Annotated in this window: 53 protein-coding genes and 2 tRNA genes (1 of these 55 running past the window's edge); 43 read left to right on the top strand and 12 right to left on the bottom strand. The window is 65.3% G+C overall.

Annotated elements, in window-relative coordinates; genetic code table 11:
* The 22 genes from ligA to WDA27_04095 form a co-directional block, all read left to right on the top strand.
* Positions 1-2031, top strand: the 3' portion of a protein-coding gene (gene ligA / locus WDA27_04200) for an NAD-dependent DNA ligase LigA (GenBank protein MFA5890144.1). The gene continues 15 nt to the left of window position 1, outside the view; 2031 of the gene's 2046 nt are visible here — the last part of the coding sequence; its start codon lies off the left edge, out of view; its stop codon occupies positions 2029-2031.
* A gap of 143 nt (positions 2032-2174) precedes the next feature.
* Entirely contained in the window at positions 2175-2462 is a 288-nt protein-coding gene (locus WDA27_04195) for a DUF1778 domain-containing protein (protein MFA5890143.1), read from the top strand.
* Position 2463: 1 nt separating this feature from the next.
* On the top strand, positions 2464-2958 hold the full coding sequence (locus tag WDA27_04190; GenBank protein ID MFA5890142.1) for a GNAT family N-acetyltransferase: 495 nt from the start codon (positions 2464-2466) through the stop codon (positions 2956-2958).
* Positions 2959-3058: 100 nt separating this feature from the next.
* Entirely contained in the window at positions 3059-4441 is a 1383-nt protein-coding gene (locus WDA27_04185) for an O-antigen ligase family protein (GenBank protein MFA5890141.1), read from the top strand.
* Positions 4438-5157 carry a hypothetical protein gene (locus WDA27_04180; GenBank protein MFA5890140.1) on the top strand — a complete coding sequence of 240 codons (720 nt, stop codon included), beginning with the start codon at positions 4438-4440 and terminating at the stop codon, positions 5155-5157. Before WDA27_04185 ends, WDA27_04180 begins: the two co-directional genes overlap by 4 nt.
* A gap of 61 nt (positions 5158-5218) precedes the next feature.
* Entirely contained in the window at positions 5219-5515 is a 297-nt protein-coding gene (gatC, locus tag WDA27_04175; GenBank protein ID MFA5890139.1) for an Asp-tRNA(Asn)/Glu-tRNA(Gln) amidotransferase subunit GatC, read from the top strand.
* Between the two features lie 20 nt (positions 5516-5535).
* Positions 5536-6993, top strand: a complete 1458-nt coding sequence (gene gatA, locus WDA27_04170; GenBank protein ID MFA5890138.1) for an Asp-tRNA(Asn)/Glu-tRNA(Gln) amidotransferase subunit GatA — start codon at positions 5536-5538, stop codon at positions 6991-6993.
* Positions 6990-8438: an Asp-tRNA(Asn)/Glu-tRNA(Gln) amidotransferase subunit GatB gene (gatB, locus tag WDA27_04165; protein ID MFA5890137.1), complete on the top strand. Its 1449-nt coding sequence runs from the start codon at positions 6990-6992 to the stop codon at positions 8436-8438. The genes gatA and gatB overlap by 4 nt, the downstream gene beginning before the upstream one ends.
* 25 nt (positions 8439-8463) lie before the next feature.
* A complete protein-coding gene (locus WDA27_04160) occupies positions 8464-8991 on the top strand; it encodes an RDD family protein (GenBank protein MFA5890136.1) in 528 nt (175 codons plus the stop codon).
* A gap of 9 nt (positions 8992-9000) precedes the next feature.
* Entirely contained in the window at positions 9001-9405 is a 405-nt protein-coding gene (locus tag WDA27_04155; GenBank protein ID MFA5890135.1) for a DUF4190 domain-containing protein, read from the top strand.
* A 54-nt stretch (positions 9406-9459) separates the two neighbouring features.
* Positions 9460-11091 (top strand): DUF3352 domain-containing protein, encoded by a 1632-nt coding sequence (locus WDA27_04150; GenBank protein MFA5890134.1) that lies wholly within the window; start codon positions 9460-9462, stop codon positions 11089-11091.
* A 35-nt stretch (positions 11092-11126) separates the two neighbouring features.
* Complete coding sequence (ilvD, locus tag WDA27_04145) at positions 11127-12809, top strand: dihydroxy-acid dehydratase (GenBank protein ID MFA5890133.1); 1683 nt, start codon at positions 11127-11129, stop codon at positions 12807-12809.
* Between the two features lie 1448 nt (positions 12810-14257).
* Complete coding sequence (locus WDA27_04140; protein ID MFA5890132.1) at positions 14258-14446, top strand: hypothetical protein; 189 nt, start codon at positions 14258-14260, stop codon at positions 14444-14446.
* Positions 14447-15116: 670 nt separating this feature from the next.
* The gene (locus WDA27_04135) at positions 15117-15746 is read left to right on the top strand and encodes an isochorismatase family cysteine hydrolase (protein MFA5890131.1); all 630 of its coding nucleotides are present in this window, start codon (positions 15117-15119) and stop codon (positions 15744-15746) included.
* The gene (locus WDA27_04130) at positions 15743-17497 is read left to right on the top strand and encodes an acetolactate synthase large subunit (GenBank protein ID MFA5890130.1); all 1755 of its coding nucleotides are present in this window, start codon (positions 15743-15745) and stop codon (positions 17495-17497) included. Before WDA27_04135 ends, WDA27_04130 begins: the two co-directional genes overlap by 4 nt.
* The gene (gene ilvN, locus WDA27_04125) at positions 17497-18021 is read left to right on the top strand and encodes an acetolactate synthase small subunit (GenBank protein MFA5890129.1); all 525 of its coding nucleotides are present in this window, start codon (positions 17497-17499) and stop codon (positions 18019-18021) included. The genes WDA27_04130 and ilvN overlap by 1 nt, the downstream gene beginning before the upstream one ends.
* 5 nt (positions 18022-18026) lie before the next feature.
* Positions 18027-19022: a ketol-acid reductoisomerase gene (gene ilvC / locus WDA27_04120; protein ID MFA5890128.1), complete on the top strand. Its 996-nt coding sequence runs from the start codon at positions 18027-18029 to the stop codon at positions 19020-19022.
* 92 nt (positions 19023-19114) lie between these two features.
* On the top strand, positions 19115-20260 hold the full coding sequence (locus WDA27_04115) for an alanine--glyoxylate aminotransferase family protein (protein ID MFA5890127.1): 1146 nt from the start codon (positions 19115-19117) through the stop codon (positions 20258-20260).
* Positions 20257-21837, top strand: a complete 1581-nt coding sequence (gene serA, locus WDA27_04110; GenBank protein ID MFA5890126.1) for a phosphoglycerate dehydrogenase — start codon at positions 20257-20259, stop codon at positions 21835-21837. The genes WDA27_04115 and serA overlap by 4 nt, the downstream gene beginning before the upstream one ends.
* Before the next feature lies 1 nt (position 21838).
* Positions 21839-23410, top strand: coding sequence for a 2-isopropylmalate synthase (locus WDA27_04105; GenBank protein ID MFA5890125.1), 1572 nt, complete (start codon positions 21839-21841; stop codon positions 23408-23410).
* A gap of 51 nt (positions 23411-23461) precedes the next feature.
* Positions 23462-23668, top strand: a complete 207-nt coding sequence (locus WDA27_04100; protein ID MFA5890124.1) for a GNAT family protein — start codon at positions 23462-23464, stop codon at positions 23666-23668.
* Between the two features lie 105 nt (positions 23669-23773).
* Positions 23774-24934, top strand: coding sequence for a Fic family protein (locus WDA27_04095; protein ID MFA5890123.1), 1161 nt, complete (start codon positions 23774-23776; stop codon positions 24932-24934).
* A gap of 40 nt (positions 24935-24974) precedes the next feature.
* Here WDA27_04095 and WDA27_04090 read toward each other — a convergent pair whose 3' ends face one another.
* The 5 genes from WDA27_04090 to WDA27_04070 form a co-directional block, all read right to left on the bottom strand.
* On the bottom strand, positions 24975-25529 hold the full coding sequence (locus WDA27_04090) for an RES domain-containing protein (protein MFA5890122.1): 555 nt from the start codon (positions 25527-25529) through the stop codon (positions 24975-24977).
* Positions 25522-25917 carry a hypothetical protein gene (locus tag WDA27_04085; GenBank protein MFA5890121.1) on the bottom strand — a complete coding sequence of 132 codons (396 nt, stop codon included), beginning with the start codon at positions 25915-25917 and terminating at the stop codon, positions 25522-25524. Before WDA27_04085 ends, WDA27_04090 begins: the two co-directional genes overlap by 8 nt.
* An 85-nt stretch (positions 25918-26002) precedes the next feature.
* A complete protein-coding gene (gene leuD, locus WDA27_04080) occupies positions 26003-26563 on the bottom strand; it encodes a 3-isopropylmalate dehydratase small subunit (protein ID MFA5890120.1) in 561 nt (186 codons plus the stop codon).
* Positions 26560-27954 (bottom strand): 3-isopropylmalate dehydratase large subunit, encoded by a 1395-nt coding sequence (gene leuC, locus WDA27_04075; GenBank protein ID MFA5890119.1) that lies wholly within the window; start codon positions 27952-27954, stop codon positions 26560-26562. Before leuC ends, leuD begins: the two co-directional genes overlap by 4 nt.
* Positions 27955-27962: 8 nt before the next feature.
* Complete coding sequence (locus WDA27_04070) at positions 27963-28562, bottom strand: XRE family transcriptional regulator (GenBank protein MFA5890118.1); 600 nt, start codon at positions 28560-28562, stop codon at positions 27963-27965.
* A gap of 58 nt (positions 28563-28620) precedes the next feature.
* Here WDA27_04070 and WDA27_04065 point away from each other — a divergent pair, with 58 nt between their 5' ends.
* The 11 genes from WDA27_04065 (at position 28621) to WDA27_04015 (ending at position 40325) form a co-directional block, all read left to right on the top strand.
* Positions 28621-29457 (top strand): maleylpyruvate isomerase family mycothiol-dependent enzyme, encoded by an 837-nt coding sequence (locus WDA27_04065; GenBank protein ID MFA5890117.1) that lies wholly within the window; start codon positions 28621-28623, stop codon positions 29455-29457.
* Complete coding sequence (locus WDA27_04060; protein MFA5890116.1) at positions 29454-30497, top strand: 3-isopropylmalate dehydrogenase; 1044 nt, start codon at positions 29454-29456, stop codon at positions 30495-30497. Before WDA27_04065 ends, WDA27_04060 begins: the two co-directional genes overlap by 4 nt.
* 12 nt (positions 30498-30509) lie before the next feature.
* On the top strand, positions 30510-31430 hold the full coding sequence (locus tag WDA27_04055; GenBank protein MFA5890115.1) for a branched-chain amino acid transaminase: 921 nt from the start codon (positions 30510-30512) through the stop codon (positions 31428-31430).
* A gap of 11 nt (positions 31431-31441) precedes the next feature.
* Positions 31442-33022, top strand: coding sequence for a citramalate synthase (gene cimA, locus WDA27_04050; protein ID MFA5890114.1), 1581 nt, complete (start codon positions 31442-31444; stop codon positions 33020-33022).
* A complete protein-coding gene (locus tag WDA27_04045) occupies positions 33019-33786 on the top strand; it encodes a fumarylacetoacetate hydrolase family protein (protein MFA5890113.1) in 768 nt (255 codons plus the stop codon). Before cimA ends, WDA27_04045 begins: the two co-directional genes overlap by 4 nt.
* On the top strand, positions 33783-35249 hold the full coding sequence (gltX, locus tag WDA27_04040; GenBank protein ID MFA5890112.1) for a glutamate--tRNA ligase: 1467 nt from the start codon (positions 33783-33785) through the stop codon (positions 35247-35249). Before WDA27_04045 ends, gltX begins: the two co-directional genes overlap by 4 nt.
* A 181-nt stretch (positions 35250-35430) precedes the next feature.
* Positions 35431-35503 (top strand) — tRNA-Gln (locus WDA27_04035).
* A 2-nt stretch (positions 35504-35505) separates the two neighbouring features.
* A tRNA-Glu gene (locus WDA27_04030) sits at positions 35506-35578 on the top strand.
* Positions 35579-36238: 660 nt separating this feature from the next.
* Positions 36239-38179, top strand: coding sequence for a hypothetical protein (locus WDA27_04025; protein ID MFA5890111.1), 1941 nt, complete (start codon positions 36239-36241; stop codon positions 38177-38179).
* 234 nt (positions 38180-38413) lie between these two features.
* The gene (locus tag WDA27_04020) at positions 38414-38875 is read left to right on the top strand and encodes a hypothetical protein (GenBank protein ID MFA5890110.1); all 462 of its coding nucleotides are present in this window, start codon (positions 38414-38416) and stop codon (positions 38873-38875) included.
* Positions 38868-40325, top strand: a complete 1458-nt coding sequence (locus tag WDA27_04015; protein MFA5890109.1) for a 4Fe-4S binding protein — start codon at positions 38868-38870, stop codon at positions 40323-40325. Before WDA27_04020 ends, WDA27_04015 begins: the two co-directional genes overlap by 8 nt.
* A gap of 39 nt (positions 40326-40364) precedes the next feature.
* Here the strand turns inward: WDA27_04015 and WDA27_04010 are convergent, their stop codons facing one another.
* Complete coding sequence (locus tag WDA27_04010) at positions 40365-43715, bottom strand: hypothetical protein (protein ID MFA5890108.1); 3351 nt, start codon at positions 43713-43715, stop codon at positions 40365-40367.
* A gap of 274 nt (positions 43716-43989) precedes the next feature.
* Between WDA27_04010 and WDA27_04005 the strand changes: the two genes are divergently transcribed.
* Positions 43990-44505, top strand: coding sequence for an HU family DNA-binding protein (locus WDA27_04005; protein ID MFA5890107.1), 516 nt, complete (start codon positions 43990-43992; stop codon positions 44503-44505).
* Between the two features lie 73 nt (positions 44506-44578).
* Here the strand turns inward: WDA27_04005 and WDA27_04000 are convergent, their stop codons facing one another.
* Together WDA27_04000 and cofC are read right to left on the bottom strand one after the other, a co-directional pair.
* Positions 44579-44785, bottom strand: a complete 207-nt coding sequence (locus WDA27_04000; protein ID MFA5890106.1) for a hypothetical protein — start codon at positions 44783-44785, stop codon at positions 44579-44581.
* 3 nt (positions 44786-44788) lie between these two features.
* The gene (cofC, locus tag WDA27_03995) at positions 44789-45421 is read right to left on the bottom strand and encodes a 2-phospho-L-lactate guanylyltransferase (protein ID MFA5890105.1); all 633 of its coding nucleotides are present in this window, start codon (positions 45419-45421) and stop codon (positions 44789-44791) included.
* A gap of 57 nt (positions 45422-45478) precedes the next feature.
* On the opposite strand from cofC, the gene WDA27_03990 reads away from it, so the two are divergent.
* From WDA27_03990 to ilvA, 5 genes are read left to right on the top strand one after another with little or no spacing between them, the layout of a single operon-like run.
* Complete coding sequence (locus tag WDA27_03990) at positions 45479-46171, top strand: lysophospholipid acyltransferase family protein (GenBank protein MFA5890104.1); 693 nt, start codon at positions 45479-45481, stop codon at positions 46169-46171.
* Entirely contained in the window at positions 46168-47184 is a 1017-nt protein-coding gene (locus tag WDA27_03985; GenBank protein MFA5890103.1) for an NAD(P)H-dependent glycerol-3-phosphate dehydrogenase, read from the top strand. The genes WDA27_03990 and WDA27_03985 overlap by 4 nt, the downstream gene beginning before the upstream one ends.
* Before the next feature lie 6 nt (positions 47185-47190).
* Positions 47191-48399: an aminotransferase class I/II-fold pyridoxal phosphate-dependent enzyme gene (locus WDA27_03980; GenBank protein ID MFA5890102.1), complete on the top strand. Its 1209-nt coding sequence runs from the start codon at positions 47191-47193 to the stop codon at positions 48397-48399.
* Positions 48396-49460 (top strand): D-alanine--D-alanine ligase family protein, encoded by a 1065-nt coding sequence (locus tag WDA27_03975; protein MFA5890101.1) that lies wholly within the window; start codon positions 48396-48398, stop codon positions 49458-49460. Before WDA27_03980 ends, WDA27_03975 begins: the two co-directional genes overlap by 4 nt.
* Complete coding sequence (ilvA, locus tag WDA27_03970; GenBank protein MFA5890100.1) at positions 49457-50653, top strand: threonine ammonia-lyase; 1197 nt, start codon at positions 49457-49459, stop codon at positions 50651-50653. Before WDA27_03975 ends, ilvA begins: the two co-directional genes overlap by 4 nt.
* Positions 50654-50705: 52 nt before the next feature.
* On the opposite strand, the gene WDA27_03965 is transcribed toward ilvA, so the two are convergent.
* The 3 genes from WDA27_03965 to WDA27_03955 all read right to left on the bottom strand — a co-directional run bounded on the left by WDA27_03965 (position 50706) and on the right by WDA27_03955 (position 52928).
* Positions 50706-50939 carry an Lrp/AsnC ligand binding domain-containing protein gene (locus tag WDA27_03965; GenBank protein ID MFA5890099.1) on the bottom strand — a complete coding sequence of 78 codons (234 nt, stop codon included), beginning with the start codon at positions 50937-50939 and terminating at the stop codon, positions 50706-50708.
* A 128-nt stretch (positions 50940-51067) separates the two neighbouring features.
* The gene (locus WDA27_03960; GenBank protein MFA5890098.1) at positions 51068-52618 is read right to left on the bottom strand and encodes a phosphoenolpyruvate carboxykinase; all 1551 of its coding nucleotides are present in this window, start codon (positions 52616-52618) and stop codon (positions 51068-51070) included.
* 97 nt (positions 52619-52715) lie between these two features.
* A complete protein-coding gene (locus WDA27_03955; GenBank protein MFA5890097.1) occupies positions 52716-52928 on the bottom strand; it encodes a dodecin domain-containing protein in 213 nt (70 codons plus the stop codon).
* A gap of 95 nt (positions 52929-53023) precedes the next feature.
* Between WDA27_03955 and thiL the strand changes: the two genes are divergently transcribed.
* Both thiL and thiD read left to right on the top strand, forming a co-directional pair.
* A complete protein-coding gene (gene thiL / locus WDA27_03950) occupies positions 53024-54025 on the top strand; it encodes a thiamine-phosphate kinase (GenBank protein MFA5890096.1) in 1002 nt (333 codons plus the stop codon).
* Entirely contained in the window at positions 54022-54864 is an 843-nt protein-coding gene (gene thiD, locus WDA27_03945; GenBank protein ID MFA5890095.1) for a bifunctional hydroxymethylpyrimidine kinase/phosphomethylpyrimidine kinase, read from the top strand. The genes thiL and thiD overlap by 4 nt, the downstream gene beginning before the upstream one ends.
* A 2-nt stretch (positions 54865-54866) precedes the next feature.
* Here the strand turns inward: thiD and rpmB are convergent, their stop codons facing one another.
* Positions 54867-55058 carry a 50S ribosomal protein L28 gene (gene rpmB / locus WDA27_03940; protein ID MFA5890094.1) on the bottom strand — a complete coding sequence of 64 codons (192 nt, stop codon included), beginning with the start codon at positions 55056-55058 and terminating at the stop codon, positions 54867-54869.
* 96 nt (positions 55059-55154) lie between these two features.
* Here rpmB and WDA27_03935 point away from each other — a divergent pair, with 96 nt between their 5' ends.
* Positions 55155-56642 (top strand): DAK2 domain-containing protein, encoded by a 1488-nt coding sequence (locus tag WDA27_03935; GenBank protein MFA5890093.1) that lies wholly within the window; start codon positions 55155-55157, stop codon positions 56640-56642.
* A gap of 53 nt (positions 56643-56695) precedes the next feature.
* Positions 56696-57671, top strand: a 976-nt coding sequence (locus tag WDA27_03930) for an OB-fold nucleic acid binding domain-containing protein (protein MFA5890092.1), incomplete at its 3' end; no start/stop codon positions are given.

The following is a 57671-nucleotide window of genomic DNA, read 5'->3' as shown; positions in this document are numbered from 1 at the left end:
CAGCAGGACGTCGAAGAGCGCATCCGTAGCCTTCGCGCGGAGATCCAACGCTACAGTCACCTGTACTACGACCTTGACCGGCCCGAGATCACCGACGCTGCGTATGACTTGCTCTACCGCGAACTCGTCGACCTTGAGGCGCAGCATCCCGAACTGATTACGCCGGACTCGCCGACGCAGAAGATCGGTGGGCGCGCGACGTTCGCGCCGGTGCGCCACCACGAGCGGATGTACTCGCTCGACAACGCGTTTTCGCGCGAGGACCTCGATGAGTGGGCGGCGCGCGTGGAGCGTATCGTCACCGGCGCGACGTTCTTCTGCGAACTGAAGATCGACGGTGTGGCCGTTGCGCTGGCGTTCGAGGATGGGCGCTACGCGCGCGGCGCGACGCGAGGCGACGGAGAAACCGGCGAGGATGTCACGGCGAACATCCGCACGATCCGTGAGATCCCGTCACGCCTGAGCGTGGAGTCGCCGCCGCGACTGGTCGAGGTGCGCGGTGAGGTCTACATGCCGCGCCAGGACTTCACGGCTTTCAATGCCAGGCGCGCGGCCGAGGGGCTTTCGACGTTCGCAAACCCTCGGAACACCGCGGCCGGCGCGCTGCGCCAGAAAGATGCTGCGGTGACTGCGGATCGGCCGCTTTCTTACCTCGTGCACGGTGCCGGCGCGCGCGAGGGAGTTTCCTGGGCGTCGCATTCCGAAGCACTCGAGTGGATGAAGAATGCCGGACTTCGTGTCGCGCCTACCAGCGCGACCGCCGCGACGCTCGACGAGGTGTGGTCGTTCATCGAGCACTGGCTGGAGCATCGCCATGATCTGGACTACGAGATCGACGGCGTCGTGATCAAAGTGGACTCGCTCGCGATGCAGCGCGAGTTGGGTTTTACCGCGAAGGCGCCCCGCTGGGCGATCGCCTACAAGTATCCGCCGGAGGAGCGCGAGACTGTGCTGCGCGAAATCCGCGTCGCCATCGGACGCACCGGCGCCGCCACCCCCTACGCGGTCTTGGAGCCCGTCTACGTCGGAGGCGTCACAGTGACGACTGCGACGCTTCACAACCAGGACGAGGTCGCGCGCAAGGATGTGCGGCCGGGTGACACCGTCATCGTGCGCCGCGCCGGCGACGTTATTCCGGAAGTCGTTGGGCCCGTACTGGCAAAGCGTTCCGGAGGTGCGGTGCCGTGGGTCATGCCCGGGAACTGCCCCGATTGCGGTGCCGAGATAGTGCGAATCGAGGGTGAGGCCGTCGCGCACTGTACCGGCATGAACTGTCCGTCGCAGCGCGTCGAACGACTGTTTCACTTCGCGAGTCGTGGTGCCATGGATATCGAAGGCCTCGGTTACGAGACCATCATCGCGCTCGTCGAGAAGGGCTGGGTGCTGGACCCCGGCGACTTCTACGCGCTCCGCGCTGAGCGGTTGGTCGAGCTGGACGGCTTCGCGACCGAGAAGGATCGTGCGACCGGCGAGCAAGTTCCGGGCAAGCGGACCCGTAACTTGCTGACCGCGATCGAGGCGTCGAAGGATCGTCCGGTCGCGCGCTTGGTGACCGCTCTTGGGATCCGCAACGTCGGCGTGACCACCGCGCGCGCGCTCGCCAAGCGTTTCCCCTCTTTGGACGCGCTGGCATCCGCTCCACCTGAGGAGATCGCCGAGGTCGAGGGGGTCGGAGAGATCGTCGCCGGGTCGGTGTTCGAGTTCTTCCAGCAACCCACCAACCGCGCGGTGATCGACAAGTTGCGCGCGGCCGGGGTGCGAACGGCCGACGAGGTGTCGCCGCCGCCGGCGAAGGGGCCGCTCACGGGCAAGACCTTCGTGCTGACCGGAACGCTGCCGACTCTGACCCGTGAGCAGGCGACCGAACTGATCGAGTCGGCCGGGGGCAAGGTCACCGGAAGCGTCTCGAAGAAGACCGACTACGTCCTTGCAGGGGAGGGCCCCGGGAGCAAGTACGACAAGGCCGTCGCCCTGGGCGTCACGATCATCGGCGAAGACGACCTGCGCGCGCTGACCGGCGCGGCGAGTTGAAGTTAGGGATGGCCTTTGTTGGCACGCTGCTGGTTGCGCGCGCCGCGCTGCACGGCGCGATGCGGCACCGCACCTTCGATTGACCTGTACGGGGAAGGTCCGTACTCTTGGTGTACGGAACGGATCCGTACAAGGAGGAAGCCATGGCCGGGTCGCCGGCGCGTAAGGAAGCCAAGGCCGACCGCGTCGAGTTGCGCGCGAGCTCGCGGCAGACCGCGGTGATCCGGCGGGCCGCCGAGGCGACGGGGAAGTCGATGAGCGCGTTCATGCTCGACGCCTCGACGATGGAGGCCGAGCGCGCGCTTGCCGACCGGAACGTCTTTCGCCTCGATGCCGAGGCCTGGGAGCGATTCGTGGAGGCCCTCGATCGCCGGGCGAAGCCTCATCCCCGGTTGAGGCGGCTAATGACTGAACCGAGCGTCCTCGACTGACGTGGTGCGACCCCGAGTCGAGCCCCTTTCTCCGACCCACGACGTGTCCGGTTTCCGGTGCGGGAGAGCCGGCCTGGACGAGTGGCTTCGACGGCACGCGCTGGCCAACCACCAGGCGGGAGGCGCGCGCGTATACGTCGCCCACCGTGCCCGCGCGGTCATCGCCTTCTACGCTTTGGCTGCGGCGAGCGTGGGACCGGAGACCGCCCCGGAGCGCGTGCGGAAGGGCCTGTCCCGCCGGCCCATTCCCGTGATTTTGCTGGCGCGACTCGCGGTGGACGAGCGGGAACAGGGCGGCGGCCTCGGTGCTGCGATGCTCAGAGACGCACTGCGGCGTTCGCTTTCTGCCGCGGGAGAAATCGGCGCGCGCGCGGTTCTGGTCCACGCGAAGAACGATCGAGCGAAGTCCTTCTACGAGCACTTCGGCTTCGTCGCCTCGCCGACAGACGACCTGCACCTGTTCGTTCTCATGAAAGACTTGCGCGCGCTCGCGTAGACTCGGCGCCCGAGACCTGCGATCAGGCATCTGAGCTGGTCGAATCATTTGAGGCCTCGTCTCCCAGCGGCACGTTCGGGGGAACCCGGCAGGAGTCTTCGTGATTGTGGTGAATGTGTCGGGTATGCAGCGCCGGGGGGTGCCCGAATGGAGGCTGGGAGCGGCTCGATTCTCGCTGCCGCTGGTCTCCGCCGCGCTCGTGTTCGGGGTCCTTGCTCAGGGGGCGTACTACCCGGCGCAAGCCGCGGTACTTGCGGGACTGACAAGTGCGGCGGCGCTTGCGGGTTTCCGCGGCGCGATCCGCCAGGTCGCTCCAGTCTGGGTGGCGGCCGCGGTGATGGCGGCCGCGTTGTTTGCCAGCTCCGCAGCGGCCCATTGGCCCGGCGAGTCGCTTCTCACCGTGCTTACTCTCGTAGCGGCGATCGCCGCCTGCGTGGCTGCGCGCAACGTGGTGATTGCACAAGATCGAGAACAACTTGTCTTGGTTGTCTGCGGTCTCGCGGCCGCTGCGGCTGCCGTCGGGATGGCGGGACTCGCCTTGCACCTGTTCCCCTTTGCCATGCGCGCGCAAGGCATATGGCGGACTTCGTCGACATTGACCTACGCGAACAGTGCGGGTGCGCTCTTTGCGATGAGCCTGCCCTTCGCACTGCTTCGCTGTGCGGAAGGACCGACGCGGGCGCGTCGTCTCTGCGTGTTCTTGATTACCACGGGGTTGCTGACGTCGCTCTCGCGGGGTGCGGTCTTGGGGGCGCTCGTGGCCTTGGTTCTCCAGGCGCGCGCGACACCGGGCGTGCTTGTCAAGTCGCGACGCCCGGTGTTGTCGGCGGCCCTGGCGACGGCGTTCCTGGTTCCATCGATGTTGAGTGATGAGCCTCATGCGTTGCTCGCTCTCACTGCCGTCCTCGTCTGCGCTGCGGTCGCGTCGAGCGTGCGCTCCATTCCGGGGGTGGGGCGGGTACCGGTTGTACTGGGGGCGCTCGCCCTTGTGCTCCTCGGCGTTGCCGCGATCGCCGTGAGTGACCACGCGGGTCTCTTCGTGGCGAAACGTGTCGGCCCCGGGTCCGAGGATCGCCTGGGCGCTTGGGGGGTGTCGGTTGCGGCCGGGATGGAGCGTCCGGTCCTGGGCAGTGGCCCCGGCACGTACCGGGTGGTCGAAGTCGTCGGGGACCGCTTGATGCTCCGCAAGTACGCTCACAACGAGGTTCTGCAGGCCTTTGTGGAAACCGGAGCAGTGGGTGCGGGGGTTCTGGTGGGTTCGGTCGTGGGTCTTGCGATTTGGGCATGGCGTCGCCGTCCCGAGGACAGGGCCGAGCGTTCGGTGTGGGCGGCGGCTGTCGGGGGCTGCGCCGCATTCGCGGTGCATGGGATGTTTGATTTCGTCTGGCACGTGCCCGTGCTGACGGCACTGGCGTTCGCATTGTTGGGGTTGGGTGTTATTCGGCCGCGCGCAGCGTGCACGCGGGGAGGGGGAGGCACATGATCAGGATCATCCGTACGTGGAGATCGGGGCGGCCGTTGCGTTCGACGAGCGGCGTGCTGGTTGGGATTGCGCTCGCGGTGGCTGCCCCGCTGGGGCTTGCCGTCGGGTTCTATTCCCATCCGGTCGGCGAGGAGTCGCACGCACAGACGACGTCGCATGCCACGGCGTTGGTGGACGCGAAGGCGCGCGCGCATGCCTCGCGGGAAGTTATTGCAGCAGGTTATTGGACGAAACGCGAGGGGACGAAGCGCTGGTACGTAGACGTCGCAGTCTTCCGCCGGCAGGACGTGCGGGGGAGTGGCCGCTCTTCGCGCGTCGGCGGTGAAGCGAAGCGGCGGGGTGAAGTGTGGCTCTGGTACGGGGAATGCGATCGTCGCGCCTGCAGTTGGCATTCGTTCCACGGAACCGATGCCACGATCCCGGAGTTCCGTTTCGTGGTCGACCCCTTGCTCGAGACTGCTTCGTTCCACGGAATCATCGGCGGCGAGGTTGTTGACATGTCCTGGCGAAGTAAACGGAACATCGGTTCGTGGGACGGTGGCTCGCAGAGCGCAGGTGGATCATCGAGATTCAGCGCGCAGGCATGGCGTTACGTGGATGCTTGGCGACCGGCGGTCGGGACCGCCAAGGCTTTTGGAGTGTCCTTCGGGCGTTCTGAGTCCTGGGGGTATCTCGCGACGTCGGCGTATTCGCAGATCCGGATCTCGGCCAAGTAGGGGAGCCTGGGCGCACGCGAGCGCGCGCGGTGCGCGCGCTCGCGTAGACTCCTTTTCGCCCATGGCCATCAACCGAGATCAAGTTCTGCATGTCGCGCGCCTGGCGCGGTTGTCGTTCACCGAGGACGAGTTGGACAAGTTCGCCCACCAGCTCTCGGACATCCTGGCGTACGCGGACCAAGTGAGCGCGCTGACGACCGAGGATGTGCCGCCGACCGCGCATCCGCTTCCACTGTCCAACGTGCTCCGGCCCGACGAGCCGCGCGCCTGCTTGTCTCAAGAGAAGGCGCTGTCCACCGCGCCTGAGGTTGAGCAAGACCGTTTCAAGGTCCCGCGCATCCTTGAGGAAGAGGAGTAGCGGTGGCCGAGTTCTGGGAGATGAGCGCCGCCGACCTGGGGCGCGCGATCGCGCGCCGGGAGGCGAGCGCGCGCGACGTAGTTGACGCACACCTCGCTCGCATCGAGGCGCTGGACGAGAGCGTGAACGCGTTCATTACGGTGACGCCGGACCTTGCGCGCGCCACCGCAGACGACGTTGACGCGCGCATCGCGGCTGGGGAGGAACTCGGCCCGCTCGCAGGCGTGCCGCTCGCGTTGAAGGACATCTTGTGCGTGGACGGCGTGCGCACGACGGCCGCGTCGAAGATCCTTGCCAACCACCGGCCGCCCTACGACGCGACCGTCGTCGGCAGCTTGCGAAACGCGGGGATTCCGATCGTCGGCAAGGCGAACATGGACGAATTCGCGATGGGATCCTCGACCGAGAACTCGGCCTTTGGCGTGACGCATAACCCGTGGGATCTCGCGCGCGTGCCGGGCGGATCTTCGGGCGGCAGCGCTGCCGCGGTCGCGGCCGGGTTCGCGCCTCTGGGCATCGGCACCGACACCGGCGGCTCTATCCGTCAGCCGGCGTCGCTGTGCGGCGTGATCGGCATGAAGCCGACCTACGGGTTGGTCTCGCGTTACGGTGTTCTGGCGTTCGCCTCCAGCCTTGATCAGGTGGGGCCGTTCGCGCGCACAGTCGAGGACGCCGCTTTGTTGCTCCAAACGATCGCCGGACACGATCCGATGGACTCGACCAGCATCAACCGGCCGGTGCCCGACTTCTTGCGCGCGACTCGAGACGGTATCGAGGGCCTGCGCATCGGACTGGTCTCGGACTGGGTGAGCGGCGAGGGAGTGCAACCGGGCGTGACGGCACGTGTTCGCGAAGCCGTCGATCAACTCGCAGCCCTCGGCGCCGAGGTTGGAGAGATCTCGCTTCCGTCCTTCCGCTACGCGCTCTCGGCCTACTACTTGATCGCGCCTGCCGAATGCTCTTCCAACCTTGCGCGCTACGACGGCGTGCGTTTCGGGCATCGGGCAGAAGGCGCGCGCGACATCGTGGATATGAACGTCCGCTCGCGCACCGAGGGGTTCGGAGAAGAAGTGAAGCGCCGGATCATGCTCGGGACCTACGCGTTGTCGGCCGGCTATTACGAAGCCTATTACGGCAAGGCTCAGCAGGTGCGCACGTTGGTCATCCGCGACTTCGAGAAGGCTTACGAACGTTTCGATGTGTTGGTCTCGCCGACGAGCCCCACAACGGCCTTTGCCATCGGGGAGCGCGCGAACGATCCGCTTGCCATGTACATGTCCGACGTCTGCACGATTCCGACCAACCTGGCGGGAGCGGCTGGTATCAGCGTGCCGTGCGGATTGGCCGACGATGGGTTGCCGGTCGGATTGCAGTTCATGGGGCCGCCGCTGTCTGAGGAGTTGCTCTTCCGTGTGTCGGCCGCGTACGAGCGCGCGCGCGGCCCACTCGCGCCGCCACCGCTTTGGAGCAAGCGATGAGCATGTACGAAGCAGTCATCGGGTTGGAAGTTCACGTCGAGTTGTCGACGCGCTCAAAGATGTTCTGCGGATGCCCGACGACCTTCGGGGCCGAGCCGAACACCCAGACCTGTCCTGTGTGTCTCGGGCAACCCGGGACACTGCCGGTGGCAAACGAACGGGCGATCGCCGACTTGATCATGATCGGCCTTGCCCTCGAATGCTCGGTCGCGCCGCACTCGGTGTTTCACCGCAAGAACTACTTTTACCCGGACATGCCGAAGAACTATCAGATCTCGCAGTACGACCTTCCACTGTGTGTCGGAGGCTCGCTCGAGGTTGAAGTGGACGGTGAGACGCATCGCCTCGGGATCACGCGCGCGCACATGGAAGAGGACACCGGTAAGTCGTTGCACGTCGGGGCGACCGGACGCATCGCCGGGTCCGACTACTCGCTTCTGGATTACAACCGCGCCGGGATTCCGTTGGTTGAGATCGTCGGCGAGCCGGACATCCGCACGCCCGAGCAAGCCAAGGCTTATCTCACCGAACTGCGGGGGATCTTGCTCACGCTCGGCGTGTCCGATGTGCGCATGGAAGAGGGCTCGATGCGTTGCGACGCGAACATCTCGATGCGCGCGGCCGGCACTGAGGCCTTCGGGACCAAGGTTGAGATCAAGAACTTGAACTCGGTGCGCTCGGTGGGGCGCGCGCTCGCCCACGAGATCGAGCGTCAAACGAAGCTGCTCGAAGCAGGCGAGCGGGTCGCGCAAGAGACGCGACACTTCGAAGAAGGCACAGGCCTGACGCATACGCTGCGCTCCAAGGAAGAGGCCTTCGACTACCGCTACTTCCCAGAGCCCGACCTGGTGCCCATCGAGCCGGACGATGCTTGGATCGAACGCATCCGCGCGTCGCTGCCCGAACTGCCGCGCGCGCGCCGCGCGCGCTTGGCCTCCGAGCACGGCCTCACGCCTGCGCAAGCGGCGTTCGTCGGGGCTTCACCCGAGTCGGTTCGTTACTTCGATGAGTTGCTCGCCGCCGGCACAGACGCGCGCGACGCGGCAGTGTGGATGGCGGGAGAACTGGCGCGCGCCCTCAACACCGCCGGCGACGAAGTGGAGAACTCGCGGGTCTCCTCAGGCCGCCTCTCGGCGCTCATCGCGGCCGTCAAGGACGGCTCGGTGAACTTGAACACTGCGAAGAAGGTGTTCCAGGAGGCGTACGAGTCGGGCCTGGACCCCTTGGAAATAGTGCGCGAGCGCGGACTCGAGCAGGTCTCCGACGAGGGGCCGATTGCCGCCGCGGTTGCGGCCGTGATCGAGCAGAATGCCGAAGAAGTGGCGCGCTACCGCGCGGGCGAGGACAAGGTCTTTGGGTTCCTTGTCGGCCAGGTTATGAAGGCGACCAAGGGGCAGGCTGCCCCGCCCGTCGTCACGCGCGTCCTTCGCGACGCCCTGCGCTAGCCTAGGACCGGACGAGGGAGGGGCAGTGGCGTATTGCGCGCATTGTGGAAACCAGAACTCCGACTTGGTGGTTTCGTGTCCGAACTGTGGGCACCCGGTTAGAACCGTCACCGCGTCACCGGTTGCGTGGGGGGCGGGATCCGCCGGGGGCACCGCACCGGTCGAGGTCGGCAACTTCGCGACGTTCGGCGAGCGCTTCGCGGCCCTGTTGATCGACGCGCTTGTGACCGGCGCGCTGTTGTTGGCAGTGCTCATCCCTGCGAGCGTTATCCCGTTTGCTGGTGTGCTGTTCATTCCGATTCCGTTTGCGTACCAGTGGCTGGGGATCGCGTACAACCGCGGGCAAACTGTGGGGCGGATGGCGATGCGAATTCGCGTGACGGCGCCCGAGGGACAACTCATCGGTCCCGGCCGCGCGGCCGCGCGCGTCGCTATGTCGTGGGTTTCGAATTCTGCGCTGTACATCGGTTACTTGTGGTACCTGTGGGATCCCGAAAAGCGCACGTGGCACGACATCGTGGCCGACACTCGCGTCTACAGCGTCCCGAAGTAGGGGGAGAAGATGGCCTTTTGTCAGAACTGCGGCCGTGAGATCTCGCCGGCCGCCGTCGCGTGTCCGCAGTGCGGTCATCCCGGACCCTCCGCGCGCACATCCGGTCCTGTGTTCGGCGGGGGCAAGCCCGTCGAAGGGTTCGCGATCGCGTCTCTTGCTTCGGCGGTTTCCGCGTTCGTCGTGATGCCGGTCGTTGGCTCGATCTTGGGGATCGTCTTCGGCTCGATGGCCAAGCGCCGGATCGCTGAGAACCCCGAGTTGCAGGGAGAGGGCCTGGCGCGCGCCGGCGTCATTGTCGGCTGGGTTGGCATCGGCTTGGTTCTGCTGGTCGCAATCCTGCTGGTCGTCGGCCTTGCGGTCTCGGGGGGAACCGGAACCAGCGTCGAGGTGCGCCCGGGCGGATTCCGGGTGTAGGCAACCGCCGCAGGTCCTAGCCGGATCTTCGCAGCGCCATTACGCTGACACCCCATGGACGAGACTGGTTCAGGACCCGATCAGACTGGCGAGAATCCTCCGGTCCCCGTCGATCCTCATTCGGGAGGCTCGACTGAGGCAACCCTCATTGAATCCGCGACGCCCCGGGTGGGGCGCGCGCGGTATGTAGCCCTCGCATTAGCTGTGTTCGTATTGCTGGCGGGCGGTGCCGCGGTGATCGTGGCGCGCGGCGGATCCGCGGCGGCAGTGGAATTCAAAGTGCCGGCCGATGTCGTCGCGTTCGTGAAGGTCAGCATTCGACCGTCGCTCGAACAGCAACAGGTGCTCGCTCGACTGTTGTCGCGGGTGGGATCTTCGGGGCGTGAGAAGTTGCAGTCCCGGATTGACGCTTTGCTCGACGACGCACTGTCGGGCACCGGCGTCGGATACAGCAAGGACGTTCGGCCGTGGATAGGTTCCCAGATTGGGATTGCGGTGCGCGCGCCCGAGTCTGCGGGGAGCGATCCCGTCGTGGTTGCTCTAGTGGCGGTCGACGACGAAGGCGCTGCGCGCGCCGCCCTGGCGAAGTTCACCGAGAAGCCGTTCTCCTATGAGATTTCGGGGGGAATCGCTTACCTGTCGGACAGCGCGAAGGCGATTACGGAACTGCGCGCGGGGGCCGAGAAGGGCCCGGTGCTTGCCGATGCTGAGGCTTACCGGAGCGCTCGTGAGAGCGTCGACGGCGACGGCCTGGTGTTGATGTGGGCCGACAACTCCCGCCTCAAAGACATCGTCAAAGGCGAAGGGCTGTCCACGGGCGTGCTCGACTCGTTCGCAAGCGGCCGGAGCGGGATCGTGGTTGCGGCCGTGCGTGCGGAAGCGGCGGGAATCGCACTCGTTGGGCACGCGTTTGCGGGTACCGAACAGGAAGAGGCACCCACGAAGGGGACTCCGGCACTGCTTGAGTCCACATCGAGCGGCTTGGTTGCGTCGCTTACGGCATTCAACCTCGGCGCCAGGATCCTCGTAGGACTTGAGGCGACGGGTAAGGCCGGCGCAGGTGCGTCCCCGGTGGAGTCGGCGGTCGAGGCGGTACGGGAATCACTCGGCATCGACCTCGAGCGCGACCTCGCCCCGATGCTGCGAGGGGAGTTCTCGGTGGTCTTCGGGGGCCTGTCGGGATCGGGGGTGCCCGACGTCGGCGTATTGATCGAGCCGACCGACACCGCCGCGGCGACTCGGGTGCTGGCCGCGCTACGCGCCCGCGTTGAGGGATTCATGGAGGGTCTCGGAGGCGGCGGGTCGGTTCGGGACATCGCCGGCGGCTTCATCGTGGAGGCAGGTGACTTCAGCGTGGTGCTGCGCCGGGGGAAGGACCGAATCGTAATCGCGTCGAGCGAGCCTTATGCCACGACTCTCCAGGGCGCATCCGCGTCGTCGCTTCGCGACGACGCGGTCTATAAGAGAGCGTTCGACGAATCCGACGACGGGGTCGTGATGCAGATGTTCGTGCGGGTCGACCGGCTGCGGACCTTGCTGGAAACCTTCCTCGGGCCCGAGCAGCGTCCCGCCTATGAAGCCGATGTCGCGCCGCTGCTGGAGCACATGGAGTCGTTCGGGCTACGAGTTCGTGGTACGGGCGACGAAGTGGACTTCCGCGCGCTGTTGTCGGTCACCGGTAGCTGAGGCACCGCCGGGCGAGGCTCGATATCCTTGCCCGCATGCCTGAGACTCCGTTCGACACTCGCCATCGCAGCCGCGACGTCACTGAGGGGCCGGCGCGCGCGCCCGCGCGGGCCATGCTTCGCGCCGCCGGGTTCTCCGAAGACGACCTAAAGCTGCCGCAGGTCGGCGTCGCTTCGTCGTGGAACGAGGTGACTCCCTGCAACATTCACCTCGATCGCGTCGCCAAGGCCGTCAAGCAAGGCGTCCGTGAGGCCGGCGGGGTTCCCGTCGAGTACACGACCATCGCCGTTTCGGACGGCATCTCGATGGGCCACGAGGGCATGCGCGCCTCGCTGGTGTCGCGCGAAGTCATCGCCGACTCGGTCGAGCTGGTCGCGCACGCGGAGCGGTTCGACGCTTTGGTTACCGTCGCCGGGTGCGACAAGTCGCTTCCGGGCATGGTCATGGGCGCGTGCCGCCTGGACATCCCAAGCGTGTTCCTCTACGGCGGGTCGATCTTGCCGGGCAAGTTCCAGGGCCATGACGTCACCATCCAGGACGTGTTCGAGGCGGTCGGCGCGCACGCCGCGGGGAAGATGACCGACGCGGAACTGCTCGAACTCGAGCGCAACGCCTGTCCCGGTGCCGGAGCCTGCGGCGGGATGTTCACCGCAAACACGATGGCGTCGGCTATCGAAGCGCTTGGGTTGTCGCTTCCGGGATCCAGTGGACCTTCGGCCGTGGATCGACGCCGCGACGAGTACGGCGTGCAGTCCGGCGGCGCTGTGCTGAACTTGCTTCAGAAGGGCATCCGCCCGAGCGACATCCTTACGCGCGAGGCGTTCGAGAACGCAATCGCGGTGGTCGTTGCGATCGGCGGGTCGACCAACGCCGTGCTGCACTTGCTCGCCATCTCACACACGATCGGTGGCGACCTCACTATCGATGACTTCGACCGCGTTTCGCGCCGCACTCCGATCATCGCCGACATGAAGCCGTGGGGCCGGTTCGTGATGCTGAACTTGGACTCGGTCGGCGGAGTGCCCGGCGTCATGCGCGAACTGCTGGACGCGGGGCTTTTGCACGGGAACGCGATGACCGTGACCGGGCAAACCGTCGAGCAGAACCTCGTCGGAGTTGCGCACCCCACCAACCACGACGTCGTCCGTCCGATTGAGGACCCGATCCATGTGAGCGGCGGCTTGGCGATCGTTCGTGGATCACTTGCCGCCGAAGGCGCCGTCGCCAAGATTGCAGGCATGGAGGGAACCGTGTTCCGCGGACCCGCGCGCGTGTTCGACACCGAGCAAGGCGCCTTCGACGCGGTGACCAAGGGCGAGATCAAGTCCGGCGACGTCATCATCATCCGCTACGAGGGCCCGCGCGGCGGACCGGGAATGCGCGAGATGCTTGCCGTGACTGCGGCGGTGTCCGGCGCCGGGCTCGGCAAGACCGTGTGTCTAATCACAGACGGTCGCTTCTCCGGAGCGACGCACGGCTTCATGGTTGCCCACGTTGCCCCCGAGGCTGTGGACGGCGGGAACATCGCTTTCGTGTGCGAAGGCGACACCATCGTGCTCGACATTCCCAACCGGCGCCTCGACGTCGAAGTGTCGGAGGAGGAGTTGGCCGAGCGTCGCAAGGGCTGGGTGCCTCCGGAACCTCGCTACACGCGCGGCGCCATCGGCAAGTACGCGCGCCTGGTCTCCAGCGCCTCCAAGGGCGCGGTCTGCGACTGATTCCACCCTCGCGCCGAAGACTCCCAGGGTCCGAGGTGCGAACCATTTGAGGGGTATTGACTCTCTCTTTTCGGCGAACTAGCCCTCGCCTTCGGGATGCACCCCTCGCGGTAGACTCACGAGACGCGTGTTCCTGCCAGCGTAAACAAACGCGTGCGCCCGGGATGTCTATACCAGAGCTATGAATGACTCCAGCGAGGATTTCATCGACTTCTTCAGGGCCGAGTTCCCTCGTATGGTGCGAACTGCCCGGACGATACTCGGATCGACAGTTGGCGCTGAAGACGCGGCACAGGAGGCTTTCGTCCGCGCATTCTCTCGGTGGCAGCGAATCAGAGATTATGACTCGCCTGCGGCATGGGTACACCTAGTAACAGTCCGAATTGCGATCCGTGAGGCACGCCGTCGTCCGATTCGTGTTGCTTCTGTCGAGCGCTCGGACACAGAAGCTCCGGCTACCACCCTTCAAAGCGCTCTGCTGTCCCTCTCCCCGCGGCAACGCACCGTTGTCACCCTCTTCTACCTGGACGAGCTTCCAACCGCGGACATCGCAAGAATCATGCGTTGCGCAGAAGCAACAGTCCGCGTTCATTTGCACAGGGCGCGCCAACGACTCTCTCACTTACTGGAACTGGAGGACTCAGATGTCAGCTAGAGGCGATCTCAGGACTCTCTTCCGCGATCTCGCCACACAGCCACTGGACAGTCCCGGCATCGAGCGGATCCGCTCCACGATTCAGCGCGGTACACGAATGAGGAGACTCCGTCGCGCGGTGCGAGTGATTGCAGCCAGCATGCTCTGCGCAGGCTTTGCGTTTGCGATCAGTGTCCTGCTCGGACCGCGTCGGAACCCTCCAGCGGCCTTCTTCGCAAGTGCGAGCCCGCATTCCCGTTCGCTGTACGCCGCCTCAGGAACCGTCCTGCAGCGATCCAACGACGACCCAGTTCTCTGCGTGGGCGGTGTCCTTTCGTCCGCTCCTCCCCAGTGTGGCGGACTTGTTCTGCGTAATTGGCACTGGCAGGACGGCGACGGCAGCACGAGGCTTCATGGTACTCGGTGGGGCACGTATTACCTCGTCGGCGATTATGAAGACGGTACGTTTACCATCCGCAGTGCAAGATCTGTCTCCCGGCCCTCTGCGACAGAGACGCCTTTCGCGAAAACGGCTTGCGAGCCACCAGCGGGCGGATGGCAGGCTCCTGATGCGGGGCGAGAGACTGAATCGGACCTTCAGGCGGCCATGGCTATCGCGGGAGACTCCTCCGATATCGCGGGGCTTTGGATCTCCGACGCGAGGGCTGGTGAGTCCACTGACGATCCTAGAACCCAAGTTCTCAACGTTACTTTCACAGGATCCGTCGATGAACATAGACAAGCGCTACGACGCGTGTGGGGTGGCAATCTCTGCGTAGCCTATGCTCCAAGATCTCGCGTAACGTTGGAACGCGTGGCCGAAGATCTCAAGACGAACGGCGCATCTACCCTTGGGATTCGCATCCTTGGGGTGGCAGTGGATCCGCCTTCGGACACGGTAGAACTGGATGTGCTGATCGCTCCAGATGGACTTCAGTCCGAGCTCGACTCTCGCTACGGTCAGGGCTCTGTTGCGGTTACTCCAATGTTGCGCCCGGTTTGACCTGGCGGGACAGGTCCCTACTACACTATTGACGCATTGGTGAGGGGGCAAGGAGGGCCGTGCGAGTGGTAGAAGGACTTGGCCAATTTCTGTGCCGGCTCTCCTCTGTAGCAAAGGTCCTCTGCATTGTGTTCGGTGGGCTATTTGTGCTGCAGGGGCTTCACGACGCGGATGTGCGACAGGTCCTTGCAGGGGCGTGGGGCATGGCGCTGGGGGCGACGTTGTTCCTAAGACGCTTCAGAAGGTGCCCCGCGCAGCCTGCGTCTGAAGCCGGACGCCTGGAGGGGACAGGGACCCATCCTCGGCGCCGGTCGTAAAACCTGTTGTGGTCCCGCCGGGAGGGCGTGGTGCCGACTCCCCGGCGCCGAGCAGAGCGCGTCGTGCATGCCTGCGGGTCCAGCCCGCCAGTGGGACGAGTTCATCGAGCATCGCTCCCTTGGCGGCCATTTCCTGTGATGCAATTCGGCTTGTTGACACCATCGGGGGTCCCTGGCAGACTGGCGCGACCATGAATACCTCGGGAACAGACTGTCTCACCAGGACGCTCGTAGTTCTCGTGTAGCGCGCGCCCGGGATCCGGGTGTGCGCAAACCTCTCGCCAAGCGGGAGGTTTTTTGTTGGCGGTGATCCTCGTCGCAGGGGGAGCCGCATGGGACGGCAGGGAGCGCGAATGGCAAGGACCGCACTGCTCATCATCGACATGCAGAACGACATCGCCCATCCCGACGGGCGCATGTTCATCCGTGACGCTGCCCACCGGGCTGAGGCCATGGGGCTGGTGCTGGACGCGTTCAGGGAGGCGCGCGCGCCGGTAGTCCACGCCGTACGTTCTCATCGCAGCGACGGGTGGGACGTCGAGCGTTTTCGGATGCCGTCGTTCGAGGCCGGCCGGGGGATCTGCGTCGAGGGAACTTGGGGCCGTCAGATCTTGGATCGATTCTCTCCGGAGCCGGGCGAGCCGGTCGTCGTGAAGCGCAGGTTCAGCGCTTTCCTCGGGACGGAACTGGACATGCTGCTGCGCCGCGCGCGCGTCACGAAGGTGGCCGTATGTGGAGTATCCCTGCCGAATTCGCCGCGCGCGACGATGTTCGATGCGGTGTCCCTGGACTACGACGTGATCTGCGTCGAGGACGGGATGGCCACAGCGAACGACGAAACGCGGATCGCCAACTTGCGGGACCTGGAGGCTGTCGGCGTGCGGGTTGCGACGGCGCAGGAGTTGATCGCGGAGACCTACCGGGCGGCGGAACGAGCGGCTTCCGTCGGCCCCGGCGCATCGGACAGCGAGGAGACACGATGAAGATCACAGGGGCGCAAGCCACTATGAAGAGCCTCGAGATGGAGGGGGTCGAGGTGACCTTCGGGATTCCCGGAGGCGCGATCCTTCCATTGTTTGACCCCATGCGTGATTCGCCGATTCGCAATGTGTTGTGTCGCCATGAGCAAGGTGCGGCTCACGCGGCCGAGGGGTATGCGCACGCGACCGGAGAGGTCGGGGTCTGCATCGCTACCAGCGGTCCGGGGGCCACGAACCTTGTGACGGGGCTGGCGAACGCCTTCATGGATTCGATTCCGATGGTGGCGATCACCGGCCAGGTGGCGCGCTGGGCGGTCGGCGGTGACGCGTTCCAGGAGTGCGACGCCACCGGGATCACCATGCCGGTGACCAAGCACAACTTCCTCGTGATGGATCCTCAGGACATTCCGCGCGTCATAAACGAGGCCTTCCACATCGCCAAGACCGGCCGGCCAGGACCGGTGCTGGTGGACATCCCCAAGGACGTCCTGCAGGCGGAGATGGCCTGGTGGTATCCGGAGAAGCCGGATCTCGCCGGCTACCACCCGGTCACCAAGGGCAATCAAAAGCAGATTCGGGAGGCGGCCCGGATGCTGCTGAGCGCGTCCCGGCCGGTTCTGTACGTCGGTGGTGGAGTCGTTCGCGCGCGCGCGTCCGAACAACTGCGCAGGCTGGTTGAACTCACCGGTGCGCCGGTGGTCACCACGCTCATGGCGCGCGGCGCGCTGCCCGACGACGACCCTCGGTGCTTGGGGATGCCGGGCATGCACGGGAACTACACGGCGGTCACCGCGATGCAGCGCGCGGATCTGCTCGTCGCACTCGGCGCGCGCTTCGACGATCGAGTGACGGGCAAACTCGACGCATTCGCCCCGCACGCGAAGATCATCCATGCGGACATCGACCCCGCCGAGATCGGCAAGAATCGCTTCGTGGACGTGCCGATCGTCGGCGACGCGCGCAGCGTGATCCAGGACATCTGCGAGGCCGTCGAAGAACTGCTCGTCGAGCGCGGCGCGCCCGACTACTCGGAGTGGATTGCGATGCTCGACCAGTGGCGCGCGCGGTATCCGCTCAACTACGAGCAGGAGCCCGACGGCGTGCTCAAGCCGGAGTACGTCATCCAAAAGATCGGCGAGTTGGTCGGCACCGAGGCGATCTACGTTTCGGGCGTCGGGCAGCATCAGATGTGGGCGTCGCAGTACTTGAAGTTCAGCAGTCCGCACCGGTGGATCAACTCCGGCGGGCTCGGCACGATGGGCTACGGGATTCCCGCGGCAATGGGAGCCAAGATGGGATGTCCCGAGCGCCCGGTGTGGCTGATCGACGGCGACGGGTGTTTCCAGATGACGAGCCAGGAGTTGGCGACGATGACGACCGAGAACATCCCGGTCAAGATCGCTGTGATCAACAACGCCTCGCTCGGCATGGTGCGCCAGTGGCAGGAGCTGTTCTACGAAGAGCGCTACAGCCAGGTTGACTTGGGGGGCATGATCCCCGACCACGTGAAGCTGGCCGATGCGTACGGCGCGGTCGGCCTGCGGTGCGAGACTGCCGCGGAGGTTGAGTCGACGATCCGCAAGGCGATGGAGATCGACGACCGTACGGTGATCATCGACTTCCGAGTCGACCCGAAGGAGAAGTGCTACCCGATGGTCCCGGCGGGCGCCTCCAACGACGACATTATCCTGGGACCGGCATTCGAGAAGGAGCACGCCGACGTGCTTCACGACACTCCGGAGGGGATCGTCTGATGGCTCGCCACACGCTTTCCGTCCTCGTCGAGAACAAGCCCGGAGTGCTGGCCCGGATCTCGGGTCTATTCGCGCGGCGCGGCTTCAACATCCACTCGCTCGCCGTAGGCCCCACCGAACACGACAACGTGTCGCGGATCACGATCGTGGTCAACGTCGAGGACAAGCCGCTCGAGCAGGTGGTCAAACAGCTGAACAAGCTGATCAACGTGCTCAAGATCGTCGAACTGGATCGAGATGCGTCGGTCGAGCGGGAACTGCTGCTCGTCAAGGTCAAGGCGTCGGCTGAGACGCGCGCGCAGATCGTCGAGATCGCAGATATCTTCCGTTCCAAGATTGTGGACGTGTCGCCGCACGCGCTGACCATCGAGGCAACGGGCTCGCCGGACAAGCTGCTGGCGATGACGGATTTGCTGCACGGCTACGGAGTCAAAGAAATGGTGCGGACCGGACTGGTTGCGCTCGGACGCGGAGACAAGGCGATTACCGAGAAGCAGCTGCGAGTCGCCGAAAGGGCGGGATGAAGTCAATGGCAACGATGTGGTACGAGGCGGATGCCTCGCTTGAGCCTCTTCAAGGAAAGACCGTCAGCGTCATCGGGTACGGGTCCCAGGGACACGCCCACGCGCTGAACCTGCACGAGTCCGGCATCGACGTTTGCGTCGGCCTCTACGAAGGTTCGAAGTCCTGGGCCATTGCCGAGACGGATGGGCTGACTGTGAAGACGGTCGCCGAGGCGACCAAGGCCGGCGACCTAATCATGATTCTGCTGCCCGACACCGTGCAGAAGAAGGTCTACGTCGAGTCGATCGCTCCGAACCTAACCGACGGCAAGGCGCTCTTCTTTGCCCACGGCTTCAACATCCACTTCGGCCAGATCGCGCCGCCGGCCGGCGTGGACGTCGCGATGATCGCCCCCAAGGGACCCGGACACCTCGTCCGGCGTACCTACCAGGAGGGGATCGGCACCCCGGCGCTGCTCGCCGTCCACCAGGACGCCACCGGGCGCGCGCGCGATATCGCTCTGGCCTACGGGCGCGGGATCGGCTCGGCGCGCGCCGGGCTGATCGAGACGACCTTCAAGGAGGAGACCGAGACCGACCTGTTCGGCGAGCAGGTCGTGCTGTGCGGCGGCACTTCGGCGCTGGTCATGGCCGGGTTCGAAACCCTGGTTGAGGCCGGTTACCAGCCGGAGATCGCGTACTTCGAGTGCCTGCACGAGCTGAAGCTGATCGTCGACCTGCTCTACGAGGGCGGCTTCAAGTGGATGCGTCACTCGATCTCAGATACCGCCGAGTACGGAGACTACTCCCGCGGTCCGCGCGTCGTGAACGACGGCACGAAGGCCGAGATGCGCCGGATCCTGGACGAGATCACCTCGGGCAAGTTCGCCCAGGAGTGGATCGACGAGAACGAGGCCGGTGCGCCCAATTTCAAGCGGATGCGCATCGACCAAAACACCCACCAGATCGAGGAAGTCGGGGCCCGGTTGCGGTCGATGATGTCCTGGATCAACAAGCGGTGAGCTAGGGCGGTTGTGAAAGGAATCACAGGCGGCGAGTCCGGCGGTAGGATGAGCCCCTGATTTCGGACCGACGCTCGAAAAGGGGCAATCACGTGCGCAAACCAGAGATTCTCATGACGCCGGGACCCACGCCGGTCCCACCGGAAGTGCTGCTCGCGCAGGGCAGCCCGATCGTTTATCACCGCGGTCCCGGGTTTGGGGACGTGCTTCGCGAGGTGACCGAGGGGCTGAAGTGGGTCCTGGACACCACCAACGACGTTGTCACCTTCACCTCGTCGGGCAGCGGCGGGATGGAGAGCGCCGTCGCGAACTGCTTCTCGCCGGGCGACCGCGTGCTGGTCGTGTCGGTCGGGAACTTCGGCAAGCGGTTCAAGAAGATCTGTGAGGCCTACGGCCTAGATGTGAAGTACCTGGAGTACGACTGGGGCAAGACCGCGAAGGCAGCCGATGTCGCCGCCGCGCTTGAGCCCGACATCAAGGGCGTGCTCATCCAGCACTCCGAAACATCCACCGGGGTCGTCAACGACATCGAAGCGATCGGCGCGGTCGTCAAGGACCACCCGGCGCTGTTCATCGTAGACACGATCTCGGGAGTCGGCGGTGCGGAGTTGCACGTCGATGCCTGGGGGGTGGACGTCGCTATCGGCGGGTCGCAGAAGGCGTTGATGATGTCGCCCGGAATCGCGTTTCTGTCGATTTCTCCCGCGGCGTGGGCGGCCTACGAGAACGCGCGTTGCCCGCGTTTCTACTGGGACTGGCGCATTGTCGCCGAAGGCGCCGCCAAGGACGTGCCTGAGACGCCCTACACGCCGGCCGTGTCGTTGTACCTAGGTCTTCGTGAGGCGATTCGCATGATGCGCGAAGACGGACTCGAGGCCATTTGGGCTCGCCACTCCCAACTCTCTCGCGCAGTCAAGGCCGGTGCGCAGGCTCTGGGCCTCGAGTTGTTCGGCGAGGACCTCGATCGCAGCGTGTGCGTCACGGCGATCAAGTGCCCCGAGGGTATCGACGGGTCGGCGGTCACCAAGCTGGTGCGATCCAAGTACGGGATCATCTTCGCGCCCGGGCAGGACAAGCTGAAGGGCAAGGTCTTCCGCATCGGCCACATCGGCTATCTCACCGCGCCGGAAATCCTGCAGGCGATGGCGGTCTTGGAGCTGGCCTTGGAGGAACTGGGCTATCCGGTGACGCGCGGCGCAGCGGTAGCGGCGGCGCAGGGAGTGTTCGCGCAGTCATGAAGGTGCTCGTAGCGGAGTCGATCGCTGAGAGCGGGATCGAACGGCTGCGGGCGGAACTCGAAGTCGACGTCCGGACGGGTCTGAGCCGCGAAGAGCTGCTCGAGATCATCGGGGACTACGACGCGTTGATCGTGCGTTCGGCCACCAAGGCCGACGCCGAGCTGATCGAGCGCGGCCGGTCACTGAAGGTGATCGGCCGCGCTGGGATCGGCGTTGACAACGTTGACGTCGAGGCGGCCACACGGCAGGGGGTCTTGGTCGTCAACGCCCCGCAGTCCAACACGTTGAGCGCGGCCGAGCAGGCCATGGCGTTGCTGCTGTCGCAGGCTCGCAACATCCCTGCGGCGAACGCGTCGCTCAAGGCCGGCGGATGGGAGCGCAAGAAGTTTGAGGGCGTCGAGTTGTACGGCAAGACGCTGGCGGTACTGGGACTCGGCAAGATCGGATCCTTGGTGGCGCAGCGCGCGCTTGCCTTCGGGATGAAGATCATCGCCTACGACCCCTATGTGTCCAAGCAGCGCGCGGCGCAGATGGGCGTGGAGGTTGCGGATTCACTCGAGGATGCGTTGAGTCGCGCCGACTTCGTTACCGTGCACTTGCCCAAGACGGCGGAGACGCTCGGCCTGATCGGGGATCGCGAGCTTTCACTGATGAAGCCCGAGGCACGCATCGTCAACACGGCGCGCGGCGGAATCATCGACGAGGATGCGCTGGCGCGCGCCGTTGCCGCGGGCGTCATCGCGGGCGCCGCGATCGACGTATTTGTGAAGGAACCGCCCGGGCACTTGGCGATGTTCGACCTCGAACAAATCGTGGTGACCCCGCACCTTGGGGCCAGCACGACCGAGGCACAGGACAAGGCCGGAACTACCATCGCCGAGCAGGTTTTGCTCGCGCTGCGAGGCGACCTCGTGCAGTTCGCGGTGAACGTGGATCTCGGACGCGAGCTTTCCGAAACGGTGCGGCCGTTTGTTCCGCTCGCGGAGAAGTTGGGTCACATCTTCACAGCGATCGGCGGTGCTTCTCAGAAGGTGCAGTTCGTCTACTCGGGACCGATCGCCGAGCACGAAACGCGTGTGCTCACTCTGTCGCTGCTCAAGGGCATGCTTTCGGCCGTCGTGCAGGAACCGGTGACCTTCGTCAACGCGCCGTTGATGGCCGAAGAGCGTGGGCTCGAGTATTCCGAAACGAAGTCGGCCACCGGGCGCGACTACGTGAACCAGATCGAGATTCGCGGCGAGGGCGACGCGGCTGTGCTCGGCACGGTCGTCGGAACCAAGAACGAGCCGCGCATCACCGGGATCTACGGCTTCGAACTTGAGATGCCGCCCGGCAAGTACATGTGCGTGCTGCGCTACGACGATCGTCCCGGCGTGATCGGCGTCATCGGGACCATCCTCGGCCGCCGCGAGATCAACATTGCCGACATGCGCGTCGGACGCCGCGAACGCGGTGGCGAAGCGCTCATGGTGCTCACTGTGGACCAGCCGCTCGACCCCGAGGTTTTGGCGGAGTTGGCGCAGGGCTCGGGAGCAAAGCAAGCCAAGTCGATTGTCCTGGAGGGCAAGGAGGTCTGAGATGGGAGCTGACGGCGATACCGGCGTAGGTTCCGGACGAGTAGTTATCTTTGACACGACGTTGCGTGACGGCGAGCAGTCGCCGGGCATCAACCTCAACACCAAAGAGAAGCTCGAGATCGCCGAGCAGCTAACCCGACTCGGGGTGGACGTCATCGAGGCCGGTTTCCCGCAGACCTCGGTGGGGGACTTCGAAGCCGTGCGCGCCATCGCTGAGACCGTCAAGGGTCCGACGATCGCCGGTCTGGCGCGCACGGTCGACATGGATATCGATCGCGCGTGGGAAGCCCTGCGCCATGCGGCCAAGCCGCGCATTCATGTGTTCTTGTCGACCTCCGACATCCACCGCAAATACATGTTGAACGCGACCGAGGACGAGATCGTCGAGCAGGCCGTCGCCGGTGTGAGGCGCGCGAAGAGCTACTGCGACGACATCGAGTTCAGTCCGCAGGATGCGACTCGCACCGACCCGGAGTTCTTGTTCCGCATCATTGACGCGGTCGTCGAGGCCGGCGCAACGACCGTAAACATTCCCGACACCGTGGGCTACGCGCTGCCGCACGACTTCGGCGCCATGATCCGCGCGTGCTTCGAGAACGTGCCGCGCTTGGCGGACGCGATTGTGAGCGTTCATTGCCACAACGATCTGGGCCTCGCGGTCGCCAACTCGATAGAGGCCGTGCGCGCGGGCGCGCGCCAGGTTGAAGTCGCCGTCAACGGCATCGGCGAACGCGCAGGCAACTGTTCGCTCGAAGAAATCGTGATGGCGATGAAGACGCGTCGTGACTTGCTCGGCATGGACGTCGGGCTAAACACGCGCGAGATCGCGCGCACGTCGCGGCTGGTGTCGTTGCTCACCGGCTACGGCATCCAGCGCAACAAAGCGATCGTGGGCGAGAACGCCTTCGCGCACGAATCGGGTATCCACCAGCACGGGGTGCTACAGGACCGCCTGACCTACGAGATCATGGTCGCCGCCGACATCGGCGTCGAAGGCGGAAAGATCGTGCTCGGCAAGCACTCCGGCCGCCACGCGTTCTCCAAGACACTCGAAGAAATGGGCTTTCAGCTAGGAAAAGAAGAGCTGAACCGGGCGTTCACGCGGTTCAAGGAGTTGGTCGACCGCAAGATCCAGATCACCGACAAGGACCTCGAGGCGATCGTCGTCGACGAGATCCAGACCGTCGAGGAGGATACGTTCCGTCTGGAGTCGCTCCAGGTCGCCGGTGGGACGCACCTGGCTCCGACCGCGACCGTGCGCATCGCTCGCGACGGCGAGACCGTCACCGAGTCCGCCATGGGCGACGGTATGGTCGACGCCGTCTACGGTGCGATTCTGCGCGCGACGGGAGTGGCTGCGACGCTCGTCAGCTTCAACGTCGCGGCAATCACCGCCGGCGCGGAAGCCCTCGGGGACGTGAGCGTGCAGGTCGAGATCGACGGCCAGCGCTACACCGGTCGCGGCATTTCTACCGACATCGTCGAAGCCTCCGGGCGCGCGTTTCTCAACGCATTGAACCGAGCCGCGCGCGGCCACCACCGCGAGGCGCGCGCGGGCGAACCCACGCCGTAGAGCGAAGGCTCGATGGGCCCTGCCGGGTTCTTCCCAAGAGAGGGGAGCCCGATGGTGCCCATTCCGAAGTTGCAGACCGAGAGGCTGGCTCTTCGTCCTTTCGCGCGCGCCGATGCCTCAGATGTCCAGCGCCTCGGGATGCGCCGCGAAGGCTGTCTGCGGCAGCACGTGATGAAGTGGGAGAAGCTCGAAGACCTTGAGCTGTACGGCATCCTTCGCGCTGAGTGGGACGCCCGGGAACCCCGCGCGAGTAACTGAACGGCCGGTTCGTTTCTTGCGTCTTGCGACCTACTGTTTAAACTTGCACGCGAAGGCTTAATAGTGGAACCGGCTATTCAGGGTTGCTGAACAGGGGGAATGCCCATGGAACGGGGCGAGACAGGTACGTACACAACTACGCGCGTGGGGGGAGAGGACGTCCGGGCGTTCGTTCCCAAGCCGCTTCCTCCGTCCCCGCCGCTGATCTTCGGATCCGAGCTTCAGCGGGAACTCGAGGCGGCGGTGCTCGCCGTCGGCCGGCTCGACGGCGTCGCCGCGTTCTTGCCCGACAAGGGGCTCTTCATTTACGCATACGTGCGCAAGGAGGCGGTGCTCTCGTCGCAGATCGAGGGGACTCAGTCGTCGCTGTCCGACCTGCTCCTCTTCGAGATCGACGAGGCCCCCGGTGTACCTCTCGACGACGTTGCGGAGGTTTCAAACTACGTTGCGGCGCTCAATCACGGTCTTTCTCGCTTGCGTGAGGGATTCCCACTCTCAAGCCGGCTGATTCGAGAGATCCACGAAGTACTGCTCGCGCGAGGACGGGGCAGCAGCAAGCATCCGGGTGAGTTCCGTCGGACGCAGAACTGGATCGGGGGCACGCGTCCGGGCAATGCAGCATTCGTTCCACCGCCTCACGAAGATGTGCCCGAATGCATGGCCGCGCTTGAACGATTCCTCCACGCAGACGACGACGGGCTGTCGGTGCTTGTGAGAGCCGGTTTGGCCCATGTTCAGTTCGAGACGATCCACCCGTTTCTCGACGGAAACGGCCGCGTCGGCCGCCTGATCATTACTTTGCTCCTGTGCCACGCGGGTGCTCTTCGAGAACCGCTCCTCTACCTCAGCCTTTACCTCAAGCAGAATCGCGCCGTGTACTACGAACTGCTGGACCAAGTGCGTCTCCGTGGGGACTGGGAGGCGTGGCTGCAGTTCCTGCTAGTCGGCGTTCGGCAGACGGCGGAAGGCGCGGTCTCCACGGCCGAGCGGCTTACGGAGATGTTCCAAGTGGATCGGACACGCATTGCACCGTCAGGGCGGCGCGCAGGTTCCGCGCTGCGAGTCCATGATGCGCTGAAGTCTCGGCCGATCCTTTCCGTTGCCGAAGTCTGTCGCGCAACCGGGCTGTCGTTTCCTGCCGCTTCTTCAGCGATGGATCTCCTCTCCGAACTCAAGATCGCCCGCGAGTTGACCGGGAAGCGGAGGAACCGGTTGTTCGCATATGACCGGTACCTTGCTGTTCTAAGCGAGGGAACCGATGCGTGAGGGGGGACGGGACGCGAGAGCTGCCTGACCCGGCTGTTCCTCAGTCGCGCAATGTCCGCGGTCGGTTGAGCGCTGCGGCCGCGCGCCCGACGGTTGGATCGGTCAGGCTGAGCGGCGCCACACGCCGGGACGCGTGCAGCGTTTCGATCGCCCATACCGCCACTGAGGTCCAGCGCGCGTCGTAGCGGCTCCACCACGACACGCCTGCCCATCGATCTTCCGAGTAGATCGCGCGCGCCCACGCTTGCGTGACTTCACGGTCGCGCGTGACCACACGCGAGGGGCGCAGCGCGCGCGCGAGCAACTGCGCGGGGTCGTCGAGGTCGAGGATTCGGTCGTTGGTCAGGCGATACATCGCGAGCGCACGCACTCCGCCGCCGGGGCGGCGCAGCATCGAGTCGCTCCACGTCGCGAGGTGTCCGAAAGCTTCCGCGATGGCCCCCTCCGGCGCAGTACTCGCATACAACACGCCGTAGACGTCCGGGTTGTCCACGCGGCCGGACCCTTGCGCGTTCCTGGGGACGTGGAGGGGGTGCCCGGCTCGGCCTGCGCGCGCACCCGGGATCCAGGTGATCACGCGGTACAGCTCACGCATACGCGCCGGTTTCGTCGGCGTCGAGCGCCGCGACGACCGCGATCGATCCTCGTAAGCGCATGACGTCGATCGGACGGCCGCCGGCGTGGGGGTTGTCGCCGTCGAGCCACGCGCGCGCGGCCTCCGGCTCCCACAGCATGAGCAGCCGCGCGATCACGTAGTCGAGGTCGAGGAGCGCGCGCAGGTTCCTCTCGGACACGCGCTCGGTTCCGTCACGCCAGCGTCCCGGCTGTGACTTCGCGACGTGGAGGATCTCTGCGGTGAGGTTGTTTCCGAGAAAGGCGACGACGCGGGCGATACGGTCGCGCTCACCCAGGGCGTCGTAGGGGACCGCGACCTCGCGCACGCGCCTGCGCCCGGGCCGCCGTTCAGCCGGCGTGATCTCCATGGCTGGGAGTATACCCAACACAGTGAAGGGGGTATAGCCCCGAGGAGACCGGCCCTCATTCCGCCGGTCGAATGAGCCTTCGCGCTCAGAGTGACGTCGTCGCCACGCCTGCGCGCGCGCGCGCGCGTTCGTACGCTGTGATCTCGTCTTCGTGCTGCAGCGTCAGGCCGATCTCGTCTAGACCGTTTAGCAGGCGGTGTTTGGTCTCGGCGTCGATCTCGAACGAGGCGCTGCGACCGGCGAAGGTCACGGTCTGTGCGGCGAGATCGATGGTTGCCTCGCGTGCGCCCATGAGCGCGCGCACGTCTTCTTCCGGCAGCGCGATCGGCAACACGCCGCACTTGGTGCAGTTGGCGAAGAAGATGTCGCTGAAGGACGGAGCGACGACGGCTTGGTAGCCGAAGTCTTGGATTGCCCACACCGCGTGCTCGCGCGACGACCCGCAGCCGAAGTTGCGACCCGCTACCAGAATCGGCGCGCGCTCCAGGGTCACCTCGCCGGAGCGGACCCAGTCGTAGAAGAGGAACTCGCCGAAGCCGGTTCGCTCGATCCGCTTCAAGAACTGCTTCGGAATGATCTGGTCGGTATCGACGTCGGATCGATCGAGCACTGCGACCTTGCCGCTGATCACGGTAACCGGCTTCACTTGTTCCACCCCCGGATGTCTACGAAATGACCTTCGATAGCGGCTGCGGCGGCCATCTCCGGCGAAACCAGATGCGTGCGACCGCCGCGTCCTTGGCGCCCTTCGAAGTTGCGGTTCGAAGTCGAGGCGCAACGCTCGCCGGGGTCGAGCGTGTCGGGGTTCATTCCCAGACACATCGAGCATCCGGTGTCGCGCCAGTCGAATCCCGCATCGGTGAAGATGCGGTCCAGACCCTCGGACTCGGCCTGCTGCTTGATCAGATGCGAGCCGGGGACGACCATCGCGCTCACACCCGACGCGACACGGCGACCTTCGGCGATTCGCGCGGCCGCCCGAAGGTCTTCGATGCGCGAGTTTGTGCACGAGCCGATGAACACGCGACTGATCGCGATGTCGGTGATCGGGGTCCCGGCATCCAAGCCCATGTAGGCGAGCGCGCGCGCGGCCGCGTCGCGTTCCCCTTCGGAGTCGAAGGCCGCGGGATCGGGAATGGTTGCGGTCACGTCGGCGACCATCCCCGGCGTGGTTCCCCAAGTAACCATCGGCGCTAGGGAAGATGCGTCGATGGTGATTTCGCGATCGAAAGCCGCGCCCGGGTCTGTGGCGAGCGCGCGCCAGCGCACCACCGCCTCGTCCCACGCGTCGCCGGACGGCGCAGCAGCCCGCTCCCGCACGTATTCAAACGTTGTGTCGTCGGGAGCGATCATCCCTGCGCGCCCGCCGGCTTCGATGGTCATGTTGCACACCGTCATCCGTGCTTCCATCGACATCTGCTCGATGGTCTCGCCGGCGAACTCCACGACGTATCCGGTGCATCCGGCTGTTCCGACGCGGCCGATTGTTGCCAGGATCAGATCCTTGGCGGTAACGCCGGCGGCAAGCGCGCCCGTGTAGGTGATGCGCATGGTCTTCGGGCGACGTTGCGGCAGTGTCTGTGTTGCCAGCACGTGTTCGACCTCGGATGTGCCGATGCCGAAAGCGAGCGATCCGAAGGCGCCGTGCGTCGCCGTGTGGCTGTCCCCGCACACGATCGTCATGCCCGGTTGCGTGACGCCGAGTTCGGGACCGATCACGTGAACGATGCCCTGGCGACCTGAGCCGAGTGAGAACAGCGGGACCCCGAACTCGACGCAGTTGCGCTCGAGTGCCTCCACCTGCGCGCGCGACAGGTCGTCGGCGATCAGACGTGCGGCATGTGTTCCGTCGGTCGGGACGTTGTGGTCGGCGGTCGCAAGCGTCCGGTCGGTTCGCCGGACTTCGCGGCCCGCAAGACGCAAACCGTCGAAAGCCTGCGGTGAGGTCACCTCGTGAACGAGGTGCAGGTCGATGTAGATCAGGTCTTGGCGCACCTCGTGCGCTTCCCAGATCTTCTCGAACATGGTTTTCGGCATGTCTGCTCCTAGGTCGTGCGGAGTTCGGTGGTGACGACCGCGACGAATACGGTCTCTATCTCGCCGGGGTTTTCAAAGTGGTGGGGGAGGTCCGCATCGAAGGTCACTGCGTCGCCCTCGGACAACTCGTAGCGATCCTTGTCGAAGATCAACGTGAGGCTGCCGGTGCGTACGACGGCGGTCTCGCGACTGCCGGGTTCGTGCATCGGAGGATCTCCGGCGTCGCCGGTGCGCCCACCGGCACGCAAGGTATGCAGCGATACGGCTGCGCGCTGGCCGGGAAGGGAGGGTGAGAGCATCTCGATCTTGTGTCCGTTGCGTCGAACGGCTTGGCGATCCGCGCGACGCACGACCACGACGTGGTGCTCTTCGTCCAGACGCAGCAGTTGCGACAAAGACAGCCCGAGTCCGGCGGCGATCTTCGCAGCGACGGCGAGTGTGGGTGAGGTTTCGCGACGTTCCACTTGCGAGAGCATCGGCGCGCTCACGCCGCTTCGCTGCGCGAGATCCCGCAGGGAGAGCCCCCGCGCCTCGCGCAGCGTGCGGATCCGGGCTCCCGACTGTGCGGCGGGATCCGGCAGGTTCTTCGGGCGCGCGACCGCAGCCATGGGCGTATGTTATCACGAACGGTTGTATGCTCCAGCAGGCCGGGTACAATTCCTGCCCATGACAGATATTGAGGGATTGAGCGACGCCGGGCGTGTCGATCTTCTGGAGCAAGCCTTCTCTTCCGTCGAGGAGGTGTGCGCGCACCTGGAGCCGGGCGATTGGGATCTGCAGAGCGATTGCCCTGGGTGGACGGTGAAGGACAACCTCTCACACCTCACGAGTTACGAAGCGATCATGACCGGCACCGAGCCGGCTTCTCCCGTGGACCTCTCGAACGTCTCCCGCATCACCAGCGAGTTCCAGGAGCTGAACGAGCGAGAGGTCGTCGCGCGCCGGAGCATTGCGGGTCCCGACGTACTGGCGGAGTTTCGCGACGCTACCGCGAAGCGGCTTGCAGACTTGCGCGCGCTCGATGAGGCGGCTTGGGATGGTGAAGTAGAGGCGCCGCCGGGTCGCCTGAACCAGCGGCTGTACTTGGCGATGCGGATCCTGGACGTCTTCTACCACGAGCAGGACATCCGCCGGGCGACCGGACGCCCCGGACACCTGGACGGCGCCGTCGCGAACTTCGTGTTCGAGCGGCTGGCGACGAAGTCGCTGCCGGTGGTCGTGTCTCGGAGGGGGCAGGCTCCCGATGGGTCGGTCGTCGTGTTTGAAGTCCCGGCCCCCGGCCGCACGATCGCGATTCAGACGTCGGATTCAAGGGGAACGCTGCTGTCGAGCGGCGTGCCCGCCGACTCGGTCTTGCGTTTTCGCATGAGCGTGGAGGGGTTCTTCTGTGTGCTGGGCGGTCGCTGGACGCCGGTGCAGGCGCGCGCACACGGAGGCCTGGAGATTCACGGCGACGAGGTGCTCGCTCGCCGCATCCTCGAGCACATAGTGGTGGTGCCATGACGTACAAGATCGGAATCATCCCCGGCGACGGCATCGGTCCTGAAGTAGTCGCGCAAGGACTCAAAGCCCTTGACGCGAGCGGCATCACTACCGAGCGCGTCTCCTTCGATCTCGGGGCCGAGAAATACCTGCGCACGGGCGAGGTGTTGTCCGACGCAACGCTGGAAGAGATGCGCGTGCTCGACGCGGTTCTACTTGGCGCTGTGGGCGATCCTCGCGTGCCGCCGGGAGTGCTCGAGCGGGATCTGCTGCTGAAGTTGCGTTTCGACTTGGATCTCTACGTGAACCTGCGTCCGGTGAAACTTCCAGAGGGCGTCGCCACCCCGCTCGCCGGAAAGGGCCCCGCCGACATCGACTTTGTGGTCATTCGCGAGAACTCCGAGGGGCTCTACGCGGGGGCCGGGGGCGTTCAGGCGCGAGGGACTTCGCGCGAGGTTGCGACGCAGGAGTCGATCAACACGCGCACCGGCGTGGATCGAGTCTTGGAGTACGCATTCGATCTCGCCGAGCGGCGCGCGCGCAAGAAGCTCACCCTCGTGCACAAGACGAACGTACTCGTGCATGCCGGCGGTCTGTGGGCGCGCGCCTTCGCCGAGATGGGCGACGCGAACTACCCCGACGTTGAGCGCGAGTACGTTCACGTGGACGCAGCCTGCCTGTACATGGTGACCCAGCCGGAGCGCTTCGATGTGATGGTGACCGAGAACATGTTCGGCGATATCGTCACCGACCTTGGAGCGGCAATCGCCGGCGGGATGGGACTCGCGGCAAGCGGGAACCTGAACCCGGCGCGGCGCACGCCGAGCATATTCGAGCCGGTGCACGGCTCGGCGCCGGACATCGCCGGGAAGGGCTGCGCCAATCCGGTGGCCTGTATTCTGTCGGTTGCGATGATGCTGGAGTTCCTCGGCGAGGAGTCGGCGGCGGCGCGTGTCGAGCGAGCGGCGCTTGGGGTGCTTGGGAAGTTGCGCGCAACTGCCGGACCGGACATGGGGATGACGACGGACGAAATCGGCGACGCCGTCGCCGAGGCGATCTGAAAGGAACCGCGGATGCCGATCACGCCCACCGAGAAGATCTGGATGGACGGCGCTCTCGTCCCCTGGGACGAGGCCCGGGTTCACATCCTCACGCATTCGCTGCACTACGGCAGCGCGGTCTTCGAGGGCATTCGCGCATACGAAACGTCCAAAGGGCCCGCGGTGTTTCGGCTGACCGACCACATCCGGCGACTGCACGACAGCGCCCACATCTTCATGATGCAGGTGCCGTATTCGGTGGACGATCTCGTAATTGCGTGCAAGGACACAGTTCGCTCGAGCGGGCTGTCGTCGTGCTACGTGCGCCCGCTGGTGTATCGCGGTTACGGCGAGATGGGGCTGAATCCTCTCGTCGCGCCGGTCAATGTGTCGATCGCGGTGTGGCCGTGGGGCGCATACCTCGGCGAGGAGGGATTGCGTCGCGGCGTTCGCATGACGATTTCGTCGTGGCGTCGTCACGATCCCAACATCATCCCGCCGGCGGCCAAGGGAACAGGACAGTACATCAACTCTTCCCTCGCCAAAATAGAGGCGCTCAAGGGCGGCTACGACGAGGCGATCATGCTGAACCCTCAGGGTTACGTCGCCGAGGCGACGGGCGAGAACATCTTCATCGTTCGCGACGGTGAGTTGGTCACGCCGCCGCTGTCGGCCGGCGCGCTCGCCGGGATCACGCGTGAGTCGATCATGCGGATCGCGGCCGACCTCGGTGTCGCGGTGCGCGAGTGCGACCTAATGCGCTCCGAGCTGTACCTGGCCGACGAAGCGTTCCTCACGGGTACCGCAGCCGAAGTCGTTCCGGTGCGGGAAATCGACGACCGCACGATCGGCGCCGGCGAAGTCGGACCGCTCACCAAGAAACTGCAAGATGTGTTCTTTGCCGCCGTGCGCGGCGATGTTGAGCAGTACGCGGGCTGGCTCGAGCACGTGTAGGCGGGAGAGAAATGACGTCACCCATCGTTCTGTACGACACGACGCTTCGCGATGGCGCCCAGCGAGAGGGCCTTTCGCTCACGGTCGAGGACAAGCTGAAGATCGCCACATGGCTCGATGAGCTTGGAGTGCACTACATCGAGGGCGGCTGGCCGGGTTCGAATCCTAAGGACATCGAGTTCTTCCACCGGGTTGGCGGCATTGGGTTGAAGAACGCACGCATCGCGTGCTTCGGCGCAACTCGCCGGCCGAACGGATCGGCGGAGTCCGATGCCGGAGTACTCGAACTGCTGAATTCGGGGGCTCCGACGGTGTGCTTGGTGGCGAAGGCGCACGACCTGCAGGTGACCGCCGCGCTCGGCACGACGCTGGATGAGAACCTGCGCATGGTCCAGGACACGGTTGCGTTCCTCGTTCGCGAAGGAAGAGAGGTATTCCTCGACGCCGAGCATTTCTTCGATGGGTATCGCCGTGATCCCGAGTACGCGCTGAAGGTCCTCGCCGCAGCCGGCGACGCAGGTGCAGCGACGCTCGTTCTGTGCGACACCAACGGCGGGGCACTGCCCTGGGAGGCCGGCAAGATCGTGTCGGCGGTTCGTGAGGCGCGCGGCGAGCCGATCGGCGTGCACTTCCACAACGACGTCGGGTGCGCGGTCGCCAACGCGCTCGTGGCGGTCAAGCACGGGGCCGTGCACGTGCAGGGAACTATCAACGGGATCGGGGAGCGGTGCGGTAACGCCAACCTCCTTACGATCATCGGAAATCTGGCCTTGAAGTCCGGCCTTGAGGTGCTCGACGCCGAGCACCTCGCGAAGCTGACGACGGTGCACTACGCCGTCGCTGAGATCTGCAACATCGCGCCCGACGCGCACCAGCCCTACGTCGGGGCGAGCGCGTTCGCGACGAAGGCCGGCCTGCACACGAGCGGACTGGCCAAGCTCGAGGGCGCTTATGAGCATGTGGACCCCGGGCTGGTCGGCAACGGCCGGCGGCTGCTGGTGAGTGAACTCTCGGGACGCTCGACGATCGTGTTGAAGGGGAAGGAGATCGGAATCGACCTGGAGTCCGATCCCGGCACGGCTGCCGCGATCTTGTCGGCGGTCAAGGATCTCGAGCATGCCGGCTACCACTTCGAGGCGGCCGACGCCTCCCTCGAGTTGCTGATGCGTCGACACGCCGGCATCGAGCGCGAACTCTTCCGTCTGGAGTCGTTCCGCGTGATCGTGGAGAAGCGCGAGGACGGCCAGGTCGTGTCGGAGGCGACGGTGAAGTTGTGGGCGCGCGGCGAGCGTCACATCGCTACGGCGGAGGGCAACGGCCCGGTCAACGCGCTGGACGCGGCGCTGCGGATGGCGCTGGTGCGTTTCTATCCGGCGCTCGAGGCGATTGAACTCGTGGACTACAAGGTCCGCATCTTGGAGGAGAAGCAGGGAACCGGGGCCGTCACGCGCGTGCTGTTGGAGTCGCAGGACGGCACACGGGAGTGGTCTACGATCGGCGTGTCTCCCAACATCATCGAGGCCTCGTGGGATGCTCTCGTGGACGGGTTGAACTACGGCTTACTGCACGCGGAAGGTGAGGCTTCGGAGTGAGGATTGCACGTGTTGCGCACGGTGGGGCGATCGCCTTCGCCGTGATTGAGGATGACGTTGCCGCTGAGTTGGACGGCCCGCCGATCGGGGCGCTGCGCTTCACCGGGAACCGCGTTCCTTTGCAGGAGTGTCGCTTGCTCGCGCCGGTGCTTCCGAGCAAGGTCGTGGCCGTCGGCAAGAACTACGCGGAGCACGCGGCGGAGTTCGGAAGCGAAGTTCCTTCCCAACCGCTGATCTTTCTCAAACCCTCGACGGCGGTGATCGGTCAGGGCGATGCGATTCGCAAGCCTGCCGGACTCGTGCGCTTGGATCACGAGGCGGAGTTGGTAATAGTGATCGCGGGACTCGTGCGCAACGCGGACGAACAAACGGCTGAGAACGCGATTCTGGGCTACACGTGCGGCAACGACGTGAGCGCGCGCGACTACCAGGCGTCCGATGGTCAGTGGGCGCGCGCCAAAGGCTTCGACACTTTTTGTCCGCTCGGCCCCTGGATCGAGACCGACCTCGATCCGGCGAAACTGCGGGTGCAATCGAGGGTCAACGGCGCCGTTCGCCAGGATGCGAGCACCGCGGACATGGTGTTCCGCCCGGCATTCCTGGTTTCTTACGTCTCCAAGATCATGACCCTGTTGCCTGGGGACGCGATCATGACCGGCACGCCTGCCGGCGTCGGTCCGATGGAACCAGGCGACACCGTCGAGATCGAGATCGAGGGCATCGGGACACTGTCCAACCCCGTGATTGCGGCGGGCGACAAGTGACCGAAGTCCGCACGCGTTTCGAACCTTCCCCGAGTGGATCCATTCATGTTGGGACTGCGCTCACGGCGTCCTTCAACTGGCTATACGCGCGCCGTCACGGCGGCAAATTCGTCTTGCGCGTTGCCGACACCGATGCCTCACGCGTCGTCGAGGAAGGGCTGCGTTCGGTCGTAGAAGACCTGCGCTGGCTGGGTCTGGATTGGGACGAGGGCCCTGAAGTCGGAGGCCCGGACGAGCCGTATTTCCAGAGTCAACGCGGTGAGTTCTATCGCGAAGCCGGCGCGCGCCTGCTCGACGGCGGTCACGCCTACCGCTGCTACTGCACGTCCGAAGAACTGCAGGCCGCGCGCGAACTGGCGCGCGCCGAAGGCCGCCCGCCCAGATACCAGGGTCGGTGCCGCGACCTCACCGCCGCCGAGCGCGCGGAGTGCGACGCTGAAGGGCGTCCCGCCGTCGTGCGTTTCCGTGTTCCGGAAGGCGAGACTCGAGTTGTCGACATGGTTCGAGGAGAAGTCGTCTTCGACCATGCCCAAGTCGAGGACTTCGTCATCCAGCGCGCCGACGGCAGCGCGCTATACAACCTTGCGGTTTCCTGCGACGACCTCGGGATGCGGATTACGCACATCGTGCGCGGTGAAGACATCTTCTCCAGCACGCCCAAGCAGGACATGATCATGCGCGCGCTGGGTGCAACTGAGCTTCCCGTCTACGGCCACATGCCGTTGATCGTGGGCTCGGACCGAAGGCCGCTCAGCAAGCGCCACGGCGACACCGCCGTCGCGCAATACCGCGAGAAGGGGTATCTGCCGGAGGTGCTGCTGAACTACCTGGCGACGCTCAACTGGTCGATGGGGGACGGATCCACCGAACGCTTTTCCGTCCCCGAGCTGATCGCGGCGTTCGACCCCTCAGGGATCACGCGCAACCCGTCGGCTTTCGACATTGAGAAACTCGCGGCGTGGAACGGCGAGCGGATCCGCGCGATGTCGCCTGAGGAGTTTGCGGCGCGCGCCGAGCCGTTCATGGTCGAAGCCGGGGTCCTTTCGGAGCCTGTAGCCGGCGAGGCGCGCGCCGTCGTGTTGGCGATGGCGCCGCTCGTTCAGGAGCGAATGAAGCGGCTCGACGAGGCGCCCGGGCAGTTGCGCTTTCTCTTCACCGAGCCGGAGCCCGACGAGCGCGCGCGCGTCTTGCTGACGATCGAGCGCGTTCCGGCACTCGAGGCGGCCGCCGAGATCCTGGAGCGCGTTGAGCCATGGGACGCCGCCGCCATCCAGTCGGCCCTGACCGAGTGGGCCGACGATGCCGGAATCAAGCGCAAGGAGGCGTTCCAACCCGTGCGCGCCGCGGTCACCGGGACTCTGGTCTCTCCGCCGTTGTTCGAGTCGATCCAGACGCTGGGGCGCGCGCGCGCGCTCGCGCGAGTGCGTGCTGCCGTGGCGCGCGCGCGCGGTACTGCCTCCTAAGGCGAACCAAAGGTGACTCGCACGATGTGTTTCACAGCATTAGTGAGAGCTGCGGCGAGGAGTTCGACCGCCGGGCCGGGGCCGAGGACCTCGACTGGGTCGCGTCGGCCTGGACTGCGCAACGACCAGCGCATCCGCGTTGCCCGACCCTAGCCGGGCAAGTACTATGACCGCGCTCCCTTGGGGCGTAGCGTAACCCGGCAGCGCGCCAGATTCTGGATCTGGTTGTCCTGGTTCGAATCCAGGCGCCCCAGCCGGCCCCATCGTCTAGCGGCCAAGGATGCCACCCTCTCAAGGTGGAGACACGGGTCCGAATCCCGTTGGGGCCACACCAAAAACTCCAGGTTAACGACCTGGGGTTTTCTTTTTGACCACACCCGCGGGCCGTCGCCATAGGACGGGGGCGTTCAACCTCGGGGGCGACAGGGCGCGATTCGCGAACACCGCCTCTGTCGGTCCTACGGCCTTGTCTTTCTTTCGGTATATTAGGAACAAATAGTGCATGGGGCCCTTTTGGCCATGGTCTATTTGCGCATAAATGGGTGGTCGTGGCGCGCCGCGTGATCATGGCGCCCGCGCCGAGGATGGCGTTTGCGTATGTGGGTTGACCGAGGCGGCAGAGAAAGGGTCGGGTCTGGAGACGGGAGAAACTCGAGGGCACCCGCCGCAACCCTAGAAGCGCCTAGGGTCGGTGTGCGAGATAAACCCTCGGCCACCAGGGGTAACCCCGGGCGCGCACGCCTTCGCGCGAGGGTCTTGATGGCCTCGGAAGTCCGGCATGGACCCTGTTCAGAGGGGAGAAGACGCATCACTTGCATACGAGGCGTGTGGGTCTTTGGTCCCGCTCTTAGCGGAAATATCCTTGACGTGTGGTTTCAGACAAGTCGTGAGTTGCTCCAGAGCGGTCGTGGGCGCTCGCCGGCCCAGCGCCGGCGCTGTTCGGCCGTTGGGAGCACAGGTACGGAGGCTGGATGATGGGCCATCGAAGAATGAAAGCACCAAGACGATTCCTCTTGGGCCTCACGGCAGTGGCTGCACTCGTTCTTGTGGGGATCCCCGGTCTCGGCATGGGAGAGGATCTGCCGCAGACCGGCGTTCCGCAGACGGTGTCCGGGGCGGTGTCCGGGGCGCCTAGGTCGACGGGGCTCACAGGCCACACGCCGTCGGCCGACTGTGGTTCTTGTCACTTCAACCAGGCACTGGTGGGTCCCGATCGATATGTGAACCAAGAAGCATTCGCTGCGACTTACCACTACAGGAAGGCCTCGGAACTCCTCGGGCGGGCACTCAAGTGCCAGGACTGTCACGTAACCAAGTCGGGTAAGTGGGTCGCTCACCCCTCTGACAACTTCGTCCCTTCGCCCAACCCCGCAGAGATCACCAACGACGCCGATCAGACCTGCGGGAAGTGCCACGGTGGCATCGCGGCCGATTTCAAACATTCGCTGCACGGCACGACCAGGGGAGTCCTTAACAGCTTGACGGCTGCGGAGAACGCGGACGACCACATTCAGCAGGGTATCGGTCGCAGCGCCTATCAACTTTGGGCTGGGATCGATCCGGCCGACCAGACGCAGACTCCCGGCCACATTGGCCGGGCGCAGTGCAGCACTTGTCATGCGGCATGTTCCGACTGCCACATGACGGGCGGCAATCAGCAGTCGGCCAAGCAACTGGGCGCCAACACTGATCCCTACTTGCCCGGGAGCTTGGGCGACGATCAGTCGGGGAACCCGGCGACGGGTCAGGGTGGATACCTCGGGACGGATTACCCGATGAACCCGGGATTCATCATGACGATGGGGATGCCGGTTGTTCAGCCGGACGGTTCGCCGATGATGGTGCCCAACGCCCCGTACGCGATCGACGGTAAACGGACGGCCGCCAACGCCTTGAAGGCGTCGTTCTACCCCTACCCGATGATGAGGGGTGGCGGGAGCGCGCTGCTGTTCAAGGGGTACTCGCCGGACGAGGCCCGGATGGACATCGCCAGCCACAACATCGTTCTTCCGAGGTCCGGAAATCGGGAAGACGGGGCCCCCGGGCTCTCTCGCGACTCGTCCATCGCGATGTGCTGGCGGTGTCATGCCCGCACGACGCCTGAGTATGTCGGCACGTTCCTTGCCTACATGCCTTTCGACGCAACCGCTGCGTTCGGATGGAAGAAGCAAGCTGAGCCGTCGGTGCACTACCAGGCAGGCATGGTCTGCGTGGACTGCCACAAGGGCACTGAGATTCACGGGGACAAGGACAAGCCCGCCATTGAGCACACGACCGACGCGGTGAACGTCAAGTGTGAGTCCTGCCACGTGGAGGATGCGCCGCCCGTCGGGCTCGACGACAAGTTCGTGACGGCCGCGAAGAAGATCGTCAACAGCCACGAGACGGTCGAGTGCTCGGCTTGCCACAGCGAGTGGAATCACAACTGTGTGCGTTGCCATCCGGTCGAGGGCAAGGACGTCAACTACCTGGATCCGCGCCATGAGCGCGCGGTGATGTCCCTGGACGCCATCGCGGTGACCGATGAGACCGGAGAACGCTTCTTGAAGTACTTCGGCCGCAACAAGTCGGGCAAGGTCCAGACCATGGCTCGTATCGCGATGTTCGACAAATCGGGGGGGTACTGGCTGCGTGGGTTCCACAGCATCCAGCGGGCTCCCGACGGAGAGGGTAAGGATGCTTGCATCGCTTGCCACACCGACAAGACCCGCATGCTGGTCGACCCAGAGCCTGGGACTCGCAATGCCAATCCCTGGGAGATGGAGAGCCCGGGGGTTCCCGAGGCGTACATCGATCCGGCGGTGGTTGCCAAGAACACCACCAAGACCTGCAGTCACTGCCACTCGACCTCGGTGCATAGCGCGGCGCCGTTGGTCAGGAATTGCGTGATGTGTCACGGCTCTGTGCCGCTGAACCCGCACGAGGAATAGCTCTCCCGTCGTCTACCGGCACCCGTGCGGGGTGCCGGTAGACGCGTTTTTTCTGGGCCGTTCGGCCCATCAGATGCCGCGTCCGTGGCGCAAACTGCACAAGTTCTTTACATCCGCGCGATAGCCTCTGGATGGTCGTCAAGGGGCGTGAATCCCTGCTCGATACATCATCGGGGAGGGCTGGACGGCTAGAACACGGACCGGGTCCACGCCGAGAGAGCCGAGGAGGATCAGTTGACTGGGTCGAAGAGGCGTCGCGGAGGGTGGCCCTTTGCGGTCATCCTGCTTGCAGTGGGGGTCATGTCGGTGGTCGTCGGCCCTGCTTTTGGGGACGAAGGGCCTGCGGGACACTCAGACGTTCCGGCACCCAAGTTGTCGACAGTTCCGTGGGGTACCCCGACCGCTTCATCGCAGCAGTCCCAAGAGGCGCCTGATGCTGCCGGCCATGACATGAGCGGCGGGGATATGAGCGGCATGGACATGAGCGGAGATACAAGTCACGGCTCGGTCGTCGACGCCGAGGCGGGGGGTCACGGTCACTCGTCCAGCCCAGGCGATCGCGCGAACTGGTGGGTAGTCGGGGCATTCCTGGGGTTGATCGTTTCGGCGACGACGGCCGCCGCAGGAACGAAGCGCCGCCTTGCTCGCAAGATGGCTGCGGGTGAACTCCTCGGCACGGGTGTTCGCAATGTCTGAGCACTCCGACGTGTTGGATCCAGAGCGATCGGGTGCCGGGGCGGGAACCGATGATCTTGAGCAGGCCTTCGCCGCGCCCGACGCACGGGTTCCGCACCTTCCTCCGTCCGGGGCCGAACCCAACCTGTTGCACATAGGTTGGGTGTCGCGGTTGTTGCGCAGCCGCTTCTATCCGGGCGCGCTGCAGTGGATCGGCATCCTGGTCTTTGGCGTCGTGATGGGAACGACGCTGTTTGGTCCTCCGGAGTTCGACAAGAACATCGGGGCCACCGTCGTGTGGATTCTGTGGTGGCCGCTGCTCCCGATCTCGTTCTTCCTCTTCTCGCGGCTGTGGTGCACCGTGTGTCCCTATCCCGTCGTGGGGGAATGGTTTCAGAAACTGGTCGGCGTGAACCTGAAGGTTCCGAAATGGTTGAAGAAGTACGGGATCTGGATCATCGACTTCACGTTCCTGGCGATCACTTGGGGTGACCACGTCTTCGGCATCGTGGAGTCACCGCGCGGCACCGGTTACCTCTTGCTCGCCATCCTGACGGGGGCGATCGTCACGAGCCTCTTCCTGGAACGCAGGGCGTTCTGCACTCACTTGTGTTTCCTGGGCGGGTTGTCGGGCAACTACTCGATGACGTCTCCGCTGGCCCTTCGATCCAACAAGGGGAACTGCAAGGCCACGTGTGCGGACTCTTGGTGTGCGAAGGGGTCCGACCATGCGCCGGCGTGTCCGATGTTCCAGACGCCGCGCACGATGGACTCCAACCGTGACTGCAACCTGTGCGCTTACTGCATCAAGTCGTGCCCGCAGGGATCGCTCCGGCTGGAGTTGCGCAAACCGACGTCGGAGTTCTGGTCGATTCGCAAGCCTCGTCCAGAGGTAGCGTTTCTAGCGATCGTTCTCGTCGGCGTTGTGATTGTTCAGAACCTGACGATGCTCGGAGCCTATGAGACGATTCTGAGCCGCGTCGCGTCGATTACCGGCACTTCGAACGTCGACCTCAACTTCACCGTCGTGTTCCTCCTTGCCATGGCGGCTCCCGTGCTTCTGCTCTTTTTGACCAGCGCGATTTCCGCGCGTCTCGGGGGCGGCACGATGGGACGGGACTTCACGCGCTTCGGCTACGCGCTTATCCCGTTGGACCTCGCGGGCCACGTCGGCCACAACCTGCTGCACCTTCTGGGCGAAGGCCTGGCCGTCCCCAGAGCGATCATGGGGGCCTTTGGTCGCCGGTGGACCGGCAGTACGGCGTTGCTGAACACCCCGACGATCAGCGTGCTGCAGTACTTGATTCTGGGCGCCGGCGTCTTTGCCACGGTCTACGCGGCGTACCGTATCTCGCGTCGCAACGGCGGAAAGGCGAATCTGGGCGCGCTGATTCCGCAACTCGCGCTGATCGGAGTGCTGGTGGCGGTCAACATCTACATGTTCGCTCAGCCGATGGCGCACCGGGCGTAGATGCGGCACCGGTATTCCGACACCGACTCCGGCATCGAGTCAGACTGCGCTCACGATGAGGCCTTCGATACTCACCGGACGGTTTGAAGACGTCACGCGTATGGTCGCGAGGCCGGATCGCGTTCCGCTCTCGACTACCGAGAAGATCTGTCCGCGGCGCTGGGATCCCGATACCAGGCTGACTCGTTTGAGCAAGGTCTTGCCCACGTAGATCTCGACCGCGCCGCAACTCGGACAGGTGGTCGCGATCAGCCGGATTCTCTTGACTGCCGAGACGGGCAGCGTCAGCGTGGCGCCTCTGGCGGTGGCCGTGGAGAACGAGTTCAGGTAATAGCCGGCCGCCGTCTTACGAAGCCAGCCGGCCGAGGCTCGCATGTCGGTGTTGTTTGCAGGAATGACGGTGCATCGCTCGGTGCTTGCCGATGAAGTCATGCCGACTCCGTTGGCAGCGCGTACGAAGAAACAGTACGTGGATCCGGTTGCCAGCGTTGCGCGGCCGCTTCGAGACGTCGTTGAAAGGAAACGGGAAACCGTCTGGTATGAGGCCGCGCCGGCCGCCTTGCGACGGGTGCCGACGACGTATCCGGCGACGCCGCTTTGGGCATCCGTCGCCGCGCTCCAGGCCAACGTGATGGCCTTCGATTTCTGGACGAGCGGCAATGTGGACAGGATTGGCGTCGACGGCGCCGTTGCGTCGCGAACGGAGGCAGTGAATAGCCCCGACCCGGATCCGAGCAGCGCCTCCGCGTTGGACTGCGCTGCGACGCTCGTATATGGCGCGCGCATGTTCGCAGTGGGGGCGATTGGCTCGGGATCCGGAGGGATCTCGATGTCTCCCGGCCGCTCGCCTCCGAAGTTGCGGCCGGCCGGCTTCGTGGGATCATTGACCAAACCCCACGCAGCACCGTCGTTTACCGATACCGCGACGGCTCCGTCGCGGCTCACTGCGACGATCTCGTCGCCGTCGGACGGATTCACTTCGAGCGCTTCAACGTCATTCATCTGGTTGCCGACCGTGGATGTCCCCATAGCATTGGCGAGGATCGTCTCCTCAAAGCTCTCCCCGCCGTTCACCGACTTCATCAACCCGCTTTGACCCGGGTTCGCGCTTCGGGCCGCCCACACGGTCGCCGTGGCGCAGTCCACTCGGACGTCGTTGAAGCTTCCGGTGAGTTGAGTGCCGGTGGCGGCGCTGGTCGCTCGGACGACCGATGGCGTGCCGGACGCGTTCGACACGACGGCGATCCCGCCGGTAGACGTTCCAAGCGCCGCAAAGACGGTGTCGCGAACGCTCGCATCTGCATCGCCGGTATCCGCGCAGTAGGACAGGGCCATCACGCCCGTGGTGATCCCCGTAAGCCCGGAGGAGGAGATCGAGGCGGAGCGGGAGTCCGGCGTTTGGGTGCGCGATCCGCTCAGCGTGACTTTTCGCAAGGACCCGGCGGACTCGTCATTGGTGCTGGTCCCGACGTATGCGACGTCGGTCCCAGGCAAGCCCACTATGGCCGAGACGTTCCCGTTTGATCCGGGGCCACTCATACCAAGGTCGGCGGAGGACGTTTGCGCTAGGTATTCGTACTGATTTCCGTTGCCTTGGATGGCGAGTACGTTCTCGGGGAGGTCTGCGAGATCCGAGGCATCGGTGGCGACATCCGCGGCTGATAGAAGATTCCCGTCGCCTCCGGACCCGGCGAGGATCCACGACGTGCCTTGCGTTACCGATGGCCACCAGTCGACGGCGCCACCGCCGCGCGACTGGATTGTGATCCACGACGTGCCCCCGTCGAGTGATCCCAGAGTCCGCCCGCCGCCCGAGAACGACAGCATGGTCGCCAACTGGTCGTTGCTGCCGGGTCCGTACGCTGTGTCTTTGACGACCGCGGCCTCCAACCCCGTGATTGAGATCCCCCCGCTGCCCGGGTTGCTTCCCGCCGACGCAAGGACCGGCCAGGCCGGGAACGACGGTCGGTTCAGCGCGAGGTCCGCGGCGGATGACTTCGCAGCCCCGTATTGGCCGTCACCCGAGATCAGCACGCGATTCGTGGCGCCGTCGTAGGCGGCGTCGAACGCCATGCCGGTGTTGTTGTTGATTCCGCGTACGGGGCGGACGTGCATGACCGTGCCTTGCTGAGTGAGCCAGCAACTTCCAACGGTTCCCTCGCCGCCGAGCGGGGAAACCGATCCGATTGCGCCGTCATAGGCCCCGCAGGAACTCGGGCCGGTGGCGAACGCGCCCGACGAATTCGTGGCGTCGTTATCCTGGTTGTGGAACGTGGTCGTCGTGGTCGAGGTCCAGACGCCTTCGCCGTACGTGGACATCCGCGCGGATCCGTCGCCGTCCGAGCTGTAGACAAGGACGGTGCTCGGTGACCTTCCGGTCCCGACCTCTGGGCCCTCGGGCGGTCCTCCGAGTCGGATGAACGTGAGCGAAGCGTTGCTCATTGCTGCGTTGGGGATGGTCGTTGAGTTATCCGCGATCCGCGAGGGACTCGCGTCCACCGCGTACAAGACAACGTCGCTTGATTCCGCCGGCGCGACCGCGAAGATGGGTGCATCCGACCCGGGGGCCATCCAGATTCGGTCGGCGGGAGAAGTGCGATATCCGTTGGATCCCATGGACGCGAAGACGGGGGCGACGTACGGCGTGTCGTCGGTGGGCATCGTCGCCCAAGACATCTGGTTCCCGACGCCGCCTTCGTTGCTCATGAACAGGATCGAGATCGGTCCCACGTGGCCCCAGTAGAGCTTTGTGTTCGGGTCCGCGCCGTTGACGAGGATGTCGTTCCAAGTGATTCCGAAGTCCCGTGAGAACCAGACCTTGCCGCCGACGATTGCGGCGATTTCGCCGGCGACGGCCGATGTCGTCGCGCTGGAAGCGGTGCCCGTTCCGTCAATCCCGACTGCCGGGTCGTCGGTCGAGATGGTGACCGGAGACCATGTGCCGCCATAGTCGACGGTTCGGTACAGCGAAGGGATGGCCGTCGTGGTGAGATAAAAGACACCTGTCGCGGCGTCCGGGATGATCGTTCCGGTCTGGGCGCCGTATGCGCCTAGACCGCGGAAGCGATTGCCCGATTCGACGACGACGATCTCTTCGGTTGCCGATCCGCCCGCGACTACGATCGTCGCGGTTCCCACGCTTGTACCCGGGGCTGCTGCTGCGGCGGCGTAGGAACCGTCGGCTACGGCGGAAAACAGCCCTTCTCCGACTTCGTTGGTGACCGAGACGTGGCGGCCGGAGGTTCCGGTGAGTGCAAGGAATGCCCCCTCTACGGGAGAATCACCCATCAAAACGGTGACGACTACGGTCCTGGATGCGCGCGCCGGAGCCATTGAAATCCCGCTCAGCGCCGCGCAAAGCGCAAGGACTAGCAGGGATTTCGACCGCATGACCACTCCTTCTCGGGAGCCCTGATCGCATTGGACGGACCAAAAAGGCCCTATTAGGCTCAAATTCCTGTCGGTCCTCCGGTCCGACCGGTTGATGGCGCCATCGGGTCATTTCCGTACTCCAAACAGTCGGTCTCAGGAATCCGCGCGGGCGCGGGTGCGCGGCCCGCGAGTGATTTCCGCCCGGTTTTTGGCGAAAATTGTGCGCCAAGGTCTTTGACTCGGACTCACCGCTCCACTAGTCTCCCCGCCGAAGTCGAGAAGGGGGTGGAACGTGAACAGAAGTCAGTTCTTGCGCACGGTCTCAGAGCGGACCGGCGCGCACAAGCGAGACGTCGAGCACGTCTGGGAGCACTCGCTCGCGGTGATCCAGGAGTCGATCCGCAAGGGCGAGAAGGTCAGCATCACGGGTTTCGGAATCTTCAAGCAGCGCGTCCGCAAGGCCGGGAAGCGGAAGAACCCGCAGACGGGCGAGACGATCAAGGTTCCCGCCGCGAAGCTGCCGAAGTTCCTGCCGGCGAAGCAGTTCAAGTTGTACGTGGGTGGCGGCGTCAAGGCACTTCCCGCAATCGCGACCAAGCCGGTCGCGCTGGCCGCCGAGGTTGTGGCGAAGGCCGCACCGAAGAAGGCCGCTGCGAAGAAGCCTGCTGCGAAGAAGCCTGCAGCAAAGGCTGCACCGAAGAAGGCCGCTGCGAAGAAGCCTGCAGCAAAGGCCGCACCGAAGAAGGCCGCTGCGAAGAAGCCTGCAGCAAAGGCCGCACCGAAGAAGGCCGCTGCGAAGAAGAAGTAAGTCATCCCAAAAGCAAATGGCGGGGATATCCCCGCCATTTGCTTTGGTACGCCCCTTCTTGGGGCGTCTCCGGCTATAGGGTGATGACGGTCAAGTCGCGCACCTTGATGCGCCGACCTTCGCCGATGACCTGGAACTTGACGCGCTGTCCCAGCCGGAACAGGCGCGCGCCCGCATCACGATAACTGTCGAAATCGAAGCCGGTTTCGATGCCTGAGTCGTCGATCAGAATGCCGGTGCGTGTTGCCGAATCGAAGCTCTTGATCGTCCCTTGCGGCACGGTTCACCTCCCGTGGCGAGGATACCCGAGCGTGTCCAGTGCCGCCCGGGTTGCCGGGCCGACGGGTGCGTTGCGCGCAGTTTCGAGGTCTCGCGGATCGTCGATGTCCAGAGCGATGCGCGCGCGCGCAATGACGGCGAAGGACACGCCGCCGAGGTGGGCGCGCGCGAAGTGCGCCCGCCGGCTCCCCGTGCCGAAAGACGGCTCAATGGCATTCGGAGGCGAGCGCCACAGCGCGTTTGTGCCCTTTCCGGTTCGGTCCGGAGCGAGCACGACCCCTGGACCGATTGCGATTGCCAGCACGTCTTCGGCTGTCGCGGCGGGACAGTCGGCTGAGAGGATGAGTACGCCTTGTGCCCCTTCCGCGATCGCTTGGTCGGTGGCGGCGATAAGCGAGGCGTTCAGCCCCGCGTCGGGGGTCGGGTCGGGTCGGGCCTCAGCTCCGGCCTTTCGAGCGACCTCGACCGCGTCATCGTCGCTCGTGAGTACCCACACCGCGTCGAGTGCTCCGGCGGCACGAGTCACGTCTTCGAGCATCGCCAGGGACAGCATTCGTCGCTGCTGGGGAGTCAATACCTCGGACAAGCGCTCCTTGGCGCGCGCCAGCGGTTTCATCGGAACGATGACGAGTTTCATGCCAAACCGGGCGAAGCAGGCGGTAGGATTGCGCCCACCGCGCCTTCAAGGGGAGCCATGGAGCCGGTATATATCGCTGCGCGTGTCATCCTCGTCCCGCTGCTTCGGCTGCTGTTTCGGTTTCGGACCGTCGGCCGTGTGAGAATCCCTCGGCGCGGGCCGGCTATCGTCGCCCCGAACCATATCTCAAACTTCGACCCCCTCTGTATCGCATATCTGATCGACCGCAGCGGTCGACGCCCTCGATTCCTGGGAAAGGCATCGCTGTGGAGGAATCCGCTGCTGCGCTTCGTTCTGGAAGGCGCGCGCCAGATCCCTGTTCATCGCGGCACGGGTGAGGCGAGTCCGATGGTCGCGGCGGAAGCCGCCATTCGCCGAGGCGAGGTTGTGGTGCTGTACCCGGAGGGCACGATCACGACGGATCGCGACCTGTGGCCGATGCGCGGCAAGACCGGCGTTGCCCGCTTGGCTCTGTCCACGGGTGCTCCCGTGTATCCCGTCGCGGTTTGGGGGCCGCAGTGGATTGCCGGGAAGGGAAGGCGCGGGCGTTACTTCGGGCACAGGTTGATCACGTTCAACATCGGAGAGGCGATGACGTTTCCGGATCTTGACGGCCGCCAGGATGACGCCGAGGTCCGGCGAGAGGTAACCGATCGAGTGATGAGCGAAGTGGACCGGCTCGTGCGCGAACTTCGCAAGATCCACCCCGACCGGGGTGCGGTTCCGCCGCGAACAAGGGGGAAGTCGTGAGCAAGATCGCTGTTCTTGGAGCGGGTTCGTGGGGTACTGCGTTTGCCGCCGTCCTGGCTCGTAACCAGCAGCCGACGATGCTGTGGGCTCGTCGCAGTGACTGCGCCGACGAGATCAACCGCGAACACCGCAACGAGGCGTACCTGCCTGGAATGCAGCTTCCGTCGTCGTTGCGCGCGACCGCCGACCTTGATCGGGCGCTGGAGGGGTCGAAGGTCGTGGTTCTCGCCGTTCCGTCTCACTGCCTGCGCGACAAGTGCGCCGAGATTGCCGATCGCGTTCTGCCCGACGTGACGCTGGTAAGTTTGGCCAAGGGAGTCGAGCAGCACACGCTTCTGCGGATGTCCGAGGTTGTCGCGCAAGCTGCGCGGGTGCCGGCGAACCGCATCGCCGTGGTCAGTGGACCCAACCTGGCGCGCGAGGTCGCGCGCGGCGCACCCGGCGCGACGGTGGCGGCCTGCGTGGATGAAGAGCGGGCCCGCGCCCTGCAGGCGTTATTCCACGCTCCAAGCTTCCGCGTCTACACGAACACCGACGTCTGCGGCGTGGAGATCGCCGGCGCCGCCAAGAACGTGATCGCGATCGCCGCCGGCGTTGCGGACGGCTTCGGGTACGGGGAGAACTCGGTGGCTGCGCTCGTCACGCGGGGGCTGGTCGAGATCACCCGGCTCGGCGTGCACATGGGCGCGAATCCGCTGACGTTCGTCGGCCTCGCCGGCGTCGGGGATCTTGTTGCCACCTGCATGTCGAAGCTCAGTCGCAACCACCACGTGGGTGAGGAACTTGCCAAGGGTCGCGCGCTTGACGACATCATTTCGTCGATGAGCATGGTCGCGGAGGGAGTAAAGTCCTGTGCGGCGATCCTCGAACTCGCGAGGCGCGTGGATGTGGACATGCCGATTGCTTCGAGGGTCGGGCGCGCGCTTTACGAGGGAGCAGACGCTAGGGAGATGGTGGACGACTTGCTCACGCGTGATCCCGAGCCCGAGTTCCTTGGCATTCCGAACGGATAGGACAACGTGCAGGACGGTTTTGACATCGCAGACGATGAAGAAGGCCTCGGGTTCACGACGCGTGCCGTGAGCGCGTGGAAGAACGTCGGCGAGGTTCGCCAGCGACCCGCGTCCCCGCCGATCTACCAGGCGGCGACATTCGTTTTCGACGACATCGACGATTTCGCGGACGTTGGGATGCGCAAGATCGACGGCGGTTACTTGTATTCACGGTGGGCCAACCCGACGACCGACGCGCTTGCGCGAACTCTCGCCTTGCTGGAGGGAACCGAAGCCGCGGCATGTTTCGCCAGCGGCATGGCTGCGATCGCGGGGGCCTTGCGGCCGCTGGTGCGCCACGGGGACCACATCGTGAGTTCCGCCCAGTTGTACGGTGGAACGCATGCATTGTTCACCGGGGGCATGGCGCGCGCCGGCGTCGATGTGACGATGGTCGACGTCGGTGATTTGGCGGCCATCGATGCGGCGTTTACCGACCGCACGCGCGCGCTGTACTGCGAGACCATTGGGAACCCGTCCCTGGACATCGCCGATATCGACGGCCTGTCCGCGATCGCGCGCGCGCACGGCGTTCCGCTGGTTGCCGACGCCACGTTCACGCCGCCGTGCATTCTGAGGCCCGTGGAGCACGGAGTCGACCTCGTGGTGCACTCGGCTACGAAGTACCTCGGAGGTCACTCGGACGTGATCGGCGGAGTCGTCGCCGGAAGCGCTTCGGCCATTGCGGACATCCGCCTGCACGCGATCGACGCCGGGGCGTGCCTGGCTCCCTTCGACGCGTGGTTGCTGGCGCGCGGCGTACAGACCCTGGCCCTGCGCATGGAGCGCATCTGCGCGAGCGCGCTGACGCTTGCGCGCTTCCTAGAGGACCACGAGGCCGTCTCGCGCGTCGTGTACCCGGGACTGGAGACGCATCCGCAACATGCGCGCGCCCGGGCTCTCCTGGACGGCTGCTTCGGTGGAATGCTTACGCTCGAGGTCGCCGGTGGTCTTGCGGCCGGGCGCAGGTTCTTGGAGCGCGTCCGCGTTGCCGCACCGGCGGCGAGCCTTGGGGGGACCAAGACGCTGGTCGTGCACCCCGCGTCGGTGACGCACACGCAACTGGACGAGCGCCAGTTGCTAGCTGCCGGCATCACTGCGGGGATGCTTCGCGTATCGGTGGGTATCGAAGACGTGGAGGATTTGGTGGCGGATTTCGAGAGGGCGCTGCGATGACGTTGCGGGTGGCGGTTCTCTACGGCGGCGTTTCCGAGGAGCACGAGGTTTCCGTGGTGAGTGCGCGCGGCGTGTTGGCCGCGATCGACCGCAGCAAGTACGAGGTGCTGCCGGTCGCTGTGACCAAGAGCGGTCTGTGGCTCCTGCCCGATCAATCCCCCGAGGGGATCTATCTCCAGCCCGGGAAGATGCCGGCCGTGGACGGAAGCGAGGGGCGTCCGCTGACTCTGCGCCGCGGCGGCGAACTCGAGGGCGCGGGGCTTCCGGGTCCGGTCGACGTGGTCTTCCCGGTCTTGCACGGCAAAGGAGGGGAGGACGGCGCGATCCAAGGGATGCTGGAGTCGCTCGGCGTACCGTACGTCGGGGCCGGTGTCGCGGCGAGCGCGGTAGGTATGGACAAGTCCTTACAGAAGCCGGTATTCGCCGCTGCGGGCATCCCGGTAACGCCGTGGTCGCGGGTCCGCCGCCATGACTTCGTGCGGGATCCCGGTGGCGTCGCGCGCGGCGCGCGCGCCGCGGTCGGGTTGCCGTGTTTCGTGAAACCGGCTCGGCTCGGTTCCAGCGTTGGAGTGTCGAAGTGCCGTACCGAAGAAGAGCTTCTGCGGGGATTACACGCAGCGCTCGCGCTCGACGACGTCGCGCTCGTGGAGGAGTCAATCAGCGGCCGCGAACTTGAGTGCGCCGTGCTGGGTAACGACGATCCGGAAGCTTCGGTTGTGGGCGAGATCGTTCCCGTCAACGAGTTCTACGACTACGAGGCGAAGTACCTCGTCGACGGAAGCGAGTTGTTGATTCCCGCGGACGTGTCGGAGTCCGTTGCCGAACAGGTGCGACGCTGGTCGCTGACGGCATTCACCGCCATCGGCTGCGCGGGGATGGCGCGCGCGGATTTCTTCCTGGCCGGCGACGGGCGTGTACTGCTGAACGAGATCAATACGATCCCGGGATTCACGCCGATTTCGATGTATCCCAAGTTGTGGGAAGCCTCTGGAATCCCTTACTCGAAGTTGATCGACCGTCTGATCGAACTCGCGCTGGACGCGCGCGCGCGCCGCGCATGATCACTCTGGCCGACGTTCTTGAGGCGCGCAGGCGTCTCGCCGGCGTGCTGGTCCCCACACCGGTGGAGGAGTCGCGCACGTTGTCCCGGCTCGCCGGCCGGCCGGTGCTTCTCAAGCCCGAGCAGCGCCAACTCACCGGTTCGTACAAGATTCGCGGAGCGTATAACCGGATCTCGCAGTTGCCGCCGGGCGGCGAAGTTGTCGCCGCATCGGCGGGGAATCACGCGCAGGGGGTCGCGCGGGCCGCCGCTCTTACCGGTAACCACGCCACGATCTTCATGCCGCGCACGGCTGCACTGCCCAAGGTCGAGGCGACGCGCGCCGACGGCGCGACTGTGCGTCTGCACGGGGACGTCGTGGACGATTGCTTCTTGGCGGCGCAGGCCTACGCGCGGGACGTGGGGGCCGTGTGGGTTCCGCCGTTCGACGATCCCGACATCATTGCCGGGCAAGGGACACTCGGTCTGGAAATCGCCGAAGAGGCTCCGGAAGTGGAGGTCGTGGTCGTTCCGGTCGGTGGGGGAGGTCTGATCTCGGGAGTCGCGACGGCGCTCGCGGCCGTCCGTCCCGGGGTGAAGGTGATCGGCGTGCAGGCGGAGGGGTCCGCGTCGATGCGGGCGGCACTGGACGCGGGCCGGTGCGTGACGCTCGACGAGGTGTCTACGATCGCTGATGGGATCGCCGTGCGGTCCGCATCGGATCTGACGCTCGCGCACGTGCAGGCGTACGTGCACGACGTCGTGACTGTGAGCGACGATCAGATCTCGACCGCGATGGTTCTCTTGCTTGAGCGAGTGAAAGCCGTCGTCGAGCCCGCCGGCGCCGCCGCACTCGCCGCGGTTCTTGCAGGCAAGATCCCCGGGAGCGGTCCGGCGCTCGCGGTGCTGTCGGGAGGCAACGTTGACCCACTCTTGCTGATCAAGCTGATCGAGCACGGCTTGTCCGCTGCGGGGCGCTATCTGATGCTTCGCATTGTGCTTGACGACCGACCGGGTGCACTGGCGGCGCTGACCGGTTCCGTCGCCGCAATCGGACTGAACGTGTTGGAAGTCGAGCACCACCGCGTCGGGGTGAAGCTCGGGATAGACAAAGTCGAGGTGTTGATCACACTGGAGACTCGCGATCCGGAGCATCGCAGTGAGATCGTCGAGCGGTTGCGCTCCGAGGGGTTTCAGGTCGAGCCGGGCGAGTAGAACCGCAACGCCGAAGGCGGGCCGCGGCCCGCCTTCGAGTGAGAATCCGATACTAGAGGTGGACCACCGGACACGTGAGCGTGCGCGTGATCCCCTCGACGCTCTGAATGCGCGCGACGACAAGCTTGCCGAGATCGTCGACCGTCTTTGCCTCGGCGCGCACGATCACGTCGTACGGGCCGGTGACGTCTTCGGCCGACAGCACACCCTTGATCGCTGCAGCCGATTTCGCAACGTTGGCCGCCTTGCCGACCTCCGTTTGGATCAGGATGTAGGCGTTGACCATGTTCCGCCTCCCCCAATGCGAGTGATTCATTCACGAGCGGCAAACCTGAACACGAGCAGATCTCGAAATACCGGTTGCCGCAGTTGCTGCATTCTACACGGGGGGTATTCGGCGGCAATGGTCGCAGGCTATGCGATCGCGGCGACGATAGAGGGGTCGAGCCCTTCGTATTGGGCCAGGAAAGCGACGCGCTCTGCCTTCAGGCGCGCGACGTGCTTTGCGTACTCGTCGGCGCGGTCCTGCCGTTCGTATAGCAGGCCCGGACGCAAGAGTTCGTCGTCGTCGATTCCGGGAACGGTCGTCGCAACCTCGTAGCCGAAGTCCGGATCGGTTTGCCATTCGATCGTTCCGTCGGCGATGCCTTTGACCACGGCCGAGGAGACTCGGATCTTGATCTTCTTGGCATCGGAGTCCCCTTCGCCGCCGCCGATCCAACCTGTGTTCATCAGGTATACGTTCATCGGCGCCGAGTGAATGAGTTCCAAAAAGCGATTGCCCTGCAGTGCGTGAGCTAGAGGGAAGAAGGGGTTGGTCCCCGGGATTCGAAGCGCCTTGCCGGCTTCGTCTTTCCCGCCGGCCGAAGTTCCCATTGTCTCTCCGAGCATGAAGTATGCGGCGGCGGCTTCGCGCGGAAGGCGCGCGACGGCGGGGATGATGTTGTTGTTGCGGTTAAGGATCAGCAGCGAGTCCACGACATCGATCTCGCGCGCGTCCTTGTACCAGCCGAGTTTGTCCATCGAGAACACCGCGCGCCCGTTTGCCGTGAAGGTCTCGTCGAAGAAGTCCAACTCGCCGTTGTGCTGCGAGACGTTTTCGAGGTAAGCCCCGGGAGCGGTCACTGCGCCGTGGATGGTGGGCTCGTCTTCTGCCGACAGCGCGTAGGTTTTCGCAAAGCAGCCGTTCTCGGTTCCGTAGACCTTGCCTCCGGGCATCAGTGCGACGAAGTCGTCTTGCACCGGCTTAGAGTCGTTTTGGCGCGTGAAGGTGGTTGTCGTCTTGCCCGTGCCCGAGAGCCCGACGATGAGGAACGTCTTCTCTTTGCCGCCGCTGGGGATTACCTTGCAGCCGGCATGCAGTCCGAGTCCGCCGCGGTTGTAGACGAAGGCGTTCCACATTCGCAGGCCGCCCTTCTTGGACTCCCCGAAGTAGTCGGAGTTCAGGATCCTTGTGATCCCGGCATCGACATCCGCGGCAATGAGGCGGTCGTTCGGGTAGCCGTCGGCGGGGAGGTTCGGCGTGTAGATCACGGTGAGCTGTGGTTCCGCGTCTTCGTCGCCGTCCCTGAAGTACAGCAGGTCTTGAGAGCCGGCGACATTGGCGTTGGCTGCTTCGATGATCAAGCGGGCGCGGACGCGGAAGTCGGGGTCGTTCCCGATGTATCCGTTGATCACGAGCATGTCCTGTTCGCGGATGTACCGGTCCTGCATTTCCGCGATCCGCTCGAACTCCGAGCGCGAGATGGTCTTGTGACCGGGCAGGGTGTCGGGCGAGTCGGTGACGAAGAACGTCGACGCAACGCTGCGTGAGTCGACTCGTGTCGTGATGTTCAGGTTGCCGTACTTAGTCGGCCGTGCATTCGGCATAGCCGCAGAGAGTTCGACCAAACGCTGCCGGCCTGGATCGATCAGCAGCGACTTGGCCTCGAGTACGTATCCGGGGCCTTCCAGTACTTGTGCCATGAAGCCTCCCATCCGCTGCGGGCGCCGGCCCGCCTTCGGGGCAAAGATCAAGCGATGATAGCCGCACCTTCCAGGGCGGCGCGGGGGGTTTGTGGGACTACCTGCGGGAGGATTCGACCTCGAAGTACAAGCGCACCGCCGTGCGGTACTCGTGAACCCTGTTGTCATCGATTGAGCACGATGTTCCGATCACGTCCATCTTCGAGATGTGTCGGATTGTCTTAGCCGCTTCGCGGAGCGCCTCGCGTGCCGCGTCTCCCCAAGACTCGCTGGATACCCCTTCCAAGTCGATGGTGTTGAAGACGCTCATGGAAACACTCCCTTGCTCTCGCTGACGGTGCCGAGCGCGATTGTGTAACACCAGGGTCTGATGAGCAAGGGCCTGGGGTCGATATCCTGGCGGATATGCACCATGACCTGTCATCAATCGGCGAGTTTGGCCTCATTCGGAGGCTGGTAGGCCGGCTCGACCCGGCTGTGGGGGTCATCGTTGGGCCGGGAGACGACGCGGCGGTTCTGGCCCCTCGCCCCGGGTTTGTGCTGGCAACGACCGACATGCTCGTCGAGGGAGTCCACTTCGACCTCAGGTTCTCCGGTCCGGCCGATGTCGGGTTTAAGGCGCTCGCAGTCAACGTCTCCGATGTCGCGGCCATGGGCGGGAGTCCGTGGTGGGCGACCGTCGCGCTCGGAGTTCCGGCTGGAACGCCGGTCGAAGTACTTGAGGGGATCTACGATGGACTTGCCGAAGCCGCGCGCGCGTACGGTGTGGCCGTCGCCGGTGGGGACACGGTTATCGCTCCCGCGCTGATCCTGTCGGTCTCGATGACCGGGACCGCCGGACCTCACCCGCCGGTCTGTAGGGACGGTGCGCGCGCCGGGGACGTGATCTGCGTCACGGGGGATGTCGGAGCCGCATCTGCGGGTCTAACGCTTCTTCGCGCAGCGGCGACCGATCCGGACGCGCGCGCGCTGTTGAAACGCTATCCCGGTCTGGCCGTCGCACACCGTCGCGCACGTGCTCGCGTTGCGGCCGGGCGCGCTGCTGCGGAGTTCGGCGCGACGGCGATGATCGACGTTTCGGACGGGATTTGGGCCGACGTGGGGCACATTTGCGAACGCTCGGGCTTGGGCGCGGTGATCAACGAGGCTGCCGTGCCGATCGCCTCCGGCGTCGCCGAGGTCGCAGAGCGACTCAGCTGCAAGTCTTGGGAACTGGCACTGGGGGGCGGGGACGACTACGAACTCGTCATCGTTTTACCGGAATCCGCGGTGCCGAACCTCGCCGGTGCTCTCGGCGAGGTGGCGCTGACGGTCATCGGCCGGATGCAGGAGGGTAGCGGCGTGGCTCTGGTCGGGGGTTCCAAGATCCCATCGTTCGGTTGGGACCACTTCAGGAGTTCATTGTGATACGGAGGCCGATCGCGCGCGCGCTGACCATCGGAGGCTCTGATCCGACTGGTGGCGCTGGGATCCAGCAGGATCTTCGGACCTTCTCCACCCTCGGGGTTTGGGGGCTGAGCGCGATAACGGCGGTCACGGTGCAGAGCACTACCGGGGTTTCCGCCGTTGCCGGGATCGACCCCGAGACGGTGGAAGCGCAGATCGGGGCGGTCGCGGTCGACCTCGGTGTTGACGCCGCCAAGACCGGGATGCTCGGAAGCGCCGACGTCGTTTGCGCCGTGGCGCGCGCGGTTCGGGACAACGGGATCGCCCAGTTGGTCGTGGATCCGGTGATGGCTGCAACCTCGGGGGGCACGCTGCTGGCGGAAGACGCGGTCCAAGCGCTGGTTGCCGAGTTGTTGCCGCTTGCGATGCTGGTGACGCCTAACGCCGGCGAGGCCGAGCGCCTGACGGGAGTGAGCGTGGATTCGATCTCGTCTCAGATCGAGGCTGCCGTGGCGCTGCGCGCGCGCAGCGCCACCGCCGTGCTGGTGAAGGGCGGCCACGTTGGTGGCGCGCGTCCGGTGGACGTGCTCGTTGATGCAAACGGCGAGGTGCACGAGTTCACCGGGGTTTGGGTCGACACACCGAACACGCATGGGACGGGCTGCGTGTTGTCGGCGGCGATTGTGGCCGGGCTCGCAACTGGGTTGGGGTTGGTGGCGTCGGTAGGCAGGGCAAAGGGTGTCGTCACGCGCGCGCTTGAGCACTCACTGGGGCTTGGGGCGGGGCCTGGGCCCGTGTGTCCGGTGCCGGAGGTGCCGGAGGGTGGGTCGTGGCCGTTCGCCGGCCACCCGTTCGAGTGAGCCTAGACGGCTCGCTGGATCTTGCCGGCCTTGAGGCAGCGCGTGCAGATATTCATCCGCTTGGCGTGTCCCTTGATCAACGCGCGAACGCGCTGGATGTTTGGGTTCCAGCGTCGGGGCGAACGACGGTGCGAGTGCGAGACCTGCATGCCGAAGCCAGGTTTGCGCCCACACACTTCACATACGGCTGCCATAACGGGTGCGAATGCTACCGGGCCGCGGGGTGTCCGGCAACCGGACGGTTCTCCGGCAGTGCCCGCAGGTGCCTGGTCGGCCGGTAGAATCGCCCCGTGAGCCCCGTTTTCAGTGCCTCTGACCTGCGACAAGCGCTCTTGTATGCCCTTGAGAGCTTACGCAGTGCTCGTGGCGCAATCGATGCCGCGAACGTCTATCCGGTGCCCGACGGAGACACCGGAACTAACCTGGTCATGACCTTTGAGGCCGTAGCGCGCGCTTTGGAACAGACCGGAGAGGACCCGGCGGATATCGCGCGCGCCGTCCGCGGTGGGTCGCTGACTGGGGCGCGCGGGAACTCGGGTGTGATCTGCGCGCAGATCTTGCGGGGATGGGCCGACGCGGTCGAGTTGGGTCCCGCCGACGTCGAGGATCTCGCGGTTGCATTCCGGAGATCCAGCGACCTCGCATACCAGTCGGTCCTGGACCCGGCAGAAGGAACGATCTTGACCGTAGCGGCCGCCGCCGCCTTCGCCGCCCAGGGCGCGCACGAGACGGTGGCAGCGCAGGTGGATGCCGCCGCGCGCGCCGCACGCGAGGCCTTGGGGCGCACTCCGGAGCAGATGCCGCTGCTGGCGCGCGCCGGAGTGCTCGACGCTGGGGGGATGGGGCTCGTGGTGATCTTGGAGGCCTTGGCGCGCGCGCTTGGGGCTCGGGACGGATCCGAGCCGCTGAACATGCCGGGGCCGTCCGAACCGGTCGTCGGGACTTCGGGTTTCTCCTGTGACGGCGCGTCTCTGGCGTTCTCGCACGAGGTGATGTACACGCTGCGCGCGCCCGACGAGCGCGTTCCGGCCCTTCGCCGGTTGCTCGGAATCATTGGCGACTCGGTCGCGCTCGTAGGTGGCGACGGGCTGTGGCGCGTGCATGTTCACGTCAACGACCACGAGCGCGCGGTCGCGCTGGGTGGCGCGGTGGGCGAGATCCAGGAAGTAGAAGTCGTTTCGTTCGAAGAGCAGGTCGCGGACGCGGCACCGGGCGCGCGCGGCCTGACGCTTGCTCACGCCGACACGAGGGCGTCCCTGGTCGCGGTGGCGGATGGGGAAGGCGCGCGCCGGCTATTCGAGCGTCTCGGGGCAACCGCGGTTCCTCCGGACGTCGCGTTGGTGCAAGAGGCGATCCGGCGCGCCGACTGGGAATGGGTCATCGTGCTGCCGAACAACCCGGAAATGCTGGCGTCGGCGCGGATCTTGACCGACGGCTCGGTCAAGATCGTAGAGGTCTTGGACTGCGGAGACACCGGATCGGGGCTCGTGGCGGCCATCGCGTACGTGGGCGGACGCAGCGCTGAGGAGAATCTGTTCGACATGCGGGAGGCCCTGGGGCGCGCGCGAAGTGCGGGCGCGTCGTCCGATCCCGTTGGTGCGGCCGAGGAGTTGTTGCGTGGCGGCGGCGAGGTGCTCACCGTGTTGTGCGGCTGCGAGGTCGACGAGTCGACGCGCGACGAGGTCGCGCGGAAGTTGTCGGAGCGGTTCCCCGATGTGGCGGTTGAGGTTCACGACGGCGGACAACCCAACCCCGCGTTCCTCCTGGCGGTCGAGTGAGCGACTTGCGCGAGGGAGCGGATCCCGCGCCGCCCGGCCCGTTGGATCGGTCGGTGGCCGGAGCGGGGATCGTCGGCCTTAGCGCGGCTACCGCAGCCAAGCTGGCCAAGGGCCTTGGGGTTTACACCGTGCGGGATCTGCTCGAGCAAGTGCCACGCCGGTACCTTGACCTGTCCTCGCAGCGAGCGATTGGGGACCTGAAGATCGGCGAGGACGCAACTGTGAGCGCCAAGGTTGTACGTATTGAGGGTCGGTACGTTCGGTCGAAGCGGCACTTGCTGACGGTGACGATCTCCGACGGTACGGGGTACGCGACTCTCGTGTGGTGGAATCAACCGTTCCGCGCACGCACGCTGGCGGTCGGTGCCCAGGTCGTGGTGGCCGGACGGGTCGAGCGAGGTCGGGGGCGGCTGTCCATCGCGAATCCCTTCATTGAGCGGCTCGACTCCTCGGGCGGCAGCGGTGTTCATGTGGGGCGGATCATTCCGATCCACCCGGCCACGCAGGGCGTTACCCCCACGCAGATCCGGCGCTACGTCCACGAGGCGCTGCGTCGTTACGGCGACCAGATGCCGGAACCGGTTCCGGCGGAGATCGTGGCCCGGATCGGACTGATGCCACGCATGCGCGCGATCCGCGAGATGCACTTCCCTTCGACGGACGCCGGGCGGTTCGCCGCGCGCCACCGGCTCGCCTTCGAAGAGCTGCTCGTGCTCTCTGCCGGCCTTGCCATGCGCAAGCGCCGACTGGAGCAGCGCGCGACCGGCATCGCGCATCATTGCGACGACCGCGTCGATCGTTTCTTGGCATCGCTTCCGTTTGCCCCGACAGGAGCGCAGCAACGGTCGATCGCCGAAATCGCAGCCGACATGGCTTCGCCACAGCCGATGAACCGCTTGCTTCAGGGCGAGGTCGGCAGCGGGAAGACGGTGGTGGCGGTCGCTGCAGCGCTGGTGGCCTCGGCCACGGGTTCCCAGACTGCGTTCATGGCTCCAACGGAGGTGCTGGCAGAGCAGCATTACCTGTCGG

It is taken from the genome of Actinomycetota bacterium (assembly GCA_041658565.1).
In the GTDB taxonomy this organism is placed as follows: domain Bacteria; phylum Actinomycetota; class AC-67; order AC-67; family AC-67; genus JBAZZY01.
The sequence above is the reverse complement of the archived record's forward strand: the minus strand, read 5'-3'. Positions and strand labels throughout refer to the sequence as shown.

Excerpts from the sequence above, each read along its gene's own strand:
- WDA27_04010 (MFA5890108.1), bottom strand. The coding sequence starts at position 43,715 with ATGCGGTCGAAATCCCTGCTAGTCCTTGCGCTTTGCGCGGCGCTGAGC.
- WDA27_03965 (MFA5890099.1), bottom strand. The coding sequence starts at position 50,939 with ATGGTCAACGCCTACATCCTGATCCAAACGGAGGTCGGCAAGGCGGCC.
- WDA27_04130 (MFA5890130.1), top strand. The coding sequence starts at position 15,743 with ATGAAGATCACAGGGGCGCAAGCCACTATGAAGAGCCTCGAGATGGAG.
- WDA27_04085 (MFA5890121.1), bottom strand. The coding sequence starts at position 25,917 with ATGGAGATCACGCCGGCTGAACGGCGGCCCGGGCGCAGGCGCGTGCGC.
- WDA27_04025 (MFA5890111.1), top strand. The coding sequence starts at position 36,239 with ATGAAAGCACCAAGACGATTCCTCTTGGGCCTCACGGCAGTGGCTGCA.
- WDA27_04105 (MFA5890125.1), top strand. The coding sequence starts at position 21,839 with ATGGGAGCTGACGGCGATACCGGCGTAGGTTCCGGACGAGTAGTTATC.
- WDA27_04015 (MFA5890109.1), top strand. The coding sequence starts at position 38,868 with ATGTCTGAGCACTCCGACGTGTTGGATCCAGAGCGATCGGGTGCCGGG.
- cofC (MFA5890105.1), bottom strand. The coding sequence starts at position 45,421 with ATGAAACTCGTCATCGTTCCGATGAAACCGCTGGCGCGCGCCAAGGAG.
- ilvC (MFA5890128.1), top strand. The coding sequence starts at position 18,027 with ATGGCAACGATGTGGTACGAGGCGGATGCCTCGCTTGAGCCTCTTCAA.
- WDA27_04055 (MFA5890115.1), top strand. The coding sequence starts at position 30,510 with ATGCCGATCACGCCCACCGAGAAGATCTGGATGGACGGCGCTCTCGTC.
- WDA27_04090 (MFA5890122.1), bottom strand. The coding sequence starts at position 25,529 with ATGCGTGAGCTGTACCGCGTGATCACCTGGATCCCGGGTGCGCGCGCA.
- gatC (MFA5890139.1), top strand. The coding sequence starts at position 5,219 with ATGGCCATCAACCGAGATCAAGTTCTGCATGTCGCGCGCCTGGCGCGG.
- WDA27_04180 (MFA5890140.1), top strand. The coding sequence starts at position 4,438 with ATGATCAGGATCATCCGTACGTGGAGATCGGGGCGGCCGTTGCGTTCG.
- WDA27_04135 (MFA5890131.1), top strand. The coding sequence starts at position 15,117 with ATGGCAAGGACCGCACTGCTCATCATCGACATGCAGAACGACATCGCC.
- leuC (MFA5890119.1), bottom strand. The coding sequence starts at position 27,954 with ATGCCGAAAACCATGTTCGAGAAGATCTGGGAAGCGCACGAGGTGCGC.
- gatB (MFA5890137.1), top strand. The coding sequence starts at position 6,990 with ATGAGCATGTACGAAGCAGTCATCGGGTTGGAAGTTCACGTCGAGTTG.
- ilvN (MFA5890129.1), top strand. The coding sequence starts at position 17,497 with ATGGCTCGCCACACGCTTTCCGTCCTCGTCGAGAACAAGCCCGGAGTG.
- WDA27_03955 (MFA5890097.1), bottom strand. The coding sequence starts at position 52,928 with ATGAGCGTCTTCAACACCATCGACTTGGAAGGGGTATCCAGCGAGTCT.
- WDA27_03960 (MFA5890098.1), bottom strand. The coding sequence starts at position 52,618 with ATGGCACAAGTACTGGAAGGCCCCGGATACGTACTCGAGGCCAAGTCG.
- WDA27_04100 (MFA5890124.1), top strand. The coding sequence starts at position 23,462 with ATGGTGCCCATTCCGAAGTTGCAGACCGAGAGGCTGGCTCTTCGTCCT.
- rpmB (MFA5890094.1), bottom strand. The coding sequence starts at position 55,058 with ATGGCAGCCGTATGTGAAGTGTGTGGGCGCAAACCTGGCTTCGGCATG.
- ilvD (MFA5890133.1), top strand. The coding sequence starts at position 11,127 with ATGCCTGAGACTCCGTTCGACACTCGCCATCGCAGCCGCGACGTCACT.
- WDA27_03975 (MFA5890101.1), top strand. The coding sequence starts at position 48,396 with ATGACGTTGCGGGTGGCGGTTCTCTACGGCGGCGTTTCCGAGGAGCAC.
- serA (MFA5890126.1), top strand. The coding sequence starts at position 20,257 with ATGAAGGTGCTCGTAGCGGAGTCGATCGCTGAGAGCGGGATCGAACGG.
- thiL (MFA5890096.1), top strand. The coding sequence starts at position 53,024 with ATGCACCATGACCTGTCATCAATCGGCGAGTTTGGCCTCATTCGGAGG.
- WDA27_04095 (MFA5890123.1), top strand. The coding sequence starts at position 23,774 with ATGGAACGGGGCGAGACAGGTACGTACACAACTACGCGCGTGGGGGGA.
- gatA (MFA5890138.1), top strand. The coding sequence starts at position 5,536 with ATGAGCGCCGCCGACCTGGGGCGCGCGATCGCGCGCCGGGAGGCGAGC.
- ilvA (MFA5890100.1), top strand. The coding sequence starts at position 49,457 with ATGATCACTCTGGCCGACGTTCTTGAGGCGCGCAGGCGTCTCGCCGGC.
- cimA (MFA5890114.1), top strand. The coding sequence starts at position 31,442 with ATGACGTCACCCATCGTTCTGTACGACACGACGCTTCGCGATGGCGCC.
- WDA27_04065 (MFA5890117.1), top strand. The coding sequence starts at position 28,621 with ATGACAGATATTGAGGGATTGAGCGACGCCGGGCGTGTCGATCTTCTG.
- WDA27_03990 (MFA5890104.1), top strand. The coding sequence starts at position 45,479 with ATGGAGCCGGTATATATCGCTGCGCGTGTCATCCTCGTCCCGCTGCTT.
- WDA27_04195 (MFA5890143.1), top strand. The coding sequence starts at position 2,175 with ATGGCCGGGTCGCCGGCGCGTAAGGAAGCCAAGGCCGACCGCGTCGAG.
- WDA27_04155 (MFA5890135.1), top strand. The coding sequence starts at position 9,001 with ATGGCCTTTTGTCAGAACTGCGGCCGTGAGATCTCGCCGGCCGCCGTC.
- WDA27_04070 (MFA5890118.1), bottom strand. The coding sequence starts at position 28,562 with ATGGCTGCGGTCGCGCGCCCGAAGAACCTGCCGGATCCCGCCGCACAG.
- WDA27_04060 (MFA5890116.1), top strand. The coding sequence starts at position 29,454 with ATGACGTACAAGATCGGAATCATCCCCGGCGACGGCATCGGTCCTGAA.
- WDA27_04150 (MFA5890134.1), top strand. The coding sequence starts at position 9,460 with ATGGACGAGACTGGTTCAGGACCCGATCAGACTGGCGAGAATCCTCCG.